Origin of the sequence: Bradyrhizobium algeriense (genome assembly GCF_003062295.1) — a bacterium.
Lineage (GTDB): Bacteria > Pseudomonadota > Alphaproteobacteria > Rhizobiales > Xanthobacteraceae > Bradyrhizobium > Bradyrhizobium algeriense.
Map to the genome: position 1 here is coordinate 1 of NZ_PYCN01000015.1, position 57,671 is coordinate 57,671.

The window sequence follows — 57,671 nt, forward strand, 5'->3', positions numbered from 1 at the left end:
ATGCACTATGATCTTGGATACTTCGACCTGGAGCAGAAAACCCTGCAACCCCTCGACAACCCGTTCGGCACGAGGTTGTCACCCATGTCTTAGGTACGACCCGTTACCTATGTCTCCGGGCTGGACACGGCGGCTTATGGCGGAAGGGGTGGGATTCGAACCCACGGTACCCTTGCGGGCACGCCGGTTTTCAAGACCGGTGCCTTAAACCGCTCGGCCACCCTTCCAGCTCAGGAATTTCAGTCGCTTAGCTTAGGGCTGGCTCGAACGCAATGCGAACGTGGCCCCGATGTGCACCGATCCCGCCATTTTGGAAGAAGCCCGCGATGAGGGCGTCAATCATCCCGGCACCGTCGCCGCAATTGGAGCGGACGTGGATTTAGCCGAACACCACTGCCAGCAGGCTCGAGCACAGGAGCACGAAGCTGGCCGTCGTCAGGGCAAGAAATCCGTTGGAGACAATGTCGTGGCTGCGCATGATACACCTACCACTCAGATGCTCGTCCGAATTTATCAAAGCTTTCTGAATCTACCGAGCCATCTGTCCGAAGCCGCGCGGTCCCCCCGAACCGCCAGGCGTTCAAATCTCAAGCTCTGGAACGATAGCCTTCAAATGCGTGTGCAAGGAAAATGCCCGCGCTCACCAAACCCATCACCGCTGTAACCGTCTCGATCATCGCACAAATCCTTCGCGCCCCTGCAATCCACAGAACGACTCCACCGTTGCACAGTCAAAAAGATTCACTGGCTGGAATCACAGATCGGTCGTGAGTGATGATTTACTGCAACAGATTGTCTGAATGGGGCACAGGACGGATGCGACGAAGGACGCATACACGGTGAATCGAGGCGCTATGCCCGTAGATCAACGGATACGCAAAGCAACCATTCATTCACCACGCGGGAGCAGACCCCATTTCCGCCGTGTTCCGGTTGCGATATCTTCACAACGTGATGCGGAGGTGGGACGCATCGTGGGTAAAGGCCGCAACGCTTCAACGTAGGCAGTCGGCCGCTGAAAATGGTAATTGGGGCGATGGGGATTCGACGGCCAAAAACGATCGTCCTGGCGGCGCGTGGTACCGTTGCCGTGGCAACGTGCCTTCTGCTTGCCAATTGCGCCTCGTCCGACAAATTCGCGAGCCGCATCGATCCCAAATATGGCGTCTCCTCGAGCCCTCGCGTGGTGGCGTTAGGGGAGCCCGTGCCGAAGGGTGGGGGAACCTACCGCATTGGCAAGCCCTACACTGTCGCAGGCCGGATCTACGTGCCGGAAGAGGATCCGAACTACCGCGCCGAGGGAATGGCTTCCTGGTATGGCGATGACTTCCACGGCCGGCTGACCGCCAATGGCGAAGTTTTCGACATGACCTCGCTGACGGCGGCCCATCCGACCCTGCCGATCCCGAGCTACGCCCGCGTCACCAACACCCGGAACGGCAAATCGCTGATCGTGCGGGTCAACGACCGCGGCCCCTACCACGGCAACCGGCTCATCGACGTCTCGAACAAGGCCGCGGAACTGCTTGAATTCAAAGCAAATGGCGTCGCTAAGGTCCGGGTCGAATATGTCGGCCGGGCACCGCTGGAGGGTTCCGACGACCGCCAGCTGCTGGCAACGCTCCGCACCGGCGAGCCGGCGCCGTCTCCGTCCACGGTCCGGGTCGCTTCGGCCCGTCCGTTTGTGCCCGAGATATCATCGTCTGCGGGCCGAATCCGGGGCGAGGTTCCGATGCCGGAGGGGCGGCCCTATAGCCTTGGCAATACCTCGGCCGATTACGCCTCGGTCAACGCGACTTCGGAAATGTCGGCCTCCAGCCGCCCGCGTGGCCGTACCGCGGAAAATCCGCGCGCCGTGTCCTACGAGAATGACGCCAGCTATACGGCGCCGCGCCAGACTTACCTGCCGGTCGATCCGCGGGGGCCGAGCGAAGTGCTGAGCGGGCGCGGGCTGTACTAAATAGCGTTTTTCAAGCGAAAGCCTGCCCCGGACTCGATCCCGGGTGGCGCTCGGTTCGCGTCAAGAAAACGCGTCAAACAGAAAACTTATCCCTTCAGGAAGTCGATCAGGGCGGCGTTGACCTCGTCGGGGCGCTCCTGCTGAATCCAGTGACCGGCCCCATCCAGAATGAGCTTCTGCCGCAAGTTCGGCAGCACGCGCTCCATCTCATTGACCAGCTTGGCGCCGATCAGCCCGGTGACGACGCCATCCTTTGATCCCGCGATGAACAGGGAGGGCTGGTGGATTTGCGCGCCCTGCCATGGCGCCGTCAGTTCCCAATTGCGGTCGATGTTGCGATACCAGTTCAGCCCGCCTCGAAAGCCCGAGTCCTTGTAGGCGGCTGCGAAATAGGCGAGGTCGGCCTCGGTCAGCCAATTCGGCAACGGCCGATTCGGGTCGGCGTCGGCGAGGAATCCCTTGCCCTCCTGAACAAATTGATGGGCCGCCGGATCGGAGAACCCGCGCCCGGCCAGCACGATTCGCATTGTTGCCGCGACATCGCGCTCGAACTCGGCCTCGGCTACGCCGGGAGGCTGAAAATACTGCCAGTAGAAATTGGTAATCCCGTTGTTCCGCAGGGTCTCGAGCGGCAGGCCGCGTCCGCGGGAGGGCGGCGGAACGCTGAGGCCCGCGACCTTGGTGAAGACATCGGGCCGGAACAGTGCCGCGTGCCAGGCGACCGGCGCACCCCAGTCATGGCCGACGATGACGGCCTGCTTTTCGCCAAGCGCCGCCACCAGCGCGACCATGTCGCCGACATTGTGGAAGATGGTGTAGGCGCCGATTTCGGCGGGCGCGCTGGTTCGGCCGAACCCGCGCATATCGGGGGCGACGACATGGAAACCGGCTTCGGCGATCGCTCCGATCTGGTGCCGCCAGGAATAGGACAGTTCGGGCCAGCCATGGCAGAGCAGCACCAGCGGACCCTGGCCCTGCTCGACAACAAAGAAGTCCAGCCCGTTGGCGGAAATGGTGCGTGAGGATGGCATCGCGTTTCCGCCCTGTTTTTCGTATCTTGTCGGGAAATGGCAGCATCGCCACGATACGTTCCTTCGTTCGGTGCCGCAATCCGATCGACACGGCGGCAAGTCCGAAAGGCAAGTCTAAAACCTGTGTTGTTTGCGATACTTCCAACTGTTAGAACGCAGGGATTCAGGACATCGCCGATGGCAGCAGAGACTTCCGTTTCCCGCAAATCCGACGCCGCGGCCATCATCCCGTGGCGCGGCCTGATGGCCGCCGTCGTAGCGCTTGCGGTCGGTTGGGGCGGGATCGTGTATGCCGCCAACAACAGCGTGCAGGGCGCACCGAAGAAGGAGGATGGCGGCTTTGACGGCGACGCGCCGACCGCAATCCTGATCGAGGCCTCGAGCGGCAGCGTGCTGTTCGAGAAGAACGCCGACGAGTTGCGGGCGCCGTCCAGCATGATGAAGCTGATGACCGCCGAGGTGGTTTTCAACGCCATCAAGAAAGGCGACGTCAAACCCACTGATGAATACCGGATCAGCGAGAACGCCTGGCGCAAGGGTGGGGCACCGGCGGGCGGCTCGACGATGTTTGCCATCCTCAACAGCAAGGTGTCGGTGGACGACCTGTTGAAGGGCGCGATCATCCAGAGCGGCAATGATTCCTGCATTGCGCTAGCCGAAGGCATGGCCGGCAACGAGCGGATCTTCGCCGCCGACTTCTTGACCAAGCGCGCCCGCGAGCTTGGCATGACGAAGTCGACATTCGGAAATTCCAGCGGGCTGCCCGATCCGGCCAACAAGATGACCGTTCGGGAACTGGGCAAACTGGCGCGTCACCTGATCCTGACCTATCCCGACATGTACAAATTGTTCGGCGAGCGGGAGTTCACCTGGAACAAGATCCGGCAGCAGAACCGCAATCCGCTTCTGAACTCGCTCAATGGAGCCGACGGGCTGAAGACCGGCTACACCAAGGAAGGCGGCTATGGGATGGTCGGCTCTGCGGTTCAGAACGACACGCGGCTGATCGTCGTGGTCAACGGCATGGAGGATCCCGACGATCGCGCCTCCGAAGCCAAGAAGATGCTGGAATGGGGCTTTCGCAATTTCGAGACGCGCACGTTGTTCGCGGCCAACCAGCAGGTCGGCTATGCCAAGGTGTTTGGCGGCGAAAGCCGCTCGGTGAAGCTAGCAAGCCCCGAGCCGATCAAGGTGATGGTGCCGAAGAACGGCAGCGAGAAACTGATCGCGCGCATTGTCTACAACGGTCCGGTTCGGGCGCCGGTGCAGGCTGGCCAGCCGGTCGGTGTCGTCAAGGTGTGGCGAGGCCAGAACATCGCCGTGGAGACGCCAGTCTATGCCGCGGAGGCGATCGGCACCGGCTCGACCATGCGCCGCGCGATCGACGGCGCCAGCGAGCTCGTCATCGGCATGTTCCGCGCGAGCGCAGAGAAGCTCTGAGCATGACCCAGGCAACGCTGCAGTGGCCTTCCGGACGCGGGAAGTTCATTACGTTTGAAGGCGGCGAGGGCTCTGGAAAGTCCACGCAGATCAAGAAGCTCGCCGAGCGTCTTGGGGCGGGAAAGCTGCGCGTCATCGTCACCCGCGAGCCGGGTGGCTCGCCGGGCGCGGAAATCATGCGGCATCTCGTGCTGTCGGGCATGGGCAAGCTGCTTGGACCGGAGGCGGAGACGTTATTGTTTGCTGCCGCCCGTGACGATCATGTTCGCACGGTTATCCAGCCCGCGCTCGGACAGGGAACATGGGTGCTGTGCGATCGCTTCTCGGATTCGACCCGCGCCTACCAGGGCAGTCTGGGGCAGGTCTCGCCCATCGTGCTCAACGCCATGCAGCGCGTCACCATCGGCGATCTCAAGCCGGACCTGACCATCATTCTGGACATTCCCGTGGAAGTCGGCCTGCAGCGGGCCGCGGCTCGGCGCGGCAGCGGCGTGCCCGATCGTTTCGAGGCGGAAGATCTGCAGTTTCATCAGGAGCTGCGCGACGCCTATCGGCAGATCGCCGCCGAAGACCCGCAGCGCTGCGTGCTGATCGACGCCGATGCCGATGCAGACACGGTCGCAGGGCGCGTCTGGACGGCGCTGCGCGAACGTGTGTTGTCTGTCCCGAGCCCGGCGGGGACGGCATGAGCGCACGCAAGACCGAGCAGGAAACGGCGGTCAGGCATCCCCGCCAAACGGCCGATCTGTTCGGCCACCGCGAGGCGGAGATGGCATTGCTCAATGCCTATCGCAGCGGACGCATTCCGCATGCCTGGCTGATCGGCGGCCCACAGGGCATCGGCAAGGCGACGCTGGCCTATCGCATGGCCCGCTTTGTGCTCGCGAATTCCAAGCCCATGGCGCCTACGGTACAACGCGCCGAGACGCTGGCGCTCGATCCGGGCGATCCCGTCGCGCGTCAGGTCACCGCGGGTGCGCATGGCGGCCTACTGGTGCTGGAGCGCGGCCTCAACGATCGCGGCGTGATGCGGACCGTGATTACCGTCGACGAGACGCGGGAGACGATTTCGTTCTTCGGCTCGACCGCGGCGGTGGATGGCTGGCGGGTCTGCATCGTCGACACCGTCGACGAGCTCAATCCGAACGCCGCTAACGCGCTGCTCAAGATCCTCGAAGAACCGCCGCAACGATCGCTGTTCCTGCTCGTCAGCCATTCGCCGGCGCGGGCGCTGCCGACGATCCTGTCGCGTTGCCGCAAGCTGCCGCTGCGGCCGCTCGCGACCGACGACGTCATTCGCGCGGCGTCGCGGGCCGCTGACATAGCCCCCGATGATTCCGCGCTATCGGAGGCTGCCGATGCCGCGGAGGGCAGTGTGTCGCGCGCGCTGACGCTGCTCGGCGGCGATGCGCTGAAGCTGCAACAGCGGACCGCGGCGCTGCTGGCGACGCTGCCGCAGGTCGATCCGCGCGAGCTGCATGCGCTGGGCGATGCGCTGGGCACCAGCGATCGGGTGGCGCTGGCGGCTTTCATCGACGGCATCGATCGCTGGATCGGCGAAAAGCTGCGCACTGACGACGCCAACGCGAATCTGCCCCGCCTTGCACGGCTGGCTGAGGTATGGGAAAAGATCGTCCGCGCCGCGCGCGACACCGAATCCTACAACCTGGAACGAAAACCGCTGGTTTTCTCGGTGTTCGGGATGCTCGCGGAAGCAACCCGATAACGCTCCGCCTGATAACAATCCCGACAATTTTTGACAGATAGAGGAATTCGTGGTGGCGAAGGCTGGAAAGAAAGCTTCGAAAAAGCGCAAGGCGAAGAAGGTCCGCAAGTCGCCGCCCGCGTCCGCCACCAAGAAGGCGGCGAAGAAGCGCGCCGCCAAGAAGGGTGCGACCAAACGCACGCGCGTCGTGAAGAAGGCCGGCAAGGCGTCGAAGAAGACTGCCAGCAAAGTCGCGAAAAAGTCACCCAAAAAGGCTGCGAAGAAAGCTGCCAAGAAGCCTGCCGAGAAATCAGCGAAGAAATCCGCGAACAAAGCGACGAAGGCGCGCGCGGTAACATCGCAAGAGGCAACTCCTGCCGTACAGGCAGCCCCCGTAGCTAAACGTGCAAAGCCAACCACGCCGCGCGCGAAGCCGGCTGCCGCGGCCCAGCCGGCGGTGGCTGCCGAGCGCAATACTTACTTCATCACCACCGCGATCGCCTATCCCAACGGCATTCCGCATATCGGCCACGCCTACGAGGCGATCGCGACCGATGCGCTGGCGCGGTTTCAGCGGCTAAACGGCAAGGACGTATTTTTTCTCACGGGCACCGACGAGCACGGCCTGAAGATGGTGCAGACCGCCGAGAGCGAGGGGCTTGGCGTCGCCGAACTCGCCGCGCGCAATGCCGGCCGGTTCAAGGAAATGGACGAACGGCTCAACGTGTCGTTCGACCGCTTCATCCGCACCACGGAGCCCGACCATCATCGTTCGGTCCAGGTGGTCTGGAACCGGATGCAGCAGAACGGCGACATCTATATCGACACCTATGCCGGCTGGTATTCGGTGCGCGACGAAGCCTATTACGCCGAGGAGGAGACCGTCCTCGGTGAGGACAATGTGCGCCGCGGCCCGCAGGGCTCGCCGGTCGAATGGGTCGAGGAGAAGAGCTACTTCTTCAAGCTCTCCGCCTATCAGGACCGGCTGCTGGCACTCTACGAGAACCAGCCCGATTTCATCGGACCGGATTCGCGCCGCAACGAAGTCATCAGCTTCGTGAAGGGCGGGCTGAAGGATCTCTCGATCTCGCGCACGACGTTCGACTGGGGCGTCAAGGTGCCCAACGACCCCGAGCACGTGATGTATGTCTGGGTCGATGCGCTGACCAACTACATCACCGGCGTCGGCTTTCCCGACGAGAGCGATCCGAACTGGCGCTACTGGCCGGCGGACGTCCATGTCATCGGCAAGGACATCATCCGCTTCCACGCGGTATACTGGCCGGCGTTCCTGATGTCGGCCGGCATTCCCGTGCAGAAGCGGGTCTATGCCCACGGCTTCCTGTTCAGCAGGGGCGAGAAGATGTCGAAGTCGGTCGGCAACGTCGTCGATCCCTTCAATCTGGCAGATCAATATGGCGTCGACCAGATGCGCTATTTCTTCCTGCGCGAGGTGCCGTTCGGCCAAGACGGCAACTACAACCACGAAGCCATCGTCGCGCGCATCAATGCCGATCTCGCCAACGACCTCGGCAATCTGGCGCAGCGCTCGCTGTCGATGATCGCCAAGCAGCTCGGCGGCGTGCTGCCGGAGCCCGGCGAGTTCACCGATAATGACAAGGAGATCCTGGCGGAGGCAGACGCCATGCTGGCGGCGTCGCGGACCGCAATGGCGACCCAACAGATCCATCAATGGCTGAACGCGGTGTGGTCCGTGGTCGCCGAAGCCAACCGCTATTTTGCGGGCGAGGCGCCGTGGGCGTTGGCCAAGACCGATCCTGACAGGCAGAAAACCGTTTTGTACGTGACGGCGGAAGTCGTGCGGCAGGTCGCCATCCTGACCCAGCCGGTGATGCCGGATGCCTCGAGCAAGCTGCTCGACAGTCTCGGCGTTGCCCAGGACGCGCGGGACTTCGCAGCGCTCAGCACGCGGATCAAGGCCGGCGCAACCCTTCCGCCGCCGGTCGGCGTGTTTCCGCGCTACGTCGAACCAAAGACGGATTGAGCCGTTTGCAAGCCATGCTCGTCGACAGCCATTGCCATCTCGACTTTCCGGATTTTGCCGAGGATCTCGACGCCATCGTCGCGCGTGCCGAGACGGCCGGGATTGGCCGCATCGTCACCATCTCGACCCGGGTCAAGCGGCTCGGCGGGCTGCTCGCCATCGCCGAGCGGTTTCCCAACGTCTACTGCTCGGTCGGCACCCACCCGCATCAGGCCGATGAGGAAGACGGCATTCCCACCAGCGAACTGATCGAGCTGACGAAGCATCCGAAAGTCGTGGCGCTGGGCGAGGCGGGGCTCGATTATTTCTATGAGCACGGCTCCCGCGAAGCGCAGGAGCGCGGCTTTCGCGCGCATATCGCGGCCGCGCGGGCGACGGGATTGCCGCTAGTGATCCACACTCGCGAGGCGGACGAAGACTGCGGCCGCATTCTCGAAGACGAGGTGGCAAAAGGACCGTTCCGCGCGGTGCTGCATTGCTACACCGGCGGGCGCGAACTGGCGATGAAGGCGATTGGTCTCGGCCTCTCGATCTCGTTCACGGGCATCCTGACGTTCAAGAAGTCCGAAGCCTTGCGCGAACTCGCCGCCGAGCTCCCGGCCGACCGCATCATGGTCGAAACTGACTCGCCCTATCTGGCGCCCGGCAAGTTTCGCGGCAAGCGCAACGAGCCGTCCTACGTCGTTGAAGTGGCAAAAGTTCTGGCTGAGACGCGCGGCGTCTCGCTGGAAGAGATATCGCGGCAGACGACGGAAAACTTCTTCCGGCTCTTTTCAAAAGTGCCGGCACCGAAGGCTGTCGCATGACGGTGACGCTGACGATCCTCGGCTGCGGCTCCTCGGCGGGCGTGCCACGCCCGGCGCTCGGCTGGGGCGCGTGCGATCCCAACAATCCAAAAAACCGCCGACGCCGCTGCTCGCTGCTGGTCGAGCGTAACGGCGCGCACGGCACCACGCGGATCGTGATCGACACCTCGCCCGATCTGCGCGAGCAGTTGATCGATGCCGAGGTCGATCACATCGACGCGGTGTTCCTGACCCACGAGCACGCCGACCAGACCCACGGCATCGACGATCTCCGTTCCGTCGTGCTGCATCAGCGCCGGCGCATTCCCGTTTATTTCAACCAGTCGACCGCTAAAGACATGATGGCGCGGTTCTCCTATTGCTTCATCGCACCCGAGGGCAGCGATTATCCGCCGATCTTGACGCGGCATTCGATCGAAGCGGGCGAGAGTCATGAGACCGAAGGGAAGGGCGGACCGGTGAAACTCTCCGCCTTCCTGGTTCAGCACGGCAGGATTCCCGCGCTCGGCTTCCGCATCGGGGCCGCCGCCTATACGCCCGACCTCCACGACATTCCCGAGGAGAGCTGGCCGGCGCTGGAAAACCTCGACCTCTGGATCGTCGACGGGCTACGCTATGCCGGCCATCCCAGCCATTTCAGTGTCAACGACGCGCTTTCTTGGATCGAGCGCTTCAAGCCCAAGCGCGCCGTCATTACCAACATGCATTCCGATCTCGATTACGAAGTGCTGCGCCAGAGCCTGCCAGCCGGCGTGATCCCGGCCTATGACGGGCTGCGGCTGACGCTGGACGGCGCAGGCTGAGCCTGCGTCGCAATTCGATCGCAGAACGCGGAGTAACGTCAATGATTGGCCTGTTCTTCGAAGTCCAGACTAGGCCCGGGCACCGCGATCAATATCTCGATCTTGCGGCCTCGCTGAAGCCCGAGCTCGAGGCGATGGGCGGCTGCCTCTTCATCGATCGCTTCAGGAGTTTGACGCGGGAGAACCTGCTGCTGTCCTACCAGATCTGGCAGGACGAGGGAGCCCTGACCGCCTGGCGGGCCCATGCCTACCATCATGACGTCCAGACGATCGGCCGCGAGAGGGTCTTTTCGGATTATCGCATCCGCGTCGCCCAGGTCATTCACGAGGCCAGGCCCGGACAGCCGATCTGGCAGCCCGAGCGGCGCACGCCGTACAATGATCCCGCAAGGCGCAAGCCGACATACATCCTCGCCTCGGAATCAAAGAATGCCACGCTAGCGGCAGAGACCGAATGGCGTCGCGACGCTTTCGCGAGCGTCTACCGTGAAGAGCATTTTGCGCACCTGGTCGATCTACCGGACGATCGGGCCGGCATCGAATTCGGCTCGCGCCTGTTTGCCGATCCGACAACGCAGTACTTTCGTATCTTCGAGGTCATGCGCGACTACGGAATGTACGAACGCACCGAGGCGCCGCAGTATTATCCGCCGGTCGTACGCTCAACATGACGGTCAGACCGTAGGGTGGGCAAAGACGCGTAAGCGCCGTGCCCACCATCGTGCGTCAGACTCCCTGGAGCGTGGTGGGCACGCTTCGCTTTGCCCATCCTACGAATTTCGCGTCAGGCCGAAATCGCCTTTGCCGAGTCCACCTGATTGCGCAGCATGAACTTCTGGATCTTCCCAGTCGACGTCTTCGGGATAACTCCGAACACGACCGCCTTAGGCGTCTTGAAGCCGGACATGTGGCTGCGGCAGAAGGCGATGATCTCGGCTTCCGTCGCCTTGGCGCCTTCCTTCAACTCGACGAAGGCGCAAGGCACCTCGCCCCATTTCGGATCGGGCTTTGCCACCACGGCCGCGAAAAGCACGGCGGGATGCTTGTAGAGGACGTCCTCGACCTCGACGGAGGAAATGTTCTCGCCGCCCGATATGATGATGTCCTTGGAGCGGTCCTTGATGATGACATAGCCGTGCTCGTCGAGCACGCCGAGATCGCCAGTATGAAACCAGCCGCCGGCGAAGGCTTCTTGCGTGGCCTTCTCGTTCTTCAGATAACCCTTCATCACGATATTGCCGCGGAACATCACCTCGCCGATGGTCTCGCCGTCGCGCGGCACCTCCTGCATCGTCACAGGATCGAGCACGGTAACGGCTTCCTCCAGCGGGTAGGCCACGCCCTGCCGGCGCTTCATCTGCGCGCGCTGGTCGGCCGGCAGTTCGTCCCAGCCCGGCTGCTCGGCACAGACGGAGGCGGGGCCGTAGACCTCGGTCAGACCGTAGACATGCGTCAGCTTGATGCCGATGCTTTCGGCGCCTTCGAGGACGGCTACCGGCGGTGCGGCACCTGCGATCAATCCGATCACGGGACGCGCGGCCTTGCCCTTCGGCGCGCCGGGCGCGTTGATCAGCGTGTTGTAGACGATCGGCGCGCCGCACATGTGGGTGACGCCGTGCTTTGGGATCAGCTCGAAGATTTTTGCGGGATCGACCTTGCGCAGGCAGACGTTGATGCCGGCCGAAGCCGCGACCGTCCACGGAAAGCACCAGCCGTTGCAGTGGAACATCGGCAGCGTCCACAGATACACCGGATGCTGGCCGAGATTGCCGGCCAGGATATTGCTGACGGCGTTGAGATAGGCGCCACGGTGATGGGTCACGACGCCCTTCGGATTGCCCGTGGTACCTGACGTATAGCTCAGCGCTATCGCGTCCCATTCATCGCCGGGAAGTCTTGCGACGAAGGCCGGATCGCCCGCCGCGACCGCCGCCTCGTATTCGAGTTCCCCGATCCGCTTGCCGCCCGCTAACGCCGCATCATCGACATCGATCACGAAGGGCTTTGGCCCGGTTATCAGCGTCAGCGCTTCCGCGATCACGTTGGAGAATTCCGGGTCGACCAGAATGATTTTGGCGCCGCCATGGTCGAGCTGGAATGCGATCGAGGGCGCATCGAGCCGGATGTTCAGCGCATTCAAGACGGCGCCCGCCATCGGAACCGCAAAGTGCACCTCGTTCATGGCCGGAATGTTCGGCAGCATCACCGCCACCGTATCGCCGTGGCCGATGCCACGGCCGGCGAGCCAGGACGCAAAGCGCCGGCACCGCGCATAGGTCTCCGCCCAAGTGAAGCTGCGGCCTTCATAGACCGTGCTGAGGTGATCCGGATAGACAGCGGCGCTGCGGGCTAGAAAACTGAGCGGGGTCAGCGGCACATAGTTCGCTGGCGTTTTGTCCAATCCGATTGAGTACTGGTTCTGGGCTGTGCTCATCGGCTTTTCCCACCTATGTCGTTTCTCTTTACAAGAACCCGATGGAAATCCACGGGAAGATCGCCACGATAATCAGGCCGACCATCAGCGCCAACAGGTAACCCCAGATCGGCCGGATACCCTCGGCCGGGTCGACGCGTCCGATGGCGCAAGCCGCATAATAGCCCACTCCGAACGGCGGAGCGAATAGCCCGATACCCATCGCGAGAATAACGATCATCGCGTAGTGGACCTCGTGGACGCCCACGGCGCGGGCGATCGGAAACAATAGCGGCCCGAACAGCACGATCGCCGGAATACCTTCGAGCACGCTCCCCAGGATCACGAAGGCCACGATCGACACCGCGATGAACGTCGCCGAGCCGCCGGGCAAGCCAGTCATGGCGGCCGCCAGCGTCCGCGAAAAGCCGGACTGTGTGAGGCCCCACGCCATGCCGGTGGCGCAGCCGATAATCAGCAGGATAGCGCCCGACAGGCACGCGGTCTCGACCAGCATTGGCATGATGCGCCGCCAGTCGAAATTGCGATAGATCAAGAGGCCGTAAATCAGGTAGCCGACGATGAAGGCATAGACGATGCCAATCGTGGAAACCTCGGTCGCGGTCGCGATGCCTTCCACCACGGCGTAACGGATCACGAACGGCAGCGCGATGGCGGGCAGGGCGATGGCAAACGCGCGGGCGATCTCGCCGCCGGTCGCCCGCGTGACATGGCGCAGGTCCTCGTTCCGGTAGCGCCACCACACCAGCGCCGACAGCGTGATCGCCAGCACCAGGCCCGGCAACAGGCCACCGGTGAACAGCGCCGCGATTGAGACGCCGGTGACGGAGCCAATGGTGATCAGCACCAGGCTCGGCGGAATGGTCTCGGTCTGCGCGCCGGTGGCCGAGAGGAGGGCGACCAGATCGCCCGGCTTGGCGCCCCGCGCCTTCATTTCCGGAAACAGCACCGGCGCCACGGCGGCCATATCGGCGGCCTTCGAGCCCGAGATGCCCGACACCAGATACATCGCCCCGACCAGTACGTAATGCAGCCCGCCGCGGACATGGCCCAGCAGGCTCGCCAGGAACGCCACCATGGCGCGCGCCATGCCGGTCATCTCGATCAGCAGGCCCAGGAAGACGAACAGCGGCACGGACAGCAGGATCAGGTGGCTCATGCCCTCGTCCATGCGGCCGACCAGCACCATCAGCGGCGTGCCCGTGGTCAGCGCCAGATAGCCGTAGGTCGCAAGCCCGAACCCGAACGCAATCGGAACGCCCGCAAAGACGCAGAAGCCGGCGACGCCGACAAAGAAGATGATCAGATTGAGATTGCCGAGCGGCTTCAGCGAGCCCCTGAGCAGCCAAAATACCGCGATGACAAGCGCGACCGACAGGATCGCAGCCACCATGGTCCGTCCATTGCCCGACCGGGCGAGCCGCAGGAAGGCAAACAGCGCCATCAGCGCGATACCGACCGGCAGCGCCGCGGCACGCCAGATATTGCTGATCTGCAGCGCCGGCGTGGTGATGTAGCTTTCCTCGTAGGCGTATTCGTAAGCCGGCCAGGCAATCAGAACCAGAAACGCCAGCGCGGCTACGGTCGCCACCAGATCGAGATAGCCGCGCATGGCAGGCTTCGCGCTGGCGACCACCGCCGTCATCCGCATGTGCTCGGCGCGGCGGAACGCGACCGCGGCGCCCAGCATGGCGAGCCACAGGAACAGGATCGACGCCAGTTCGTCCGACCAGATCAGCGGCCGGTGCAGCGCATAGCGCGCCACCACGCCGGTAAACAGGATGACGATCTCGGCGACGACCAGAAGCGCCGCTGGAATCTCGACCAGCATTCCCAAAGCGTGTTCGATCGACGCCAGCAATGAGCGGCGGCGAGGGGACTGAGCCACCTCGCCGCCAACCACTTCAGTCATGTCGGCATGAGCCATGATGGCCTTCAGATGCTTAGGACAGCTTGCCGACGGACTTTTCGAGCAGCTCCCAGGCCTGGTCGCCGTATTTACCTTTCCATTCCGCGTAGAAGCCGGCGGAGCGCAGCTTGTCGCGGAACGGCGTCACGTTGGGCTGGTTGAAGGTCAAGCCCTTGCCGGCCAGTTCCTGCTGCAGCCCAGCGTTCAGCTTGGCGACGTCCTCGCGCTCCTTGACGGCCGCCGCGTTGATGTTCTTGGCGACGATGGTCCTGACATCCTCCGGCAGCTTTTCCCAAGCGCGGCGGTTCGCCAGGAACCAGAAGCCGTCCCACATATGGTTGGTCAGCGAACAGAACTTCTGGACTTCATACAGCTTCGCCGTCGAGATGATCGCCAGCGGATTTTCCTGGCCCTCGACGATCCTGGTCTGCAGCGCCGAATAGACCTCGCTGAAATTGATCGAGGCGGGCGCCGCATCGAACGCCTTGAACATCGAGGTCCAGAGCGGGGAGACCGGCACGCGGATCTTGAAGCCCTTGAGGTCATCCGGGCCGTTGATCGGCTTGGTCGACGACGTGGTCTGGCGGAAGCCGTTGTCCCAGATCTTGTCCATCACCACGAGGTTTGCCTTGGTGATCTCCCCACGGATATGGGCGCCCAGGCCCCCGTCCATGGCCTTCCAGACCGTGTCGTAGTCCGGGAACGCAAAGCCGATGCCGCTGATCGACGCCGCCGGCACCAGCGTGGCCAGAATCAGCCCCGACAACGTGAAAAACTCGACGCCGCCGGACCTGATCTGGCTCAGCATGTCGGTATCGGAGCCGAGCTGGTTGTTCGGAAAGATCTGCAGGTCGAACCGGCCGTTGGTCTCAGCCTTGATCGCCGCCGCCATTTCCTTGGCGCGGGCGTTCATGGGATGGCCGTCAGGAAGATTATTGGCGTACTTGTAGGTAAATTCGGCGGTCTGGGCCCGCGCCACCAGCGGCGCGCCGATGCCGCCCAAAACCGCTGACGCAGCGGATGCCTTGAGAAGCGTGCGTCGTGAAAAACTCATCCTGGTTCTCCCTTGAGAGTTATTGTTCTTGCAATGCCCCGATGTTGCGAGTCATCAGCGTACTCGCGCGCTTATTGCAGCGTCCGCACGCGGCGGCAACACAGGCTTTGGCTGATCAGGATTGCTTGGGCCAAACGAGCGCCTGTACAGCCGCCGGGCTGGCCTGGTTTGCTAGAATATCCGCCTAAATATCTGATCTAATTGTAGATATAGATATTCCATAATATACCTTATGCGAATTACGGATATCTGCGCCCCGCATACGGCCTGAGCTCGACCGTGGCCCGCGTCGACGCGCGACGAGCCGCGCGTCGACCAAACACGCTACAAGGATCGGCATGCCTATCGCGAGCGAGCGTCGGCCGACCCGAAAGAGCTCAATGAGGTCGTGCTGAACGGCAACGGCCCGGCCGGCGAAGTAGTGGTGAAATGCCTCGTTCAGTTCCTGGGAAGTTCCGGCTTGCGTATCGCTGACTGGAACACGGACCGCAATCCTGATCGGACGCTTGTGCGGTCGCGCTATCTTCCCTTGAACCTTGGCTTGCGGCGCTCCAGAAACGCCTCGACGCCTTCCTTGTGATCCTCGCTCATGCTCGCCAGCGCAAACTGGTCGACGTCCATGTGGCTCGCCAGATCGTCGAGCGCATGCGCCAGGCGGTTGACGGTCAGCTTGGTCATGGCGACCGACAGCGGCGGCTGGGCGGCCACCTTGGCGGCGAGCACCATTGCGGCGTCAAACGCCTTGCCGGGTTCAGCCACCTCCTCCACCAGCCGCCATTCATAGGCGTCAGCGGCCGAGATGCGCTGGTCGGCCAGGATGACGGCCTGCTTGGTGCGGGCCGGTCCCATCAAATGCAGCATGCGCGGCACGCTCTGCCAGCTCATGTTCATGCCAAGCCCGATCTCGGGCACGCGCATATGAGCGTCGCTGGCCATCACACGGAAATCCAATGCGACCGCGAGCGCTACGCCACCGCCGACGCAAAATCCCTCGATGGCGCCGATCGTGATCTGCTCCATCTCCTGCCAGGCCCGCGTCAGCCGCGGTCCAAGTTTCAGATGCCGGCGCAGCGCGCCAAGATCCATGGACTTGCGAGACCGGCCTTCGGGGTCCTTGAGGTCGAAGCCGGCGCTGAACGATTTGGCGCCGCCGGTCAGCACCACGACCGAGGTCTCGCCGTCATCCTCAAAGCTTCGAGCGGCATCCGTGAGCTGGCGCAGCGCCTCCGGCGACATCGCATTGATGCCGTCGCGGCGGTCGAAACGCACGACCGCGATGCGGCCATCCGGTCCCAGGCCCTTCTCGATCTTCACAAAATCAGCCAACGCATTGCCTCCCTGCCCGTCATTTTTCCGAAGTCTAGCTCAGAAATAAATTTGGCGAACCAGTATCCTTCGCCGGTTCCCATTCGTCCTGTTCGAGAAACCCGCATCCGCTTCGCGTTGAGGGGATCGAACAAGGGGCATTTTACGCATGGGACCATCATATCGTTGGGTGATCGTCGGTGTGGGCGCGCTGATGACGTGCGTTGGCATTGGCGCAATGTTCTCGCTCGCCGTGTATCTGGAGCCGATGTCCGCGGAAACGGGCTGGTCACGCGCCGGAATCTCGGGCGCGATGACCATCGACTTTCTTACGATGGGAATAGCCGGCTTCGCGTGGGGAGCGGTCAACGACCGGTTTGGTACGCGTCCCGTCGTCTTGAGCGGCGCCCTGCTCCTGGGCCTTGGTTTGTTTCTCGCCAGCCGCTCGACCTCGCTGATCGAATTCCAGCTTACCTACGGCATCCTCGTCGGCCTTGCCGCGGGCGCTTTCTTCGCGCCGATGATCGCGGCCGCGACAGTTTGGTTCGACAACAACCGCAGCCTCGCAGTGTCGCTGGTGTCCGCAGGCATGGGCGTCGCGCCGATGACCATCTCGCCGTTCGCGCGTTGGCTGATCTCGACCTACGATTGGCGTACCGCGATGATGACGGTGGCCTGATGGCGTGGGCGTTGCTGATCCCGGCGGCGCTGTTGGTGCGGCAGGCGCCGGAGGCAACGCCGTCACGTGCGGCGGCAAAGGGCGCTGCCGGCGATCCCGGAGCCGGCTTGTCCGTTGCGGCAGCGCTTCGTTCGCCGCAGTTCCTGGTGCTGGCGCTGACCTTCTTCGCCTGCTGCGCCGCGCATTCAGGACCGATCTTCCACATGGTCAGCTACGCGATGCTCTGCGGCATCCCGGCGATGACCGCGGTCAGCATTTATAGCGTCGAAGGCCTGTCCGGGCTGGGTGGCCGCCTCCTCCTCGGCATTCTCGCCGACCGGCTCGGCGCGAAGCGGGTTCTGATCGGCGGCCTGCTGGTGCAGGCGTTGGCGAGCGGGACCTATCTCTATGTAAGCAAACTGGGCGAGCTCTACGCCGTGCTCGCGCGCGAATATTTTGGTCCCCGGATCATGGGAACGGTGTTCGGAGCTGCGACGATGGTATCAAGCCTCGGCATGGCGTTGGGGCCCTGGGCCGGCGGCATGATCTTTGACACCTTCCACGACTATCGCTGGCTCTATATCGGCGCGCTCAGCGTCGGTCTCGGCGCCATGGCGATTGCGCTCGCCTTCCCGCCGCTACCTTCGAGATCCCGCGAGCGACTGCAGCCGGCGTGAGCGTCGGCTTACAGATGACCCGTGCGATGGTGCTCCGGCTTGCCGCCGGGCACCGGAAAACGGATCGTGGTGCCGAGCGTGATCCAGTTGGCGTTCTCACCCGAAATGTTGCGGCCGTAGATCAGGTCGACCGAGAAAATCTCGTTGGGCCGATAGCGCACGCCGGTTTGAAACCGCGGCTGTACCGCGCTCGGAATATCGGACTGCCCGGCCTGGCCGAACGCTTCGATCGTCCACTGCAAGGTGTCGGTAAACTTCCAGTCGAATCCGATGCCGTAGAGCAGATAGTGGCGATCGACGCTGCGGTCCCACAGCCAGCCGCCGTTGAAATTGAGACGCATGGCCTCGTTCAGCCGGAACGTCGCGGGGATCACAGCAAAGGCCGAGACGTGTTCGCCGGTCAGCGCATCGAAACCTCCGCCAGCGTAGAACGAGATGCCAAGCCTGCCGACCCCGGTTGGCGCAATGTTCATCTTGGCTTTTGGCTGGATCGTGGTACCCCATTCACCATCGCTGCGCGCGCGGCTGGTGAACATGCTCAACTCAACGGGCTTGAACGCATTGACCACGCAGGATGGATTGGCGACCGCCGTAAAATCGGTGTTGGAAGCCGACGACAGCCAGCTCTCGACCTTGCACGAGCCGGCCTCGCCAATGTCGGCCGCATCGACCGCATAGGCGCCATTCGCCGCCCGCGCCTCTCCGGCCGGAAGCCAGGCCAAAATGGCCGCGGCCACCGCTATTTTGGTGCACCCTGCCCTGATCCCCATCGGCAAATGCTAGCAGAGTCTCTGCCTCGACATAGCCCGGATTTTGCGCCTATCCTGACGCCATGAGCGACCATGATCACGATCACCACGACCATCATCACCACCACGATCACGACCATTCCGAGCTGTCGGAGACCGAGCTGCGCGTGCGCGCGCTGGAATCGATCCTGACCGAGAAAGGCTATGTCGATCCGGCGTCCCTCGATCTCCTGATCGATCTCTATGAGAAGAAAATCGGACCGCGCAACGGCGTTCGCGTGGTCGCCAAAGCCTGGAGCGATCCGGCCTATCGCGAACGGTTAATGAAGGACGCGACGGCTGCGATTGCCGAACTCGACTATTCCGGCCGCCAGGGCGAGCACATGGTGGTGGTCGAGAACACGCCCGAGCAGCACAACATGGTCGTGTGCACGCTGTGCTCCTGCTACCCGCATCCGGTGCTAGGATTGCCCCCGGTCTGGTACAAATCGGCGCCCTATCGCTCGCGCGCGGTCTCCGATCCGCGCGGCGTGTTGAAGGATTTCGGCGTGACGCTGCCGGATACCACCAAGATTCGGGTCTGGGATTCCACGGCCGAAATCCGCTACCTCGTGCTGCCGATGCGCCCTGAGGGCACCGAGGGCTGGAGCGCCGAGCAGCTCGCCGAACTCGTCACCCGCGACAGCATGATCGGCACGGGGCTGCCGAAACAGCCCGGCGAGACCACCTGATGGACGGCGCGCATGACATGGGCGGCGCCAAGGGTTTTGGCCCTGTTGTGCCCGAGCCGAACGAGCCGGTGTTTCACGGCGACTGGGAGCGCCGCGCCTTTGCGCTGACGGTCGCAATGGCGCGTCCGGGTGGCTGGAACATCGACATGTCGCGGTTTGCGCGCGAGAACCGGCCGCCCGAGGATTATCTCAGCAAGAGCTATTTCCAGATCTGGCTGGCTGGGCTGGAAACGCTGATGATCGAGCGCGGGCTGGTGACGCGTGAGGAGATCGAAGCCGGCAAGGCGCTATCGCCGCCCAAGCCCGGCGTTACACCGATCGCGCCAACTGAGGTGACGCCGGCGATCCGCCGCGGCGGCCCGACCGAACGCGAACCGAAAGCGCCCGCGATGTTTACCGTCGGCGAGACCGTGCGGATGAAGGACATCCACCCGGTGACGCATACGCGGCTGCCGCAATATGTCCGCGGCCATCTCGGCACCATCGAGCTCAATCACGGCTGCCACGTCTTCCCCGACACCAACTCGCTCGGCAAGGGCGAGGATCCGCAATGGCTCTACACCGTGCGTTTCGATGGGCCGGAGCTATGGGGCAAAGACGGAGATCCCACGCTCAGCGTCTCCGTCGACGCCTGGGAATCCTATCTGGAGCGCGTTTGATGAATCTGACCCCGCAACAGGCTATGCGGGCGGCCGTCGCCGTCCCGGGCGTGCCCCATGACGAGGACGGCCCGGTGTTTCGCGAGCCGTGGGAGGCGCGCGCCTTCGCCATGGCGCTGGCGCTGCATGAAGCCGGCGTCTTCACCTGGAAGGAATGGGCGGAGACGCTGGGCGCACAAATCAAGCGTGCGCAGGCCGAAGGCGATCCTGATACCGGCGAAACCTATTACCGGCATTGGCTCGCCACGCTGGAAACGCTGGTCGCCGCCAAGGGCGTTACCACATCGGATGTTCTGCATCGCTACCGCGACGCCTGGGACCACGCCGCCGACCGCACGCCGCACGGCGCGCCGATTGAGCTAACGCCAGGGGATTTTGGGAAGTAGCTCGGTGTCCCCGGTCGTCATACCCGCGGAGGCGGGTATTCAGTACGCCGCGGCTTATCGGTTCACACGCAGGCCACTGGAATACCGGATCGCCCGCCCCAGTGCGCAATTGCGCACAAGGCGGGTGGACGACAACGGAGTGCGCGCCAACTACGCCCCCGCATATTCCCGCCAGCCCTTCGCCCGCAGCGCGCAGGCCGGGCATTCGCCGCAGCCATAGCCCCAATCGTGCTGCGCGCCGCGTTCGCCGAGGTAACAGGTGTGGGAGTGCTCGCGGATCAGGTCGACCAGCCCTGCCCCGCCGAGTTCGTTCGCGAGTTTCCAGGTCGAAGCCTTGTCGAGCCACATCAGCGGCGTATGCAGCTCAAAGTTCTTCGCCATGCCGAGATTGAGCGCCGACTGCAGCGCCTTGATGGTCTCGTCGCGGCAATCCGGATAGCCGGAATAGTCAGTCTCGCACATGCCGCCGATGATGTGACGGATGCCGCGCCGATACGCCAGCGCCGCCGCGAAGGTCAGAAACGCCAGGTTGCGGCCCGGCACGAAGGTGTTCGGCAGGCCATCCGCGCCCATTTCGATCGCGACGTCGCGGGTCAGCGCGGTATCGGAAATCTCGGCCAGTGTCGGGATTTCCAACGTGTGGCTGTCGCCGAGTTTTGTCGCCCAATTCGGCCGCAACGATTTGATGCCTGCCAGCAGGCGGTCGCGGCATTCCAGCTCGATCGCATGGCGCTGACCGTAGCTGAAGCCGAGCATTTCGACGCGGGCGAAGCGCTGCAGCGCCCAGGCAAGGCAGGTGGTGGAGTCCTGCCCCCCGGAAAACAACACCAGCGCGGTTTCAGACTGGGATTGATCGGTCATGAGGTGCACTTACCACCGCGAGATACTCCCGCCAATCGTTGTGACAGTCTGTTCCATCCTATCCGTCACAGCCTCAGGCACTCAAAATCGTTACGCTTTATTAACTACATGGCGGTTCATATTGCTGCCAGAGGCGGCTTCTGCCGAGCGGCTAGTAAATTTAATTGCACCCTATTGGGCCGCGAACGGCCACCTAGCCCATTCAATGCGCGTCGAGCCGCCGGTTGGCCCCCGGCAGCAACAGGGCGCGGAAGGCGGCATTCCCAATGAGTGGACGTATCCGAACGCGCCTGCTGGCTCTCGTCACGGCCGCCATTCTGCCGCTGCTGCTTCTGGCGGCCGCTTTTCTTTGGGAACGGTTCAACGAAGATTTTGCGAACACGCGGACCGCTGCGATTAACGCGGCGCACACGGCAGCGGCGCGCGTCGATGACCACGTCGGTGACGTCAATACCTTGCTGCTCGTTATCGGCAAAATGATCTCCACCAATCCGGCGGATGCCGAAAAGAACGACGTGATTCTTTCCAAGGTAAAGGCCGATCTGCCGTCCTATTTGAACAACATTCTGCTGTTCGACTTGGCAGGCAACAACATCGGGACGTCGCAGTGGCCTGTGGAGGATCGAAGCAAGCTTTCCGGAATCGGGCGAAGCTATTTCAAACCGGCGCGCGAAGGAAAGCTCACGATAAGCGAGCCGATCGTAAGCCGGCTGAACTCCGAGTGGGTTGCCGCTGAGGCGCGTCCGGTTCTTGACGACGCCGGCTCGATACGGGCCGTCATCGTCACGGGCATGAGACTGGCGCGCATCAACGAGATCGTGGATTCCGCAAAGCTGCCGCCGGGAAGTGCCGTGAGGATTCTCAACGAGAACGGCATCGTGATCGGCCGCACGGATCGTCCTGAATGGACGGGCCGCAACGTGAGCAACGACCCGATCGTGGCTCGTCATCTCGGTTCCGGCGAGGCAGGCGAAGAGTTGGCCTGGCTCGATGGCGTAACGCGTGTAACGGCAACCACCAGGGCGCGTACCGTTCCCTGGGTCGTGACGGTCGGCTTGCCCCCTGTGCAAATCTCCAACGTATTCAAGCACTCACAATGGGCGTTTATCTCGACCGCATTGGCGGTGGCGTTGGCGTACCTGCTGGCCTGGCTGCTTTCATCGGGAATAGTCCGCCCGATACGTCAACTGCAGCGCGACGCCGCCATTGTCGGGGAAGGAAACGCCGATCACCGCTCGCACGTTCAGGCAAAGGGCGAGTTGGGCGAGTTGGCAAACACCTTCAACAGCATGGCGGCTTCCCTGCAGCAGCAATCGACGGAGCTGAAGCGGGCAAACATGCAGTTCGATGCTGCTATCGCCAATATTTCGCAAGGCATTTGCATGTTCAGTGCGGACAAGCGACTGGTGATCTCAAACGACCGCTTCCGGCAGATGTATAATCTGACTGAAAAGCAGGTCGAGCCCGGCACGCCGCTGGCCCAACTCCTGCAACATCACGTCGCAAACGGCGAAAAAAGCGATCTGTCTGTCGAAGAACATACCCAGAGAATGCCGACATTGGCCTCCGAGACCTTCACGCTCGCCGACGGTCGTGTGATCCTTATTCGGCGAACGACGATGTCGAACGGCGGCTGGGTTGCGACTCACGATGATATCACCGAGCAGAAGCGCGCCGAGGCCATGTTGGCCGAAAAGGCCCGCGAGGCGGAACAGGCCAGTCTCGCCAAGTCCGAGTTTCTGAGTTCGATGAGTCATGAGATCCGGACGCCGCTCAATGGCGTGATTGGCATGACCGGACTGCTGCTGGACACCGAACTCGATCCGCGGCAGCGCGCCTATGCGGAGATGGCGCGCCAATCGGGAGAAGCCCTGCTCGGGGTGATCAACGACGTTCTCGATTTTTCGAAGATCGAGGCCGGGAAGATAGAACTCGAAGTCATCGAATTCGATCTGTACGACATCGTCGAGGGCGTCACCGGGATGGTGGCAGTCAATGCCGCCTCCAAGGGATTGGAGCTGGCGAGTTTGATCGATCACGACCTGCCGACGACGTTGCGTGGCGATCCGTTCCGTTTGCGCCAAATTCTTACAAACCTGGCCGGCAACGCGGTCAAATTCACGGAACGTGGCGAGGTGGTGTTGCGCGCCAGGTTGGATGCGGAGAGCGACGATCGCCTCAAGGTCCGTTTCGAGGTTCGCGACACAGGGATCGGCATCTCTGCGGAACAACAGCCCCATCTCTTCGATGCGTTTACGCAAGCCGACCTTTCGACGACCCGGAAATATGGCGGGACCGGGCTCGGTCTTGCCATTTGCGCGCGGCTGGTAGGATTGATGGGCGGCGAGATCGGCGTGGAAAGCGGGCTGGGAAAAGGCAGCACGTTCTGGTTCACCGTGCCGCTTGACCGTTCGTCGAAGCCAGTCCAGCGGCGACGCATGGACCTCCGGGGGCTGCGCGTACTTGCTGTCGACGACAATGCGGTCAATCGAGCGATCCTGCATGAGCACATCGTCGGCTGGAAAATGCGCAATGGCAGCGCCGAATCCGGCATCCGCGCGCTGGAAATGCTGCGCGCCGCGGTCGCTCGCGCCGAGCCGTATGACGTGGCGATTGTCGATATGCAGATGCCGGGCATGGATGGACCGGCCCTCGGCCGTGCCATCAAGGCCGATCCTGCCATTGCCGGTACGCGGTTGATCCTGCTGACGTCGATCAGCCACGCCGGTTCCCAGCCGAACCGTGAAGGCCTGTTCGATGCATGCCTCACCAAGCCGGCGCGGCAATCCGCGCTCTATGATTGCCTGGCCGACGTGATGGCAGAGCCGGATAGTGTCCGGAAGGAATTTATGCGGGTGGAAATCCCGGATCCCCGTGGACAAACTGCGCCGCAACGAGATGCGCGTATTCTGGTCGCCGAGGACAATATCGTGAACCAGAAGGTGGCCATCGGCATTCTCGCATCGCTCGGCTTTCGCGCCGATGTCGTGGCCAACGGCCTCGAAGCTGTTGAAGCTGTCGGCCGGATCCCCTACGCCGCGATTCTGATGGACTGCCAGATGCCGGAGATGGATGGCTACGAGGCCGCCCGGGCGATCCGACTGCGCGAAGGAACCGGTCGGCGTACGCCAATCATCGCGCTCACGGCTGATGTCATGAAGGACGCGCGCGCCAAGAGCCTGTCCGCCGGAATGGACGACCACATCACCAAACCGCTGAAGCCTTCCGAGCTTGCCGCTGCTCTCGACCGATCGTTGCCGACGCTTGCAGCGGTCGAATCCCCGCCTCTCGCGGCGGATCCGCAATCCGACGACGTGGTTGATCGCGCCGTGCTCGACGGACTGCGCTCGCTAGAGAGAGCCGGCTCGCCCGGCCTGGTCGAAGCGCTGGTAGATTGCTTCCTTGAGGAAACCCCGCGCCAGTTGGCCGAGATGCGGAATTCGGCCCAACTGGGCGATGCGGTGCATCTGACCAGGCTCGCCCACAAGCTGAAGGGAAGCCTTGCCAATCTGGGCGCTCATGGAATGGTCCGGACCTGCGCCGAACTGGAAACGCTTGGCCGAAGCGGTGATACCGGTGTCGCACCGCAGCTGGTCGCGGATCTTGAGCGGCAGTTCAATACGGTCAGCAGTGCGCTGCGGTCCGAAATTGTAAAGGTATGAGCCATGCGCATCCTCGTCGCCGAAGATGACACTGCATCACGGCTGATCATCGAGGCCGCCGTAACATCGCTGGGCCATGAGTGCATCAAGGCGATGAGTGGTGAGGAGGCATGGCGACTTTTTGAGACGGTCGACGTGGACGTTGTCATCAGCGATCGCAGCATGCCGGGAATGGACGGCATTGAACTGTGTCGCCGGGTCCGGTCGAGTAACAAGGACACCTACACCTATTTCATCTTCCTGACGATCTTCGACGAAAGGGCTGATGTCATAAGTGGCATGGAGGCCGGCGCGGACGACTACCTCTTCAAACCCCTCGATGCCGGGGAGTTGAAGCTTCGCTTGCATGTCGCCTCGCGGGTTACGGCGCTTCACCGGCAGTTATTCCGGCAGGCGGCGGAGCTCGAGCAGCTCAATCGTCGGCTTTTCGACCAGTCGCGCACGGACTCGCTGACCGGGCTGGGCAGCCGCCTCAAGCTGAACGAGGACCTCGATGCGATTTACGCGCAGCTGGAGCGCTATGGGCGCAGCTACTGCGCGATCATGTGCGACGTCGATTACTTCAAAGCTTACAACGACAATGAAGGCCATCTTGCCGGCGACAGGGTACTCCAGCTTGTGGCACGGACACTGTTGAGCACGTGCCGGAATGGCGACCAAATCTATCGTTATGGTGGCGAAGAATTCCTGATCCTGTTGCCCGAACAAGATCTCGAGGCGGGGCTTGTCGCGGCCAATCGCTTCCGTCAAGCCATCCAGGAAATAGCGATCCCGCACGATGGCAACCCTGCAAACGGGATCGTGACCATCAGCGCCGGGGTAGCGTCTTTCTCGGAGCCCGAGAACAAGTCGATCGAGGGTTGGCTGACTGAGGCCGACGCTGCGCTCTATCGTGCAAAACAAGCCGGGCGCAACCGCGTCGAGACGCATCAGCAACCATCGGCGGTGCCGGAGCCGTCGAGCAAGCCTTCGCTCGTGGACATCAGAACGACTGTAACCTGACCGTTCAGCGGCCACCGGCCGGGACTGCGGCCAATCGGTGGAAAATCGCGCCTATTTCGGCTCGTTCCGCTGGGATCGCCGCGCCGCTTGCGGCATAAAGCGGCTCGTTCTCCCAAGCGACGGAAATCCCATGACTCCTTCCCGCGATATTTCCCGCCTCATTGAGATCATGGCGGCGCTGCGCACGCCAGTAACGGGCTGTCCATGGGACCTCGATCAGAATTTTGCTACGATCGCGCCCTACACCATCGAGGAAGCCTATGAGGTGGCCGACGCGATCACCCGCGGCGACTTCGATGATCTCCGCGAGGAACTGGGCGATCTCCTGCTGCAGGTCGTCTATCACGCCCGCATGGCGGAAGAGCAAAACGCCTTTGCCTTCGGCGAAGTGGTCGAGGCGATCACAACGAAGTTGATCCGCCGCCATCCGCATGTGTTCGCCGACAAGGACGGCAATATCGCCCCCGCCGGCGTCAAAAGCGCCTGGGAACGCATCAAGGCCGAGGAAAAGGCCGAGCGCGCGGCACGGCGGCCGCACGAGGAGACGGCGCATAAATCGCTGCTATCGGGCGTCAAGGCCGGCCAGCCCGCCCTGACGCGGGCGATGGAATTGCAGCGCAAGGCGTCCACCGTCGGCTTCGACTGGAACGATCCCCGCGCGGTGCTCAGCAAGATCCGCGAAGAGGCCGACGAGATCGAGGCGGCGTTGGACGGCGGCAATGCGGACGAGCTCGCCGAAGAAACCGGCGATCTCCTGTTCGCGCTGGTCAATCTGGCGCGCCACGTCGGCGCTGACCCGGAAAGCGCACTGCGCGGCACCAACGCCAAATTCGAACGCCGCTTTGCCTATATCGAGCGTGCGCTCGCAGCGAAGGGCCGTTCACTTGAAGGGGCAACGCTCGTTGAAATGGACGCGTTGTGGAACGAGGCGAAGGGCGCGGAACAGCCCGTGATTGAATCGACGCGGCCGCGAAGTGGTCGATGATAGCAAAACGAGCTCTGCCCTCTTGTCCTCCCGGCGAATGCCGGGACCCATACTGCGTGATCTTTCGTCGTCTGTGAAGAACGCTGATTTCAGGCTGGATTGATCAAAAGTCCGGGGAAGAGAGCGGCCAGGATTTGCCACGACAAAAGCCTGAGCCAGCGGATGAGGCGGCGGAAGTTGTAGCCGACGGCGGCGAGGACGGCGTTGTTGGCATCGCCTCGACGGAACCAGAGATAGTTGCGGCCCATGCGGTGCTCGGCCTTGAGATGGCCGATGACGGGCTCGACGGCGGACCTGCGGCGCAATTCCCGCTTGATCTTGGGCGTCACCCCTCGCTTCTTTCGATTTGGCAACTCAGTTCGACGCTTCCCCGTAACCACAAACTCCTGTGGTTATGGGTCCCTGCTCTCGTGCGCAATTGCGCACTAGGCGGGGACGACAACTGCTATGGGGCCGAATGCGGCACGGCATCGAACCGCGACACCACGATATCGCGTTTGGTCTCGTCGACGCGCACGGTCATGTCGAAGCGCCCGTCGTGGAGCTCCTTGTTGAGCACTTCGGCATTGCGGTGCAGCCAGCTGATGCCGGCGCCGTCGGAAGCATCGATCGAGAGATCGAGCGTCGTGCGTGTCGCCGCCAGCCGATCCTCGATCGCGGTCAGCAGCTCGTTCACGCCCTCGCCTGATACGGCGGACACCAGGAAACACGGCCGCTCCGGCGGACGTCGTGACGCGATGTTGCGCAGGTTCTCGCGCTCCTCGGGATCGAAACGATCGATCTTGTTCCAGACCTCAAGGATGCGCGCGCCAGAGTCGGGGTCGATGCCGAGCTGGCGCAGCACGGCGTCGACGTCACGCTCCTGCGCCTCCGCGTCTTCGTGCGAGATGTCGCGGACGTGCAGAATGATATCGGCCTCCAGCACCTCTTCCAGCGTGGCGCGAAACGCCGCGACGAGTTGTGTCGGCAGGTTAGAAATGAATCCGACGGTATCTGACAACATCGCCTTGCCGCCATGCGGCAGGCTCAGCGCGCGCAACGTGGGGTCGAGCGTCGCAAACAGCATGTCGGCCGCCTGCACGTCGGCGCGCGTGAGCCGGTTGAACAGCGTCGACTTGCCGGCGTTGGTATAGCCCACCAGCGCCACTACGCGATACGGCACGCGCTGCCGCCCGGCGCGATGCAGCCGCCGCGTCGCCTGCACTTTCTTCAGTTCATTTTCCAACCGTGCGATGCGATCGCCGATCAGGCGGCGGTCGGCTTCGATCTGGGTTTCGCCGGGGCCGCCCATGAATCCGAAACCGCCACGCTGGCGTTCCAGATGGGTCCAGGAGCGCACCAGCCGGCTGCGTTGGTAATTCAGATGCGCAAGCTCGACCTGCAGCGCGCCTTCCTTGGTCTTGGCGCGGCGGCCGAAAATTTCCAGGATCAGGCCGGTACGGTCGAGAACCTTGGTGTTCCACGCCTTCTCGAGATTGCGCTGCTGGATCGGCGACAGCGCACAATCCATCACCACCAGTTCGATGTCGTGGCCCGCGATGAGGCCGGTGATCTCCTCGACCTTGCCCTTGCCGAGATAGGTCGCAGGCCGGATCTGGCTGATTGGCGCGATCAGGGTATCGGCGATCGTGAGGTCGATGGCGCGTGCAAGACCCGTCGCTTCCTCGAGCCGGGCCTCGGAATCGCGCACGACATCGTTCGTCTGCGCATCGGCGTCGCCGCGGCGCATTCGCAGATAAGGGCCGATGACGATCACCCGCCCGCTTTGCTTACCCTCCGCCGACCGCGGACGGTCGGCGATCCCTTCACGGTTGAGGGGTTCCAATCAGTTCACTCTCAAGCCGGAGCATCCTCGCCGCCTTCGAACAACTGAATGGGAGCTCCCGGCATGATGGTCGAGATCGCATGCTTGTAAACAAGCTGTGAATGACCGTCGCGCCGGAGCAGCAAGCAGAAGTTGTCAAACCAGGTAACAATCCCCTGCAGCTTCACTCCGTTGACCAGAAAGATCGTTAGTGGCGTTTTTGTTTTACGAACGTGGTTTAGGAAGGTGTCTTGTAGATTTTGTGCGCGGTCTGCCGCCATTGTTTTTGTCCCGCCGTCTCGTGCTTCTTTTTTGTTAAGCCGGTTGTTGCTCTCTCACGGAGCCTGCCCCGACTCGCCGGCTTCCCCTGAGATCCCCCTCCGGTCGGCTCGGCAGGACGATTAGAGGGTACGCGCGGTTTTAAGGCAAGCCGGTTCGCGTTCCACCTGGCAGGAACCCAGTGGCCATTCTCCGTAAAACTGCGGAAAGAGATAAATATTCCAAAGCAAGTGCATGGATCGGCTCAAAGCAAGCGAAACGAGCCGCAGATTCCGGCAGGTAGCGAACAAGCGATTCACTCAAGTCTCAGCCAACCCCAAGCGCCTTGAGCTTGCGGTGTAGCGCGGAACGCTCCATGCCGACGAATTCGGCGGTGCGCGAAATGTTGCCCGAGAACCGGCTGATCTGCGCGATCAGATAGTCGCGCTCGAACACTTCCCGCGCCTCGCGCAGCGGCAGCCCCATGATGTGCTCGCCATTGTTGCTGGTCGGCATCGCCGGCACCATCGAACCCACATCCTGAGGCAGCATGTCGGCCGTGATGATCGCTTCAGGGCCGCCGCCGGCCAGAATCATGACGCGCTCGACATTGTTGCGGAGCTGGCGGACGTTGCCGGGCCAGACATGCGACTGCAATACCGCCATGGCGTCCTGGCCGATCTGCCGCTTCGGCAAACCGGTCGCCGCCGATATCTGGTCCATGAAATAGTCGATCAGTTCCGGGATGTCCTCGCGCCGCTCCGACAGCGGGGGGACGCGGATCGGCACCACCGACAGCCGGTGGTAGAGATCCTCGCGGAATCGCCCTTCCGCGATCTCTTCCTCCAGGTTGCGCGCCGTAGAGGAGATGATGCGGACGTCGACATGAATCTTGGCGGTGCCGCCCGAGCGCTGAAAAGTCTGATCGACTAGCACGCGCAGGATCTTGTTCTGGGTCTCACGCGGCATGTCGGCGATTTCGTCGATGAACAGCGTGCCGCCGTGGGCCTCTTCCAGCGCGCCCGGCTTGCGCGCCTGCTCGCCGTTCGACTGCTCGATGCCGAACAATTCGACTTCCATCCGCTCCGGCGTGATCGCCGCGGCGTTGATCACCACGAACGGTCCTTCAGAGCGGCTCGAGGCGTTGTGCAGCATGCGCGCGGCCAGCTCCTTGCCCGAACCGGAGGGGCCGACGATCAGGATGCGACTGTTGGCCTTGGCCGCCCGGTCGATGGTCTGGCGCAGCTGGTTCATGCAGGCGGAGCGTCCGGTGAGAACGCTGGCGGCGGGAGCCAGTTGCTTGAGTTCCTTCACCTCGCGCTTGAGGCGCGAGGTTTCCAGCGCCCGCGTCGCCACCAGGATCAGCCGGTCGGACTTGAACGGCTTTTCGATGAAGTCGTAGGCGCCGCGCTTGATCGCAGCCACCGCGGTCTCGATATTGCCGTGGCCGGAGATCATCACCACGGGAACGTCGGCATGATCCTTCTTGATCTGCTCGAGCAATTGCAGGCCGTCGAGCTTGGAGCCCTGCAGCCAGATGTCGAGGAACACCAGATGCGGGCGGCGGTTGGCGATCTCGCCCAGCGCCGAATCGCTGTCGCGCGCAGTACGGGTACTGAAGCCTTCATCCTCCAGGATGCCCGCAACGAGGTCACGAATATCGGCTTCGTCGTCGACAATCAGAATGTCACTGGCCATGGGTTACACCTGTCTTGTCAGTTGCCTGTCGCGGCTTCGGTTTTTGCTTCATCATTGGTCGCGGTTGCCGCCTCGTTGGTTCCGCCTGACGGCGCTTTTGTTTCTTCAGCCTGTGGCTTTGCCTCCGGCGACGGCTGCTTCGCTTCCGCCTTCGGCGCATGGCCCGTGACAGCGAACCGCAGCCGCATCCAGGCGCCGCGCTGCCCGGACCGGAAATCGGAGGCATCCTTAAGTTCGATGCGGCCGCCATGGTCTTCCAGCACGCGGCCGACGATGGCGAGCCCGAGCCCGGTGCCCTTTTGGCGCGTCGTCACATAGGGCTCCAGCAACCGCGCACGGCTCACCTTCGGCAGGCCGATACCATTGTCGATCACGTCGATTACGATGTCGTCGTTTTCGCGCGCGGCAATGACGTCGATACGTCCCTTGCCGAGTTCTTCCGGCGGCACCTGCTCGATCGCCTCCGTCGCGTTCTTGATGATGTTGGTCAACGCCTGCGAGATCAGCCGGCGGTCGAACTGCGCGCGCATCGGATCCTGCTTGATATCGGCCTCGATATCGAGATCGGGATGCCCGACCTTCATCAGGAAGACCGCCTGCCGCACGGTGTCGGCGACGTCCTCGCCTTCCATGACCGGCTTGGGCATCCGCGCGAAGCGAGAGAATTCATCAACCATCCGCCTGATGTCGTCGACCTGCCGCACGATGGTGTCGGTACATTGCTCGAAGATGCCCTTGTCTTCGATGATGACCTTGCCGAATTTACGGCGAATTCGTTCGGCCGAAAGCTGGATCGGCGTCAGCGGGTTCTTGATTTCGTGGGCGATGCGGCGCGCAACGTCGCCCCACGCCGATGTCCGCTGCGCGGAGACGAGCTCCGTGATGTCATCGAGCGTGATGATGTAGCTGTCGCGTGACTGACTGGTCTGCTCTGCGCTGACGCGGACCGACAAATTGCGCTCGTGGCCGTCGCGCGTGATCGTGATCTGGCCCTGCACCAGGCGCTGCGTGCCCTCGCGCGCGGTCTTCATCATGTCGTCGAGCTCGGGCAGCACGTCCGACAGCGGATGGTCCAGCGTCTCGGACTCGGCATGGCCGATGAGTTTCTCGGCCGAACGGTTCAGGATGCCGACGCTGCCGGAGGCGTCAACGCCGATGATGCCGGCGCTGGCCGAGGACAATACCGCCTCGATGAATCGCCGGCGGCTGTCGATCAGGTCCGAAGCGCTGACCAGTTCGTCGCGCTGGGTGCGCAATTCAGCCGTCATCTTGTTGAAGGTCTCGCCGAGTTGCGCGAGGTCACCTTCGGACTTGTGTACCGGCACCTGAACGTGCAGATCGCCGGTCGAAACGATATTGGCCGCGCTCATCAGATTGCGGATCGGCGACACCAGCCAGTTGGCGAAATTCAGCCCGAGCAAGATGGACGCCATCAAAATAGTGAGTGCGATCACGGCAAACATCAGCGCGAAGGTGACCTGGATGCCGAGCCGTTGGGCTTCGATCTGGGCATATTCGGCGACGCTGGCCTGCGTTTGCTTGAGCTGACTGACCACCCGTGGGTCGAGCAGACGGGCAACATAAAGAAAAGTGTCCGTGAAACCGCGGAGGCGAATTACTGCTGCCACGTAGTTTTCTTCCGGGAATACCGCAATCTCCGGCTTGCTTTCGCCGACATCGTTGAGGAATTCCTGCGGCGGCGTCGCGAATTGCTGCTTGATGCCGGTTTGCGCCGTCACCAGAACGTTGCGATCCTTATCGATCAGCATCGCGCCCGGCAAATTGCGTACGGCAGCGTTGTTCGTCAGCAACTCGAAAAATGACTGCCGGTCCTGATCGAAAAGCGGCCTCGCATTGGAAAGATCGTTGGCCATCCCCAGAATGTCGCTATTGATCAAAAAGGCGTGCTCATTGACATAGGCATGGGCGATGCTCAGGGAGTTCTCGATCGCCGCGCGCGTTGGCCCGGAAAACAGCCTGTCGAGACCACGATCGAGGGTGACATTGGCGACAATGGCAACCACGACCGCTGGCAGCACGGCGATGATGGAGAACAGGCTGACGATCTGGACGTGCAGCCGTGCCGCCGCCCGGCCCCGCCGCCGCGCCTGAATCACCAGCCAGACTTCGCGGACGATGATGCCGACCAGCAGCAGGATGGTCGCCGCATTGATCAGCAGGAACGAATAGACGACATGGCGGGTCGGCTCGATCGGCGTCAGGCCGCTCAAGACCATGAAGGTCAGAAATGCCGACAGCAGCGCGATCGCGACCGCAAACGGCGCTACCCACTTCCGCAGGATCCCCCCTCCGGATTCGGCAAGCGACGGGTCGAACGGTGGTGCCGAGGTCGTTTCTGCGGTGGTCATTCCGGCAATCGGTGATCGGAAAGGGCTAGTGCCCGCCATTCGCGGACTGATGCATTCATATCACAATGTTGCCGAATTGCGACAATTCCGCGGCCGTCGGACCGCTAAAGCGATCGATCCCCAGCCGCGCCACCCGTATTTATTGCGAAGGGAAGCGAGTGCAATCCCTAGCCACCGCTCCGGTAGACCTGAATGTCGAGATCCCTGATCTTCTTCCGTAGCGTATTCCGGTTGAGGCCGAGCAGGTCGGCTGCGCGGATTTGGTTGCCGCGGGTGGCCGCCAGCGCCGCGGTGAGCAGCGGCACCTCGATCTCCTTGAGGATGCGGTGGTAGAGGCCCGGCGGCGGCACGCCGTTCGGGAAGCCGGAGAAGTGCGAGGACAGGTAGGCCTCGACCGCGCCGCCGAGGTTCTCCACGCCCATCGGGGCGTTGCCGCCCGAGGTGACCGCCGGCGGCGCCAGCTCGCCGTCGATGACCGAGGCCGTAATGACGTCCTGCGGATAAAGCGCCGCCAGCCGGCGGGCGAGGTTTTCAAGCTCGCGCACGTTGCCGGGCCAGCGGTGCTGCTTGAGGCGTTCCAGCGCCAGCGTATCGAGCTTCTTCGGCGGCAAACCGTCCTTTTCGGCGAGCGCGAAGAAATGCCTGATGAGATCGGGCAGATCCTCGATCCGCTCCCGCAACGGCGGCAGGCGCAGCGGCACGACGTTGAGGCGGAAGAACAAATCCTCCCGGAACAGGCCCTGCTGAATCAGGATGCGCAAATCCTTGTTGCTCGCCGCCACGATCCGCACATCGGTCTTGATCGGGGTGCGTCCGCCGACCGTGGTGTATTCGCCCTGCTGCAGCACCCGCAGCAACCGCGTCTGCGCTTCCATCGGCATGTCGCCGATTTCGTCGAGAAACAGCGTGCCGCCTTCGGCCTGCTCGAACCGGCCCGACGCGCGGGTATTGGCCCCGGTGAACGCGCCGCGCTCATGGCCGAACAATTCGGATTCGATCAGGTCGCGCGGGATCGCCGCCATGTTGACGGCGACGAACGGGCCGTTGCGACGCTTGCCGTAGTCATGCAGCGCGCGGGCGACCAGTTCCTTGCCGGTGCCGGACTCGCCGGAGATCATCACCGTGAGGTCGGTCTGCATCAACCGCGCCAGCACCCGGTAGATTTCCTGCATCGCCGGCGAGCGGCCGACCAGGGGAATCGAATCGAATTCGGAATCGTCGGCCGCACTCGTCACCCGCTCCTTCGGCTCGGCCAGTGCACGGCCGACGATGGTAATGAGCTCCTTCAGGTCGAACGGTTTCGGCAGGTATTCATAGGCGCCTCGTTCCGAGGCCCGGATCGCCGTCATGAAAGTGTTTTGCGCGCTCATGACGATGACGGGCAGGCTCGGCCGCATCTTCTTGATACGCGGCAAGAGGTCGAACGCATTCTCGTCGGGCATCACCACGTCAGTGATGACGAGATCGCCCTCGCCCTGGCTTACCCAGCGCCACAGCGTCGCGGCGTTGCCGGTCAGACGAACTTCATATCCGGCGCGCGAAAGCGCCTGGTTCAGAACCGTGCGGATGGCGGTGTCGTCATCGGCAACGAGTATGCTACCTGCGGGCATTGGTACTCCTCATCTTGCGTCCTGTGAGGCAGGCGGCAGCGTACCCGGAACGCCGTCGCGGTTGCTTTGGTCGAACTGTTTGGTGGGATTGAACATCGGCATCAGCACGCGGAACGTGGTCTTCCGCGGCTGCGATTCGCATTCGATGATGCCGCCGTGATCGCCGACGATCTTGGCAACCAGCGCCAGGCCGAGGCCGCTGCCGGTTTGCTTTGTCGTCACGAAGGGATCGAACAGGTTCGGCAGCAGGTCTTCCGGCACGCCGGAACCGTTGTCCTTGACGCAGAATTCGAGCGGCAGCGACACCCGCGATTTCTTGCCCGGCACCGACAGGCGGACGCCGGGACGGAACGCGGTGGTGAGCTGGATTTCTGCGTCCGAGCCGAGATCGGCCACCGCTTCAGCGGCGTTCTTCACGAGATTGAGGAACACCTGAATGAGTTGATCCTGATTGGCCAGCACCGGGGGCAGTGACGGATCGTAGTCCTCGATAAAGCGGATGTTGCGGGCGAAGCCGGACTGCGCCAACCGTTTGACGTGGTCGAGCACAGAGTGGATGTTGACCGGCCCGCGCGCCACCGGACGATCGTCGCCGAACACTTCCATGCGGTCGACCAGGGTGACGATGCGGTCGGCCTCGTCGCAGATCAGCCGCGTCAGCATGCGGTCTTCGGATGAAGCCGCCTGCTCCAGCAATTGAGCCGCGCCGCGGATACCCGACAGCGGGTTCTTGATTTCATGCGCCAGCATCGCGGCCAGCGCGATCACCGAGCGCGCCGCGCTCCGGTGGGTCAACTGCCGGTCCATCTTGTCGGCGATGGTACGCTCCTGCAGCATCACGACGATGTGGCCGGGCCGTTCGGTGAGCGGGGCGACGTGGAGGTCGACCTGGCGATCGCCGCCGATGCGGGGCGTACCGAGATCGACCTTGTATTCGTTGACGGGCGAGCCGCTCGAGCGCACCTGGTCGATCAACGCCAGCAGCGGACTGCCGAACGGCACCAGCTCTTTCAGCGACTGTCGCCGCAAAAATTGCGTCGAAATCTCGAAGAAGGATTCCGCGGCGATATTGGCGTCGACGATGCGGCCGTCGGGCGCCACCAGCAGCACCGGGTTCGGCAGCGCGTTGAGGATGGCCTCGCTGTCGGTGGGCACGGCGCGGCGGTGTTCTGCGACTGAACTCATGCAGCAGCACTCCATGCGAAATCGTCGAACGCGTCCTGCAGCGATCGGTGCACGCGGCGCGGATCCTCCGACGTCAAAATCTTTTGCCGCCAGCCCTTCAGCGTCTCCGCGGGCGCGCGACTGCACTGGGCCGCGATCTCCAACGCCCAGCCGAGATGCTTGCGCGCGTGCTTGAGCCCGATGCGCAGCCCGTAATGGCTGCAGACCTCGTCGTAGAGCGCGCGCACATGCGCGAGTTGTTCGGCGAGCGACGGTGCAATCTCCGCCTGTCCGGTTTCGAGCCGGCGGCCGATCTGCCCGGGCAGCCACGGCTGGCCCTGCGCGCCGCGCCCGATCATCACGGCGTCCGCCCCTGACACTTCCAGCGCCTGAACCGCCTTCTCGAATGAAGTGATGTCGCCGTTGACGACAAGCGGCACGGAAACCGCGTCCCTCACCGCGCGCACGGCGGCCCAATCGGCCGTACCCTTGTAGAACTGGCAACGCGTGCGCCCATGCACGGTAATCATCTGTACACCGGCCTGTTCTGCGCGGCGCGCCAGTTCGGACGCGTTGAGCGAGCGATCGTCCCAGCCGAGCCGCATCTTCAGCGTCACCGGAACTTTCACCGCCGCGATCGTGGCTTCGATCAGCGTGAGCGCATGATCGAGATCTCGCATTAGCGCCGAACCGGATTGACCACCGGTGACATGACGTGCCGGACAGCCCATATTGATATCGATGATGTCGGCGCCGGCCGCTTCCGCAACCCGTGCGCCCTCCGCCATCCAATGCGCCTCGCAACCCGCGAGCTGAACGACGTGCGCTCCGACGCCGGCTGTCTCGCAGCGCAGAAGCGACATCGGCCTGCCGTGCACGAGTTCGTCGCTGGCGGTCATCTCAGAGACGACCAGTCCAGCGCCGAGGGTGGCGGCAAGGCGTCGAAAGGGAGCATCAGTGACGCCGGACATCGGCGCCAGGAGAACCCGGTTGGCGATAGCAATCTCGCCTATTTTCAACGGCTTAGTGCGTGAACTTTCCGGGCCAGTCACGGTGTTCTCATGGTTGGGGCGGCGGCGTCATTGCAACCGTCAGCGCATATTGTGAGCACAAATCTTGGGCAGTCAAGCTTCTTGCCTACACTTTAGACAGATCTATCATTTGCGCAAGTGCACTGCAACAAAAACCGCTTTTCCCACAGGTGATGGGAATCACTCTGTTTTCCGCATTCGGCATGGTAAGGGCTGTGCGCCAGCGCAGTCTGACGCCCCCTCCTCAACCTGATTCGTTCGTATTTGAGTCCAGATGCCCAAACTTGAGCGTACCGCAGCCATCCTCGTCGCAGCCGGACGCGGGCTTCGCGCCGGCGCCGGGGGACCCAAGCAATATCGCGAGATCGGCGGACAGACCGTGATCTTCCGCGCCATGGAGGCGTTCTGCCGGCATCCGGACGTGTTTGCCGTGCAGCCGGTGGTGAATCCCGATGACGCCGCGATCTTCATCGCGGCTGTCGCGGGACTGCGCCATCAGCCGCCCACCAATGGCGGCGCGACACGTCAGGCTTCGGTGCATGCCGGGCTCGAGGCGCTGGCGGCAGAGAAACCCGACATCGTCCTGATCCACGACGCCGCGCGCCCCTTCGTGACCCCTGCGGTGATTTCGCGCGCAATCGATGCCGCCGGCCGCACCGGCGCGGCGGTCCCTGCGATCCCGGTCACAGACACGATCAAGCAAGTCAGCGATACCGGCAATGTCGAGGCCACGCCCGAACGTGCACGGCTGCGAATCGCGCAGACACCACAGGCGTTTCGCTTCGATGTGATTCTCGATGCCCATCGCCGCGCCGCGCGCGACGGCCGCAGCGATTTCACCGATGATGCGGCGCTCGCGGAATGGGCGGGATTGACGGTAGCGACTTTTGAAGGCGATCCTGCAAACATGAAACTGACCACATCAGAAGATTTCGCCCGCGAGGAAGCCCGCCTCGCCGCCCAGCTCGGCGACATCAGGACCGGTACCGGCTACGACGTACACGCCTTCGGCGACGGTGATCATCTGATGCTCTGCGGTGTCCGCGTGCCGCACACCCGCGGTTTCCTCGCCCATTCCGACGGCGATGTCGGCCTGCACGCCCTGGTCGATGCCATCCTCGGCGCGCTGGCGGACGGCGATATCGGTTCGCACTTTCCGCCCACCGATCCGCAGTGGAAGGGTGCCGCGTCCGACAAATTCCTCAAATATGCCGTCGACCGCGTCACCGCGCGCGGCGGCCGGATCGCCAATCTCGAAGTCACGATGATTTGTGAACGCCCGAAGATCGGGCCGCTGCGCGATACCATGCGCGCCCGCATCGCCGAGATCACAGGGCTGAACATCTCACGCGTTGCGGTGAAGGCAACGACCAGCGAACGGCTCGGCTTTACCGGCCGCGAGGAAGGCATCGCCGCCACCGCGAGCGCCACCATCCGTCTGCCCTGGGGCGAGTAGCATGAGCGGCAGCGACGCGCGCGCCCTCTCCCGCTCGCTGCTCGATCTGTGCCGGATGCGCAAGCTGACGATTGCGACGGCGGAATCCTGTACCGGTGGCCTGGTCGCCGGCGCGCTCACCGACATTCCCGGCTCGTCAGATGTGATCGACCGCGGTTTCGTCACCTATTCCAACGACGCCAAGCGCGCGATGCTCGGCGTCAAGGCCACGACGCTTGCGACCTTTGGCGCCGTCAGCAAGGAAACCGCAACCGCGATGGCGATCGGCGCCCTGGAAAAAGCCGGCGTCGATCTCGCGGTATCCATTACCGGTATTGCCGGCCCCGGCGGCGCCACGCCGGGCAAGCCGGTCGGCCTCGTTCATTTCGCGGTCGCCTCGCGCGATGGAAAAATACTCCACCGCGAATTCCGTTTTGGAGCCATTGGCCGCAGTACCGTGCGCCAGCGCTCCGTGGTGGAAGCGCTGCGCATGTTGATGGAGTTGGCGCGCGGCCCGCAAGCTTCCGCCAAACCGCACCGCGAGGCCGCGAGCCGCCTGCGCCCGCGCGTGGCCCGCAGCCCGCGGCGAAGTACGGCGAAGCGAAGAAGGCCGCCGAGGGGGTAGCCGGCGCGATCGGTTATTGCACCGCCTCGCCGTTGACAAAGGCCGTTCCGGCCTCGCGCTGCAGCCCCTCATCACACAAGAAGTCCAGCGCGGTCATGGCGATCGCTTTCGCACCATCCACGATCGCAGCATCTCCTGATGGGGATCGCGCATATTTCGCGAACTCGGGATCGTGCAGCATCACCCCGAACGGGGCACAGGCGATCAGGGGATGCAGGGTCGGGACGCGGACGCTGACATTGCCGATATCGCCGCCACCCGCGGGGAGGCCGCGATAGTCGACGAACTGCCGTCCAAGCGCGCGCGCATTGCGTTCGTATGCGTCGGCAAGCGGCGTATTGACCTTCATTCCGAGATAGTCCGCATCAGACCAGCGGATCGTCACCTGGCAGCCTGCGACAGACTTGCCGAGCATGAGACAATCCTCGATTGGTTTTCTCAAGGCCTTGAGCTGCGCAACCGTGGCAGCGCGGACAAAGTAGTGCGCCTCCGTTTCGGTCGGGAATACGTTGGGAACGATGCCGCATTTGGACAGCACCCCATGTATCTGCTCGCCCTGCCCGAACTTCGCGCGGAGTGCCATGATCGCCTGATGCGCTACCACTGCGGCATCGACGGCATACGAAGATGTCCCCGTTCCCAGCGCCGGATGGCCGGACCGCCCGGTGAAGGTGGCATACACTTCCGAGATGCAGATTGTCCGGATCGCCTTCGTCTCTACGCAGGCAGGATGAAGCATCATCGCAGCATCTACACCGTCAAAGGCGCCGCGGCGGGCCATCAATTCCTTTCCGCATCCTCGTTCTTCGGCAGGGGTGCCCAAATAGCGCACGCCGCCCGGCATGCGTTGCCCGAGCGCGTGGAGCGCCAGCGTCGCCCCCAATCCGATGGCGGCAATGATGTTGTGGCCGCACGCGTGGCCCACTTCCGGCAAGGCGTCATACTCGGACAGGATGGCGACGCGCGGGCCGTCGGGTTGCCCGAACTCGGCGCTGAACGCGGTATCGAGACCGAATGCTCCCTGCTCCACGTCAAGCCCGGCAGCCCTCGCCGTTTCGGCGAGCAAGGAAGCAGCCCGATATTCGCTGAACGCCAGCTCCGGCGTGGCGTGGATGCGATGGCTGATATCGATCAGTTGCGCCGCTAGTCTATCGACGGTGGCGCAGCATTCATTCTTCAGATTGCTCAGTTCGGCAGGCATCGATTTTTTCTCACAAGGCCTGGTGCGCTGGCGCGGCTTGCTGCACGCCGAGATGCTTGAGGAGGATGCCTGCGGTGTCCTCGAAGCGCTCGTGATGCGGCAGATGACCAACATCCGGCAAGATGTGGATGTCCGCCCGGCGCAGAACCTGCCTCACCTTTGTCACTCCCGGCATGGGCGTTACATGGTCGCGATCGCCCCAGATTGCCGTGATCGGAAAGGAGGCGTCCGCCTTGCTGTAGCAGTCGCGTGAATCATGGATCGGCATGTTGCGAATCGAGGAAATCAGTGCCTGCTTGAATCCCTTGAATTCCAGTTCCGGCGCGTAGCGGGCGCGGAGCCAGCCCTTGATCGCATCGTCGGTAGAGTAATCGTCGATCCGTTCAAGCAGCTTGCGCGTCCCGATCAGGTTGAACAGATAGGGTCCAAGCAGCGGGATCGTGAAGAGGCGCGCGCCCTTCCCCATCTGCACACCGAAACCGTCGGGACCGATGAAACACAGCGAACGCACCTTGTCCGGATGACGGTTCGCGAACGTCGCGATAATTGGACACCCGAACGCCAATCCAACCAAATGCACCTTCTGCGCAATCTGCAGTGCCGCAAGCAGTTCCAGCAGTTGCCGGTCGAAGAGATCGCTATTGTAGGTGGCCCTTGGCCGGTCCGAGTAGCCGCGCCCGAGCAGATCGTATCGGATCACGCGATAGCCGGCGGCTGCAAGCTTCTCCGGAAGGTCCCTCCATATCCATAACGGCAGCGTTGCACCCGGCACCAGGACGACGACTTCACCGGTATCCGGACCGTCAGCGAGCCAGTGCGTCGCGCCGACGCTCAGCTCCGCGAACTGGCCGGGCGCCTTTGCGCGCGCTTTGCTGTCCATGGGAAGCCGCTCCCGCGCGGCATAGCGCAGCCCCAAAAACAGGACGAACAGCCCTGCGGCAACGGCAAGCGCCCCTTCAGCGAACGCAACTTTTTCGATCACCCCCTGCCTCCATCCATAACTGACTGATGGTCAGTCATAAATAGTGACTGACCGTTAGTCAATCGGTGGTATGAAGAAATTGGATGGCCCCCTCAAATATGGTCGAGAAGTAGTGTGAAGACGAAGACTTCAAAGCGACATGGAAGCCGCACCAAGGACGCTGAAGAGCGGCGAGCCGACATCTTGGGCGCTGCCGCGCAGCTCTTCAGCGAAGAGGGCATCACCAACACGTCGATCGAGAGCATCACTGACCGGGCCGGGATCGCCAAGGGCACCTTCTACCTGCATTTCGGCTCGAAGGACCATGTGGTGGCAAAGCTATGGGAACAATACCTGGAGGGCTTTGTCAGCATCGCCGGCGAACGCCTGGACGCAGTTTCCGGGAAGACCGATTGGCGACAGTTCATTTCCGAGCTGCTCGAACAACTCGTGGTTCATGCGCTCGGGCACGCCGAATTGCACCGTACGATCTACCGGACAGCCGACGCGAAGGCGCTGGATCTGTGCCGGGAAATGAACGGGAAGACGATGGCGTTGATTGCGAAGGCCATTACGCGTGGCGTAAAGGCCGGCGCGTTCAGGTGCTCCAACCCCGAACTCACGACATCCCTGCTCTATCACGGCGCCGACGGCCTCCTGCACGATGTGATTCTCGGCACCCGCCCCATGCGGAAAGCAGACCTCGTACGCACAATCCAGGAATTTGCCGACCGGGCACTACAGGCAACCTGAAGTACCGCCGCCTGGGAACAGCGCGAGGCCGGGTGCGCTCCCGCTCTCTTATCGGCCCATCGCAGCCATCGCCTTGGCGCGCGTTTCGCTGAGCGAAGTCACCGGCGTCAGCGCCTCCGGGCTGATCGTAAGTTCGATGATCGAAGGCAGCCCCGAGGCAACGGCCTCATCAAAGGCCCGCGCGAAGTCTTCGGTACGCTCGACCTGCGTGCCAAAGCCGCCGCAGGCGCGGGCAAGCGCCGCGAAGTCGGGGTTGGCGAGATCGGTGCCGGAGACACGGCCGGGATAGGTCCGCTCCTGATGCATCCGGATGGTGCCGTACATGCCGTTGTTGCAGACGATCACAATCAGCGGCAGCCGGTTTTCGACCGCCGTCATGAACTCCATCCCCGTCATCTGGAAGCAGCCGTCGCCGGCAAACGCGATCACCGTGCGCTCCGGGTGCAACTGCTTGGCGGCGACGGCTGCAGGCAGGCCGTAGCCCATCGAACCCGAGGTCGGCGCGAGCTCGGTGCGATATTGCCGATAGCGCCAGAACCGGTGCACCCAGACGGCATAATTGCCGGCGCCGTTGCAGATGATGGTGTCATGGGGCAAGCGATCGCTCAAACCGCGCACGATCTGCGAGAGCTGGACATCGCCCGGCGAGCGCGTAGGCTCGGCAAAGGCGAGATAGTCGGCATGCGCTATCTTGACATAGTCGGCGCGCGATCGATGCTTCGGCTCCAGCCGCTTGACCGCCGCCGCAAAGGCCGCGCTGCTCGCGACCACGCCGAGCGTCGGCGAATAGACACGGCCGATCTCTTCGGGATCGGGATAGACGTGAACCAGCGGCTGCCTTGGCTTCGGAATATCGAACAGCGTGTAGCCGGATGTTGTGGCCTCCCCCAGCCTCGCGCCAAGTGCGATCACCAGATCGCTGTTGCGGATCCGGTCGGCAATCTTTGCGTCGAGGCCGATGCCGACATGGCCGCCATAGCAGGGATGCAAATTATCGAAATAGTCCTGGCAGCGGAACGAAACGCCGACGGGCACTTCATGCGCCGACGCAAACGCCTCGAGATCGCGGCGCGCCTGTTCGCTCCATCCGCCGCCACCGACGATCACGAACGGCTTCTTCGCCTCCGAAAGCAGCGCATGGAACTGCCGCAGGGTGCCGTCGTCAGGCGCGATCGGAAGCGGCGTATAGGGCGGCGCATCCGGCACTTCGGCGGTGTCGGTAAGCATATCCTCGGGCAGCGCCAGCACTACCGGGCCGGGACGGCCCGAGGTCGCGGTGAAGAAGGCGCGCGAGATGAACTCCGGAATCCGCCGCGCATCATCGATCTGGGCCACCCATTTCGACATCGGCCCGAACATCTGGCGATAGTCGATTTCCTGAAACGCCTCGCGCTCCATCATGTCGCGCCCGACCTGACCCAGCAAAAGGATCATGGGCGTTGAATCCTGAAATGCGACATGAACGCCGGCCGACGCATTGGTGGCGCCGGGCCCCCGGGTGGCGAACGCGATACCCGGGCGGCCCGTCAGCTTGCCATGGGCCTCCGCCATCATGGCGGCGCCGCCTTCATGCCGGGCGTTGATGAAGCGCACGCGCTGGCTCTGGTACATGCCGTCGAGGGCGTCCAGGAAGCTCTCGCCGGGCACCCCGAACACGGTGTCGGCGCCGTGCAGGGCCAGTTGCTCGATCAGAATATGGCCACCGGTTCGAAGATTTGCGTCCATCACCTTATCCTTCGGTTACGGAATTACGGATTTGGGACCGGCTTAAAGAATGGCGTCGGCACCAGCAACCGGTTTTCCTGCAAGATCAGATATGCCGCCGGTCATTTTCGTTGTTCTTGTTGCTGGTCTTTCGGCCCTACCCGCGCCTCCACGCCGGTCACGGTCTCATAGGCCTTGATGACGGCGGTGCAGGACTCGCCGTCGTGCCCGAGCAACGCCGCCTGCCGGTAGGTCTGGTGCACCGCCTCCGCCATGAACCCTGGCAGGCCCGCCTCCTCCAGCCAGCGCGCGTAATAGCGGACGTCCTTGCGGGCGTTCGCCAGCGACATCAGCGGCGTGAAGTCGCCATCGAGGGTTGCCTGGCCATAGAGGTCGAGCATGCCGCTCCTGGCGCCGGCGGCCGAGATGATGTCGATCACTTGCGAGAGATCGAGCCCGTCCTTGGCGGCAAGCGCAAACCCCTCGCACCATGCCGCCACATTGGCGAAGGCGATATAATTGTGAATGAGTTTTATGCGGATGGCGTGCCCGAGCGGGCCGATATGGAAGATGTTTTCGGCATAGAGCTCGAAATAGGGCCTGAGGTCGTCGAGCAGGTCGCGCTCGCCGCCAAACAGTACGTTGACCTTGCCGATGTCGGCGTGCTTCGGGGTCCGCGTCATCGGCGCCTCGGCGTAGCGCCCGCCGGCCGCGCGCACCATGCGGTCGAGCTTCGCGACCATTTGCGGGCTGCCGGTGGTGTGATCCACGATGATGAACGCCGGCGCCGGAGCGGCGAGCAATCCATCGCCGGAGGTCAACAATGCCTCGACATCCTCGGCCTCGTTGACGCAAATCATGATGATACGGCAGCTATCGCGAATCTCCTGGAGATTGCTGGTGGCCGTCGCACCAAATGACTTGGCGGCCGCCACCGCGGCGGGATTGAGGTCGTAGGCGGTGACCGCCACGCCCTTGGCGACGAGGTTCTTGACCAACCCTCGTCCCATTCCGCCGAGGCCGATAAAGCCAACGCGTTCGAATGTCGTCATCTCTGGGCTTCCGTCATCGTTGGAGGACCTTGTTGGGTTGGTGAGGTGCTCGGCCGTTCGCGCAGACGTTTAGCCGGCTTTCGTAGGCCCTGCCCCCGGCTTGCCGTAGACTGCGTCCGCACGCTTCTCGAAGGCCGCAGCAAAACGCTGGAACGCGGCGTCGAACATCGTGCCCATCAGCATCGCCAGCATCCGGCTTCTGAATTCATAGGACAGGAAGAACCCGACATCGCAGTCGGTTTCGGATTTCGGCTCGAACGTCCAGCGGTTTTCGAGGTTGCTGAACGGGCCCTTCAGATATTCGACCATGATCTTCAGGTTCGGCCGATCCAGCGTCACCCGGCTGGTAAAAGTTTCCCGCACCAGTTTGAACGATACGGTCATGTCGGCGACGATGATTTCGGTGCCGTCTCCCCTCAGCGTGTGCTGACGTATCCTCAGCGACTGGCACAGCGGCACGAATTCCGGATAGCGCTCGACATCGGCAACCAGATCGAACATCTGCGACGCGGTGTGGTGAACCCGGCGCTTGCTGGAAAAGCGCGGCATCAGTGGATACTCACTTGGCTCTGCCTGAGCGCGATTTCGTTCAGATAGTCGTTCGCCTGCGTCCGGTCGGTGAAGCAGACCAGCGATTGATCGGCGCGCAGACCCCCAAAATAGTCCAGGAGTTTCGGCCGCTGTTGCCGGCGATAGGTCCAGACATAGCGAAAGAATTCGAAGTCGATCTTCTCCGGACAGCCTTCGGCCATCTCCGGGCGGACTTGGCCATAGCTGCCGGCGATCCGCTTCATCACGCCGAACATGCAGCTCCAGCGCGGCAGGTCGAACCAGATCACGGTGTCGCAGGCGTCGCGGCGCAGTTCGACAAGATGCGAGGGGAAATTCCCGTCCATGACCCAGTGCGGCTGGAGTGCCACCTCGGTCAAGCGCCCGCGAAACTCGGCCGTGTCGGATTTGACCCAGCCGGGCTTCCAGTACAGCGCATCCAGCGAAACGAAGGGAATGCCCGTCATGTCCGACAGTCGTCGAGCAAATGTCGACTTGCCGGACCCCGACGATCCCATGACAAGAACGCGTTGCATTGGTTCGGTCCGACGCTAGCGGGCTCGCGCGAGGCGCGCCGCCTGAAGCTTGGCGAAATCCTCGCCCGCATGGTGCGAGGAACGTGTCAGCGGGCTCGCCGACACCATCAGAAACCCCTTGGTGTAGGCGACCTTCTCATACCCTGCGAATTCGTCCGGGGTCACGTAGCGCATGACGGCGTGATGCTTGCGGGTCGGCTGCAGATATTGCCCGATGGTCAGGAAATCGACCTCGGCCGAGCGCAGATCGTCCATCACCTGCAGCACTTCGTGCCGCTCCTCGCCGAGGCCGACCATGATGCCTGATTTGGTGAAGATGGTGGGATCGATTTCCTTGACCCGCTGCAGCAGCCGGATCGAATGGAAATAACGCGCGCCGGGGCGCACCGTGAGATAACGCGCCGGGACGGTTTCCAGATTGTGGTTGAACACGTCAGGCTTCGCCGCCGCCACCACTTCGAGCGCGCCTTCCTTGCGCAGGAAGTCGGGCGTCAGGATCTCGATGGTCGTGCTCGGGCAACGCGCGCGAATCGCGCGGATGGTTTGCGCAAAATGCTCCGCGCCACCGTCGGCCAGATCGTCGCGATCGACCGAGGTGATGACGATATGGGCGAGCCCGAGCTTGAAGGTGGCCTCCGCGACATGTTCCGGCTCCGCGGCGTCGAGCGCGCCGGGCATGCCGGTCTTGACGTTGCAGAACGCGCAAGCTCGCGTACAGGTGTCCCCCATGATCATGAAGGTGGCGTGCTTCTTGTCCCAGCACTCGCCGATGTTTGGGCAGCCGGCCTCTTCGCACACCGTGACGAGGCCGTTCTCCTTGACGATCTTCCTGGTGTCCGCATAGCCGCGGGTGTTCGGCGCGCGCACCCTGATCCAGTCAGGTTTGGGCGGCGACAGCGCATCCGGCCGGTTCACCTTTTCGGGGTGACGCGGGCGCACCTGATTGACGGAAACGGTATCGACGAGGACGACCATGTTAAGTCCGAAAATTGCGAGAAACCCTAGCTAATCCGTGTCGCCGCTAGCTGCAACCCAGCCCTCGCCGAACCTAGCAGAAACGTGCAAGATATCAGCGCTTTTCACCCGTTCCGCCGTGATTCCCACCTGAAAATGTCTCAAAATCCGAAGCCGGCCGATGCCGCCGCCCCTCGCCTCGGCAAGCTGCTGAAACGCTCGTTTTTTAACCGCAGCGTGCATGAGGTGGCGCCCGACCTGATCGGGGCGACGCTTCTGGTCGACGGCGTCGGCGGCATCATCACCGAGGTTGAGGCCTATCACCATCTGGACCCGGCCGCGCATTCGTTCCGCGGGCCGACACCGCGCAACCGGATCATGTTCGGCCCGCCGGGCTTTGCCTATGTCTACCGCTCCTACGGCATCCACTGGTGCGCGAATTTCGTGTGCGAGGCGGAAGGCTCGGCCAGCGCCGTGCTGATCCGCGCGCTGCAGCCGACCCACGGCCTGCCCGCGATGCGCCGCCGCCGGGGCTTGCAGGAGGAACGCGCGCTGTGTTCGGGGCCTGGCAAGCTCTGCGAGGCGCTGGGCATCACGATCAAGCACAGCGAACTGCCGCTCGATCAGCCGCCGTTCGCGCTGCATGCGCGGCCCGGCAAACCCGAGATCGCCGCCGGGGTGCGGATTGGAATTACAAAAGCGGTCGATCTGCCGTGGCGTTATGGATTGAAGGGATCGAAGTTTCTGAGCAAGCCGTTCTGACAACTGGAGCATCAGCCTGTCGCTACCGGGAGGTGTCATAACCGGCGCATGCGCGGGGTATCCAGTACGCCGCGCCCTCTCCACGTCATTGCGAGCGAAGCGAAGCAATCCATTCTTACTTCCTTTGCGGCACGATGGATTGCTTCGCTTCGCTCGCAATGACGGAACTGGCGACGATGACGCCATCTTCAGCAAGTAGCCCACACGAGCGCAGCAATATGCGGGATTGACCACCCCCGGACGTCGCTTTGCTTATCCTACGCTTGTTACGGAGTGCCCGGCTCGAAGTTCCTGAGCAAGCCTTTTCGATTTGAGCAGAACCAGTAACGGTGCGCTAACAACGAGCATCGCTTTTCCAACAATCGCAACATCGACTCAATCCCGTCACGACACGCCCACGTTGAACACGTAAGTGTGGTCTGCTGTTTTGCTTTGCGAAAAGTGAAGTGCTCATGAATTGTGCTGCGTGGAACACGCAGCGTGATGAGCTTGCGCAAACCACAGAGCCACCAAACAGCAACAGAAACTTCAAAAGAAACGGAGCTGCACGATGGCGGGCGTGTTTCCTGTTCAGGGATTTGGATTCCTCTCCAACTACAATGGTGCATTCGTCACCAGTTCCGCGACCGCGGCCATGCAGGCGATCGCGAGCACCAATGCAAACTCGATCGAGCTCGCTCCGCGGCTCTTTGTGAACACCAGGACGTCGAACGATGTCTTCGCGGATCCCGGCAAGACCGAGAGCGACGCCAACATTCTTCAGGCTGCAGCAAATGCCAGGGCGCTCGGGCTTTCGGTCACGTTGAAGCCTATGGTTTCAGCTCTCGATGGTACGCTTGCGTACGCACTTGTTCCGAGCGATCCCGCCGCCTTCTTTGCTTCCTACAAGAGCGAAATGGTCCACATGGCGGAAATCGCCGAGCAGGCCGGCGTGACCATGCTGTCGATCGGCAATGAACTCGGCAAGCTCTCCGGACCCCAATATCGAAGCTACTGGGTCGACCTCATCGATTCCGTGCGCGCCGTGTTCCATGGCGAGATCACCTATGCAGCCGCAACCGACGAAGCCATCAATGTCAGCTTCTGGGACAAGGTCGATGTCATCGGAATCAACGCCTATCCGCCGCTAACGACGACAACCGATCCGACCGTCGATGAGATGGTCAATGCGTGGAACAGCATGTCCACGGACGACTACTGGGCGAAGGTGATGAATCACATGTCGCCGGTCGATTTCTTCCATTCCCTTGCCCTGCAGTACGACAAGCAGGTGTTCTTCACTGAAACCGGCTATCGCAGCGTCGACGGAACCAATATCAGGCCGGGCGGCTGGGCCGAAGGCACGACGCAGGACCTCCAGGAGCAATATGACGCCTTCAACGCCTTCTTTCAGGTGTGGGGATCGGAAGGCGGAAGCTGGTTCAGGGGTGCGTCGATCTGGAACTGGGACACGAGCAACAAATACTCGCCGATCGGCTATTCGCCCCAAGGCAAGCCTGCGCAGGAGTTGATTACCGAATGGTACGGAGGTCAGCACCAGCCGCCCGGCCAGACGCTGACGGGTTCTCCGTCCGCCGATCTGATGGATGTCGGCGGCGGCAATGATATTCTGTCAGGCGGGGTCGGCAACGACACGATCAAGTCAGATGGGGGCGACGACACCATTACTGGCGGGCCCGATACAATTCCGAAGCTCACGGAGACGTCAGTCACGGTGACGGGCTACAGCTCCGTTGTCGACGGCGTCGGCGCCAAAATGCAGCTCCTGATCAACGGGCAGCAGATCGGCAGCACGGTCGAATTCCACGGCGCGACCGATCCATCGGGTTTCCAGACTTTCACATTCACATTCGCCAACCCGGCGACAGTGTCCAGTCTTGATCTCGCTTTCATCAACGATGTTGCCAACGCCAATGGCGACCGCAACCTCTACATCAAGGACATCACGGTCAACGGCGAGCATCTTGCCGTCTCCGACGCAGTCAATCCGAGTTCGCCGGGAACCTGGAACCTCTATCAAAACAAGTCCATCCACTATGACATGACTACTCGCCAGGACCTGTTCTTCGGCTCGGCGACCGACAATGACAGCCTTGACGGAGGTGCAGGCAAGGATGCGGTCAACGGCGGCGCCGGGACGGACATGATTCAGGGTGGCCCAGGCAACGACGCCATCAACGGCGGCCCCGGGGCGGATGTGATCCACGGCGGGGCGGACGACGACACGATCAACAGCGGCGCCGGCATCGCCACGGCCACCGATCAGCTCTATGGCGACGACGGCAACGACATCGTCAAGGCCAGCACCGGTGACACCGGCGCCCTGCTCGACGGCGGCACCGGCAGGGATCAGCTCTATGGCAGCTGGGCCGCGAACGTCATGAACGGCGGCGACGGAAATGACTATCTTTCCGGCGGCGGCGGGCTGGACGTCATGCATGGCAATGCCGGTGATGACCAACTGAAAGGCGGCCCTGCGGCAACCCAGATGTTCGGGGACGATGGGAACGACAGCCTGCAGGGCGGCACCGGCAGCGAGTTCCTGTATGGCGGCAGCGGAAACGACCGGCTGATCGGTGGCGGCGGAAACGATTATCTAGCCGGCGGGTCGGGCAATGACACATTCGTTTTCGCTGCTGGCTTAGGCAAGGACACAGTCGCCGACTTCCAGAACACCGATGGTGTGCAGGACATCCTTCAGTTCGACAAGACGGTGTTTGCCGACTTCAGCGCGCTCCAATCGCACATGGCCGAGGTTGGCACGAGCGTCGTGATTACGGTCGACGCCAACAACACGATCGAGATTCGGAACACGACATTGAGCCAGCTTCACGCCGGCGATTTTCTGTTCGTCTGAGGCCAGCCGAGGGTCGCAGGAGCGCCTTCCCGTCCTGAAGAATTCACGATGCCAGCGCGGTCCGGATCATCCGCGCGAGGTCTGAGCTGAGGTAAGGCTTCGGCAGCAGCAGCACGCCGGCGTCGAGGCGGCCATGATGTACGATGGCGTTCTCGGTATAACCAGACGTATAAAGCACCTTGAGTTCCGGGCGCCGTTTCAGCGCCTCGGTCGCAAGCTGACGGCCGTTTAGTCCGCCGGGGATTATCACGTCAGTGAACAGCAGATCGAAGCGTTCGGGACCATCAATGATTGCCAGCGCCTCGGCGGCATTGCCGGCGGCCATCGTGTGGTACCCAAAACGGCTGATCTGCGTCACGACGTATTCGCGGACCAGCGGGTCGTCCTCGACAATCAGGATGGATTCGTCGCCGTGTTCGCCCCCCGAGATGCCAGCTTCGGCGGCTAGCGCGTCCGGGACACCCGCCGCCGCCGGCAGGTAAAGCTTCACGGTGGTGCCGTGGCCCTCTTCGCTGTAGATCTTGATATGTCCGTTCGACTGTTTGACGAAGCCGTAGACCATGCTGAGACCCAGCCCCGATCCCTTTCCGACCTCCTTGGTGGTGAAGAACGGTTCAAACACCTTGTCGAGCAGGCTGCCGGGGATTCCCTCCCCTGTGTCGCTCACCGCGATCATGACGTAGTTGCCCGGCTTGAGCTCGCTGGTCATGCCGGGGTAGGTCTCGTCGAGCACGACATTCCTGGTTTCGAGCGTCAGCTTGCCGCCATCAGGCATGGCGTCACGCGCATTCAGTGCGAGGTTGAGGATCGCCGTCGAGAGCTGACTGGGATCAATCAGGGCCGGCGCGGAATCGTGCGCCAGCATCGATTCGATTTCAATCTGTTCGCCGAGGGTCGGTCGCAGCAACCGTGCGGCATCGATGACCAGGGCGTTGACGTCGGTGTTGCGCGGCTGCAGCGGCTGTCGACGGGCGAAGGCCAGCAGATGCCGTGTCAGGTCGGCCCCCCTCGCCGCGGCGGAGCTGATCATATCGGTGATCTGGACGAGATGCGGACGATCCTTGACCGCCTCGCCGAGGATTTCGATGGTTCCGGTGATCACCGTCAGAATGTTGTTGAAGTCGTGCGCCACACCGCCGGTGAGTTGGCCGACGGCTTCCATCTTCTGCGCCTGCCGGACCTGGGCCTCGTTGGCCTCTATCTCCTGAAAACGTTTAACCATAGCCTCGGCCTTGCGCCGGTGCCGGATTTCCTCCTCAAGCGCCGCATTGGCTTGCGCAAGTTGCGTGCGTGACGGCAGCACCAGGATCCGCGGCAACTGCAGCAGCAGCCCCGCCGTGATCCCGATAGATATCAGCGCCAGGAAGCCTTTGGTGAGGCCTTCGATGTCGTAGGCCGGCACCCACAAAGTGAGGATCGACAGCAGCCGGGTCACCCCGCAGACCGTAACGAAGATGGCGAATGTCCCGAACACGCCGCGGAACGTAATATCGCGTCGCCGCCACACGAAGAACCCGAGGACGAACGCGGTAGCAAAGAAGGCGCCGGCGAGCATGGCGTCGGAAACCGCATTCAGCCAGATCAATTCCGGCTTCCACATCAAGCACGCGCCATGCGGGGTGAGCGTCGACATGTTCAGGATATCCTATTTGAGTTGAGACAGTGTTAGAGAGCCCACGCGCTCGGCCTTTCTCCATCCTGCCCGCTCGGCGCGGGAAAGGCGAGCGACCACGCGATGGAAGCGTCGCCGAGAGCGTCGATGAATTCGCGCCGACTCATGGCAAATCCGTCCCGGGCCGAGGCCATATTTTCGATACCTGGAACGATAGCACGCGGGGCCTCCGCGGCGTCGGAGATAATCATGCGCCCGCCGCCGCAAGCGACCTGCCGCGCGAGCGGTTTAGTCCAGCGGCACTTTTCCAACCCCGCGCGATGTCCGACCAACCGGCGCTACGATTGCTTTGCGCCTGCTAAACCCCCCGGTGGCAAACCGCCTCGACCTTGTTGCCGTCGGGATCGCGCAGGAACGCGCCGTAGTAGGCGGCATGATAGTGCCGCAGGCCGGGTGGTCCGTCATCGGTGCCGCCGGCGGCGATACCGGCGTGCCAGAACGCGTCGACCTCGCTTCGCGATTTTGCCTTGAAGCACCAATGGCGGCCGGTGGCCTCGTCCGGCCTCGCGCCCTTGTAGATGGCGATGTAGACGCGATCCGGATGCTCCGCGTCAGCCCGCTCGCCGTAGCCGAGCCAGCGGTCGCTGCGGCCGACCTTGACGACGTCGAGCGCCTTCATGATCGCGTCGTAGAACCGCTCGGCTGCGGCAAGATCGGACACCGTGATGGAGACGTGGTCCAGCATCGAACAGTCCTCGACGATAACCGAGACTACCTCAGCCGTCATTGCGAGCGAAGCGAAGCAATCCATTGCGCCACAGGTGGAGAGATGGATTGCTTCGTCGCTTCGCTCCCTTGCGCAAACGCTTCGCGTTTGTCGCAGGCAATGACGTGGATAGTTCGGAGCCTAAGCTTCGCGAGCGCTATGACGCCAGCTTCAGCCGCTCCAGCGCTTCCTGCAATTTCGCCTTTCGCGCCACCGCCGCCTCGCGCTTTTCCTTTTCCTCTTCGACGATCTCCTCCGGCGCGTTCGCCACGAATTTCTCGTTGCCGAGTTTTGCATCCACTCGCTTGATGTCGGCGTCGGCCTTGACGATTTCCTTCTCGAGCCGCGTCTTTTCCGCGGAAAGATCGATCACGCCTTTCAGTGGCAGCGCCACCACCTCGCCGCGCACGAGCAACTGCACGGCGCCCTCCGGCGGGCGATCGGCAAAGGAAATATCCGCCAGACGCGCCAGGCGTTTCACGGTGTCGTTCCAGCGCTGCGCGCGCCCTTGGGTCTCCGTGGACGCACCCGACAGCACCAGCGGGATCAAGGTGGCCGGCGGAATGTTCATTTCCGAGCGCACCGAACGGATCGCGGTGACGAGATCGACCACCCAGCCGATTTCAGCCTCGGCCGCGGGATCGCTGAAATCGCCGGCGTCGAGCGCGGCCATGACCGGCGCGATCAGCGGATCGCCGGGTCCTGCCAGCGCCATCGAAGCGATCTGTTCCTCGGTCACCGCGCTCGCCTTGCGCGGCCATTCGGCCAGCACCAGCAGGCCGTCGCGCTTCGCCGTCACCGCCCAGAGTTCTTCGGTGATGAAGGGCATGAACGGATGCAGCAGCTTGAGGATTTCGTCCCGCGCCCAGGCGGTCATGGCGCGGGTCTCGGCCTTCGCGGCCCCCTCCTCGCCCATCAGCACCGGCTTTGCGAGTTCGACATACCAGTCGCAATAGACGTTCCAGACGAAGCGGTAGATCGCATTGGCCGCATCGTTGAAGCGATAGCCCTCGATCGCCTCGGTGACCTCGCGCGTGGCGCGCGACGTCTCATGCGCGATCCAGCGGTTCAAGGTTTCCTTCGCCGCCGTCGGATCGAAGCCCGCGGGCTTCTCGCAGCCGTTCATCTCGGCAAAGCGAGAGGCGTTCCACAGCTTGGTTGCAAAATTTCGATTGGTTTCGACCAGTTGCGGCGACAGCTTGATGTCGTGGCTGTGGGCCGCGCCGCGCGCCAGCGCAAAGCGCAGCGCATCCGCGCCAAAGTCATCGATGACGCCGAGCGGATCGATGACGTTGCCTTTCGACTTCGACATCTTGGCGCCCTTCTCGTCGCGAACCAGGCGGTGGATGTAGACGGTCGAGAACGGCGCATCCTTCATGAAGTGCAGGCCCATCATCATCATCCGGGCGACCCAGAAGAAGATGATGTCCCAGCCGGTGACGAGGACGTTGGTCGGATAATAGCGCTTCACTTCCGGCGTTTCGTCCGGCCAGCCGAGCGTCGAGAACGGCCACAGGCCTGACGAGAACCAGGTATCGAGCACGTCTTCATCTCTGACGATGAAGCCCTCGCGTTTGGCAGGGTCCAGCGCCATCTCGCGCCCCTGCTCTTCCGTGATGACTTCCTGCTCGACGTAGTAACCGAGCGCGTTGCCGACGGCTTCCTCTTCGGTCTCGGCGACGAACACCTTGCCGTCGGGTCCGTACCATGCCGGGATCTGGTGGCCCCACCAGAGCTGACGCGAGATGCACCAGGGTTGGATGTTTTCCATCCATTCGAAATAGGTCTTTTCCCAGTTCTTCGGCACGAACGTGGTCGCGCCCGAGCGCACGGCCGCGATCGCCGGCTGCGCCATGGTCCTGGCGTCGACATACCACTGGTCGGTCAGGTAAGGCTCGATGACCACGTTGGAGCGGTCGCCGTGCGGCACCGTGTGCGTGTACGGCTCGACCTTGTCCAGGAAACCGAAATCCTCCAGCCGTGCCACGATCTGCTTGCGCGCGGCGAAGCGCTCGACGCTGTGCAATTCTTCTGCAAACTGGTCCGCGCCCTCAGGCAATCCGCGCAGATAATCCTCATTGCCAACGAGGGCCATGCAGCCCTCGCGATCGAACACGTTGATCTGCGGCAGGCCGTGCCGCTGGCCGACCTCGAAGTCGTTGAAGTCGTGTGCCGGCGTGATCTTGACCGCACCCGATCCCTTCTCGGGATCAGCGTAATCGTCGCCGATGATCGGGATGCGGCGGCCGACCAGCGGCAGGATGACGTGCTGGCCGATCAGGTGCCCGAGACGCTCGTTCTCCGGATGCACCGCAACAGCGGTATCGCCGAGCATCGTCTCGGGCCGCACCGTCGCCACCACGATGAAAGTCGAGGGATCGTCGGGGCTGAACGTCTTGCCCCCGATCGGATAGCGCAAATACCAAAGGCTGCCCTTGACCTCGACCTGCAGCACCTCGAGATCGGAGATCGCGGTCACCAGCTTCGGATCCCAGTTGACCAGCCGCTTGTCCTTGTAGATCAGGCCTTCGCGGTGCAACTGGACGAACACCTTCACGACGGCCCGCGACAGGCCTTCGTCCATCGTAAAGCGCTCGCGCGACCAGTCGCAGGAGGCGCCCAGCCGTTTCAACTGGTTGACGATGGTGTCGCCGCTCTCGGCCTTCCACTGCCAGACGCGTTCGAGGAATTTGGCGCGGCCGAGGTCGCGCCGGTGCTCCTGCCGTTCCATCAATTGCCGTTCGACCACCATCTGGGTCGCGATGCCGGCGTGATCAGTGCCGGGCTGCCACAGCACGTCGCGGCCGCGCATGCGCTCGAAGCGGCAGAGAATATCCTGCAGCGTATTGTTCAGTGCGTGGCCCATATGAAGCGAGCCCGTCACGTTCGGCGGCGGGATCACGATGGTGAACGGCGCGGCGTCTTTTCGTTCCAGGCGGCCGGCCTTGAACGCACCGCTCTCCTCCCAGATCCGGGACATGCGGCTCTCGATATCGGCGGGCTGGTAGTTTTTCTCGATCATGGCACTGCAATTGGAGATGATGGGGGCGCCCTTGAGCAAAACCGTCGCCGGTCCTCTCAAAGAATGTAAATCAAATCAACGTGGTAGCGCCCGGTTTGGATGCGATCGGCGCCGGGCCGCGCCCCTAGAAAGCCGCCGCAGCGCCTCAAGTCAACCTGACAACGCGGGTCCAGGGCAGCGGGGACCCGAGGTAACGCCGGTTTGAAGCACGGGGTTCGCGATCGACGCCCGCCGAGGCGGCCTTGATACAGCCTCGACGCAGCCTCAACTTAGCCCTTGGGACTAGCGCCCGCCGCGCGAAACCCGTTCGATTTCGGCCTTGACGATCCGCTCCACCAGTCCCGGCAGATTGTCGTCGAGCCAGGATTTCAGCATTGGCCGCAGCATTTCCTTGACCAGATCTTCCAGCGTCCGCGCGTTGTTGCTCAGCACGGTATTGGCCAGCGAGTTGAAGGCGGATTCCACGGCGGAGACGGTCGAATGCGATAAAATCGGTCGCGCTGGCGCGCTCTCGAACGGCGGCTCATAGGCCGGCTGGCGACGTGACGCCTTGGCTTCGGTGAATTCGATGTCGTCCTGCGGATCGACCTTGCTGAATGTTGCCGCGGCGGGGGCTGGTGCAGGCTCGGGCAATGCCATCTCGTCGGTGAGTTCGAAAACATCGGCCTCGGGCGCCGCCGGCCTGATATCCGCCTCGGGCGTCGCCGCATCGAGGCTCGCCAGCATCGCGTCGATGTCGTCCTGGTTGTTGTTGGCGACCGGTTCGGGCGCAGGCGGTGGTGGCGGCGGGGCTGGTTTCGGCGCGGCAACCGGCTTCGGCGCCGGAGCGATCGCCGACGGCGGGATATCCTTCATCACGGCCGGCTTCACGGCGGCCGGCGCGCTCGCCGGCTTTTCGGCAGCCGCAGGCTTAGCCTCGTCGTCGGCAATGATGCGACGGATCGACGCCAGAATCTCCTCCATCGAGGGCTCTTGGACCTTTGCAGGTTGCGTCATCTCCGACTCCACATCGAAACCATTTTACATCAAAGCCACGAAGGAATTGCCGGTTCCGGATATCGAGGCCGGGATTTTCATCGCACAAGCCCGACTTGTCCCCAGATCAAGCCCGCCCGCGGCATCGCGCGCAGGTCCTGCTCCCCTCAAAACGATCCCGACACGCGTCCGTGAGATGCAAAGACACGGGCCACGAATCGCTCAGCTCGCCCCGGAAACGGTACGTCATGGCCACAATTGATTGCAAGCAAAGCGCCCGGCGCTTCAGGCGCCGGGCGACGATTTCATCCCGCCTGTGCGGAAATAGACTCGGAGATCAGCGGCCGTCGGGTGTGCGAACGCCGGCCCAGCTATCGCGCACCTGATGATAGTGCACGCTCGGGTCATAGACCGTGGTGGGCAGGTTCATCACGGTCGGCGACAGCCGGCCGACCGTGTTCAGCACGGAGTATGACGCAACCACCCGATCATGCTGCGCGGTAACGAGCGCAACGCGCGCGTTGACCAGCGCCTGCTGTGCGTTCAGCACGTCGAGCGTGGTGCGCTGTCCGGCCTTGGCTTCCTCGCGCACGCCGTTCAACGCGATTTCCGACGCCGTCACCTGCGCTTGGGCCGATTGCACCTGCGCCTTGCCGGCGACGAGCTGTCCCCATGCCGTGACCACGTTGGCGCGGGTCTGGTCGCGGGTCTGATCGAGAACGAGGCGCTGCTGCGCCACCGTTTCCTTGGACTGACGGATCAACGAATATTCGGCGCCGCCCTGATAGATCGGGACCGAAAGCTGCGCGGTCGCGGAGGCGCCGAACGCGCGGTACTGGATCAGGCTCTGCTCATAGGACTGCTGAACCGCGGCCTGCAACGTGACCGTCGGCAACAGCGCGCCTTCGGCCACCTTGACCTGGAGGTAGCTGACGTCGATGCCGAACATCGCCGCAGTGACGTTCGGATTTTGCGTCAGGCCGAGCTCGACGGCGGCCGGCAATGTCCCCGGCAGGAAGCGGTCGACGGGCGAGCCCGGCGCAAGGTTTTGGGGTTCGTTACCGATGATACGGCGGAAGTTCGAGCGCGTCGTCGTCAGATTGGCTTCCGCGGTCAACAGCTGCGTCTTGCCGGCGGCGAGTTGCGCCTCC

The 57,671-nt window shown here is 62.9% G+C and carries 47 protein-coding genes, 1 tRNA gene and 2 pseudogenes (1 of these 50 running past the window's edge); 21 read left to right on the forward strand and 29 right to left on the reverse strand.

Features of this window, described 5'->3' with window-relative positions; genetic code table 11:
- Window positions 1-137: 137 nt before the first annotated feature.
- A tRNA-Ser gene (locus C7G61_RS25110) sits at window positions 138-227 on the reverse strand.
- Between the two features lie 62 nt (window positions 228-289).
- Here C7G61_RS25110 and C7G61_RS44845 point away from each other — a divergent pair.
- Entirely contained in the window at window positions 290-664 is a 375-nt protein-coding gene (locus C7G61_RS44845) for a hypothetical protein (protein WP_190241968.1), read from the forward strand.
- Between the two features lie 372 nt (window positions 665-1,036).
- Entirely contained in the window at window positions 1,037-1,960 is a 924-nt protein-coding gene (locus C7G61_RS25115; protein ID WP_108519369.1) for a septal ring lytic transglycosylase RlpA family protein, read from the forward strand.
- Window positions 1,961-2,046: 86 nt separating this feature from the next.
- Here C7G61_RS25115 and C7G61_RS25120 read toward each other — a convergent pair whose 3' ends face one another.
- Window positions 2,047-2,991 (reverse strand): alpha/beta fold hydrolase, encoded by a 945-nt coding sequence (locus C7G61_RS25120; protein WP_108519370.1) that lies wholly within the window; start codon window positions 2,989-2,991, stop codon window positions 2,047-2,049.
- 177 nt (window positions 2,992-3,168) lie between these two features.
- Here C7G61_RS25120 and C7G61_RS25125 point away from each other — a divergent pair, with 177 nt between their 5' ends.
- Genes C7G61_RS25125 through C7G61_RS25155 form a run of 7 tightly spaced genes read left to right on the forward strand, consistent with a single transcriptional unit; the run spans window position 3,169 to window position 10,421 of the window.
- Window positions 3,169-4,431 carry a D-alanyl-D-alanine carboxypeptidase family protein gene (locus C7G61_RS25125; RefSeq protein WP_108519371.1) on the forward strand — a complete coding sequence of 421 codons (1,263 nt, stop codon included), beginning with the start codon at window positions 3,169-3,171 and terminating at the stop codon, window positions 4,429-4,431.
- A 2-nt stretch (window positions 4,432-4,433) separates the two neighbouring features.
- Complete coding sequence (tmk, locus tag C7G61_RS25130) at window positions 4,434-5,120, forward strand: dTMP kinase (RefSeq protein ID WP_108519372.1); 687 nt, start codon at window positions 4,434-4,436, stop codon at window positions 5,118-5,120.
- Window positions 5,117-6,157: a DNA polymerase III subunit delta' gene (locus C7G61_RS25135; RefSeq protein ID WP_108519373.1), complete on the forward strand. Its 1,041-nt coding sequence runs from the start codon at window positions 5,117-5,119 to the stop codon at window positions 6,155-6,157. Before tmk ends, C7G61_RS25135 begins: the two co-directional genes overlap by 4 nt.
- A gap of 52 nt (window positions 6,158-6,209) precedes the next feature.
- Window positions 6,210-8,141 (forward strand): methionine--tRNA ligase, encoded by a 1,932-nt coding sequence (gene metG, locus C7G61_RS25140; protein WP_108519374.1) that lies wholly within the window; start codon window positions 6,210-6,212, stop codon window positions 8,139-8,141.
- A gap of 14 nt (window positions 8,142-8,155) precedes the next feature.
- Window positions 8,156-8,947: a TatD family hydrolase gene (locus C7G61_RS25145; protein ID WP_108519375.1), complete on the forward strand. Its 792-nt coding sequence runs from the start codon at window positions 8,156-8,158 to the stop codon at window positions 8,945-8,947.
- On the forward strand, window positions 8,944-9,750 hold the full coding sequence (locus tag C7G61_RS25150; RefSeq protein WP_108519376.1) for an MBL fold metallo-hydrolase: 807 nt from the start codon (window positions 8,944-8,946) through the stop codon (window positions 9,748-9,750). Before C7G61_RS25145 ends, C7G61_RS25150 begins: the two co-directional genes overlap by 4 nt.
- A gap of 41 nt (window positions 9,751-9,791) precedes the next feature.
- Window positions 9,792-10,421 carry an antibiotic biosynthesis monooxygenase family protein gene (locus tag C7G61_RS25155; RefSeq protein ID WP_108519377.1) on the forward strand — a complete coding sequence of 210 codons (630 nt, stop codon included), beginning with the start codon at window positions 9,792-9,794 and terminating at the stop codon, window positions 10,419-10,421.
- A 113-nt stretch (window positions 10,422-10,534) separates the two neighbouring features.
- Here C7G61_RS25155 and C7G61_RS25160 read toward each other — a convergent pair whose 3' ends face one another.
- The 4 genes from C7G61_RS25160 to C7G61_RS25175 form a co-directional block, all read right to left on the reverse strand.
- Window positions 10,535-12,184, reverse strand: a complete 1,650-nt coding sequence (locus C7G61_RS25160; RefSeq protein WP_108519378.1) for an acyl-CoA synthetase — start codon at window positions 12,182-12,184, stop codon at window positions 10,535-10,537.
- Between the two features lie 28 nt (window positions 12,185-12,212).
- Complete coding sequence (locus C7G61_RS25165) at window positions 12,213-14,111, reverse strand: TRAP transporter large permease (RefSeq protein WP_108519379.1); 1,899 nt, start codon at window positions 14,109-14,111, stop codon at window positions 12,213-12,215.
- Window positions 14,112-14,127: 16 nt separating this feature from the next.
- Entirely contained in the window at window positions 14,128-15,147 is a 1,020-nt protein-coding gene (locus tag C7G61_RS25170) for a TRAP transporter substrate-binding protein (protein ID WP_108519380.1), read from the reverse strand.
- A 519-nt stretch (window positions 15,148-15,666) separates the two neighbouring features.
- Entirely contained in the window at window positions 15,667-16,473 is an 807-nt protein-coding gene (locus C7G61_RS25175; protein ID WP_108519381.1) for an enoyl-CoA hydratase/isomerase family protein, read from the reverse strand.
- 148 nt (window positions 16,474-16,621) lie between these two features.
- Here C7G61_RS25175 and C7G61_RS25180 point away from each other — a divergent pair.
- Window positions 16,622-17,787: pseudogene (locus C7G61_RS25180) on the forward strand (MFS transporter).
- An 8-nt stretch (window positions 17,788-17,795) separates the two neighbouring features.
- Here the strand turns inward: C7G61_RS25180 and C7G61_RS25185 are convergent.
- On the reverse strand, window positions 17,796-18,557 hold the full coding sequence (locus tag C7G61_RS25185) for a hypothetical protein (RefSeq protein WP_108519382.1): 762 nt from the start codon (window positions 18,555-18,557) through the stop codon (window positions 17,796-17,798).
- Between the two features lie 62 nt (window positions 18,558-18,619).
- Here C7G61_RS25185 and nthA point away from each other — a divergent pair, with 62 nt between their 5' ends.
- Genes nthA through C7G61_RS25200 form a run of 3 tightly spaced genes read left to right on the forward strand, consistent with a single transcriptional unit; the run spans window position 18,620 to window position 20,312 of the window.
- The gene (gene nthA / locus C7G61_RS25190; protein WP_108519383.1) at window positions 18,620-19,267 is read left to right on the forward strand and encodes a nitrile hydratase subunit alpha; all 648 of its coding nucleotides are present in this window, start codon (window positions 18,620-18,622) and stop codon (window positions 19,265-19,267) included.
- Entirely contained in the window at window positions 19,267-19,926 is a 660-nt protein-coding gene (gene nthB / locus C7G61_RS25195; protein ID WP_108519384.1) for a nitrile hydratase subunit beta, read from the forward strand. The genes nthA and nthB overlap by 1 nt, the downstream gene beginning before the upstream one ends.
- Window positions 19,926-20,312 (forward strand): nitrile hydratase accessory protein, encoded by a 387-nt coding sequence (locus C7G61_RS25200; protein WP_108519385.1) that lies wholly within the window; start codon window positions 19,926-19,928, stop codon window positions 20,310-20,312. The genes nthB and C7G61_RS25200 overlap by 1 nt, the downstream gene beginning before the upstream one ends.
- A 150-nt stretch (window positions 20,313-20,462) precedes the next feature.
- Here the strand turns inward: C7G61_RS25200 and queC are convergent, their stop codons facing one another.
- Window positions 20,463-21,173 carry a 7-cyano-7-deazaguanine synthase QueC gene (gene queC, locus C7G61_RS25205; RefSeq protein WP_108519386.1) on the reverse strand — a complete coding sequence of 237 codons (711 nt, stop codon included), beginning with the start codon at window positions 21,171-21,173 and terminating at the stop codon, window positions 20,463-20,465.
- A 116-nt stretch (window positions 21,174-21,289) separates the two neighbouring features.
- Entirely contained in the window at window positions 21,290-22,123 is an 834-nt protein-coding gene (locus C7G61_RS47510; RefSeq protein WP_420836793.1) for a hypothetical protein, read from the reverse strand.
- On the opposite strand from C7G61_RS47510, the gene C7G61_RS25210 reads away from it, so the two are divergent.
- From C7G61_RS25210 to mazG, 3 genes are all read left to right on the forward strand, one after another.
- Window positions 22,052-24,835 (forward strand): hybrid sensor histidine kinase/response regulator, encoded by a 2,784-nt coding sequence (locus C7G61_RS25210; protein WP_420836794.1) that lies wholly within the window; start codon window positions 22,052-22,054, stop codon window positions 24,833-24,835. The genes C7G61_RS47510 and C7G61_RS25210 overlap by 72 nt on opposite strands.
- A 3-nt stretch (window positions 24,836-24,838) precedes the next feature.
- On the forward strand, window positions 24,839-25,837 hold the full coding sequence (locus C7G61_RS25215; RefSeq protein WP_108519388.1) for a GGDEF domain-containing response regulator: 999 nt from the start codon (window positions 24,839-24,841) through the stop codon (window positions 25,835-25,837).
- 130 nt (window positions 25,838-25,967) lie between these two features.
- On the forward strand, window positions 25,968-26,822 hold the full coding sequence (mazG, locus tag C7G61_RS25220; RefSeq protein WP_108519389.1) for a nucleoside triphosphate pyrophosphohydrolase: 855 nt from the start codon (window positions 25,968-25,970) through the stop codon (window positions 26,820-26,822).
- A gap of 89 nt (window positions 26,823-26,911) precedes the next feature.
- On the opposite strand, the pseudogene C7G61_RS25225 reads toward mazG, so the two are convergent.
- From C7G61_RS25225 to dusB, 8 genes and pseudogenes are all read right to left on the reverse strand, one after another.
- Window positions 26,912-27,163, reverse strand: a pseudogene (locus C7G61_RS25225) (IS5/IS1182 family transposase); the annotation flags it as partial.
- A gap of 104 nt (window positions 27,164-27,267) precedes the next feature.
- Complete coding sequence (hflX, locus tag C7G61_RS25230; RefSeq protein ID WP_108519390.1) at window positions 27,268-28,647, reverse strand: GTPase HflX; 1,380 nt, start codon at window positions 28,645-28,647, stop codon at window positions 27,268-27,270.
- Between the two features lie 11 nt (window positions 28,648-28,658).
- Window positions 28,659-28,907, reverse strand: coding sequence for an RNA chaperone Hfq (gene hfq, locus C7G61_RS25235; RefSeq protein ID WP_006020546.1), 249 nt, complete (start codon window positions 28,905-28,907; stop codon window positions 28,659-28,661).
- A 304-nt stretch (window positions 28,908-29,211) separates the two neighbouring features.
- On the reverse strand, window positions 29,212-30,582 hold the full coding sequence (gene ntrX / locus C7G61_RS25240) for a nitrogen assimilation response regulator NtrX (RefSeq protein WP_108519391.1): 1,371 nt from the start codon (window positions 30,580-30,582) through the stop codon (window positions 29,212-29,214).
- 17 nt (window positions 30,583-30,599) lie between these two features.
- Window positions 30,600-32,951 (reverse strand): sensor histidine kinase NtrY-like, encoded by a 2,352-nt coding sequence (locus tag C7G61_RS25245; RefSeq protein ID WP_108519392.1) that lies wholly within the window; start codon window positions 32,949-32,951, stop codon window positions 30,600-30,602.
- 167 nt (window positions 32,952-33,118) lie between these two features.
- The gene (ntrC, locus tag C7G61_RS25250; protein ID WP_108519393.1) at window positions 33,119-34,561 is read right to left on the reverse strand and encodes a nitrogen regulation protein NR(I); all 1,443 of its coding nucleotides are present in this window, start codon (window positions 34,559-34,561) and stop codon (window positions 33,119-33,121) included.
- Between the two features lie 9 nt (window positions 34,562-34,570).
- A complete protein-coding gene (locus C7G61_RS25255; RefSeq protein WP_108519394.1) occupies window positions 34,571-35,746 on the reverse strand; it encodes a two-component system sensor histidine kinase NtrB in 1,176 nt (391 codons plus the stop codon).
- Window positions 35,743-36,744, reverse strand: coding sequence for a tRNA dihydrouridine synthase DusB (gene dusB, locus C7G61_RS25260; RefSeq protein ID WP_190241980.1), 1,002 nt, complete (start codon window positions 36,742-36,744; stop codon window positions 35,743-35,745). Before dusB ends, C7G61_RS25255 begins: the two co-directional genes overlap by 4 nt.
- A gap of 286 nt (window positions 36,745-37,030) precedes the next feature.
- Here dusB and C7G61_RS25265 point away from each other — a divergent pair, with 286 nt between their 5' ends.
- Window positions 37,031-38,212 carry a bifunctional 2-C-methyl-D-erythritol 4-phosphate cytidylyltransferase/2-C-methyl-D-erythritol 2,4-cyclodiphosphate synthase gene (locus C7G61_RS25265; protein WP_108519396.1) on the forward strand — a complete coding sequence of 394 codons (1,182 nt, stop codon included), beginning with the start codon at window positions 37,031-37,033 and terminating at the stop codon, window positions 38,210-38,212.
- 1 nt (window position 38,213) lies between these two features.
- Window positions 38,214-38,816 carry a CinA family protein gene (locus tag C7G61_RS25270; protein WP_108519397.1) on the forward strand — a complete coding sequence of 201 codons (603 nt, stop codon included), beginning with the start codon at window positions 38,214-38,216 and terminating at the stop codon, window positions 38,814-38,816.
- A gap of 13 nt (window positions 38,817-38,829) precedes the next feature.
- On the opposite strand, the gene C7G61_RS25275 is transcribed toward C7G61_RS25270, so the two are convergent.
- A complete protein-coding gene (locus C7G61_RS25275; RefSeq protein ID WP_190241969.1) occupies window positions 38,830-40,017 on the reverse strand; it encodes an amidohydrolase in 1,188 nt (395 codons plus the stop codon).
- A gap of 10 nt (window positions 40,018-40,027) precedes the next feature.
- Window positions 40,028-40,999, reverse strand: a complete 972-nt coding sequence (locus C7G61_RS25280; RefSeq protein WP_108519399.1) for an alpha/beta fold hydrolase — start codon at window positions 40,997-40,999, stop codon at window positions 40,028-40,030.
- A 114-nt stretch (window positions 41,000-41,113) separates the two neighbouring features.
- Here C7G61_RS25280 and C7G61_RS25285 point away from each other — a divergent pair, with 114 nt between their 5' ends.
- Window positions 41,114-41,731: a TetR/AcrR family transcriptional regulator gene (locus tag C7G61_RS25285; RefSeq protein WP_190241970.1), complete on the forward strand. Its 618-nt coding sequence runs from the start codon at window positions 41,114-41,116 to the stop codon at window positions 41,729-41,731.
- A 48-nt stretch (window positions 41,732-41,779) separates the two neighbouring features.
- On the opposite strand, the gene C7G61_RS25290 is transcribed toward C7G61_RS25285, so the two are convergent.
- The 5 genes from C7G61_RS25290 to lipA all read right to left on the reverse strand — a co-directional run bounded on the left by C7G61_RS25290 (window position 41,780) and on the right by lipA (window position 46,547).
- Window positions 41,780-43,456, reverse strand: coding sequence for a thiamine pyrophosphate-binding protein (locus C7G61_RS25290; RefSeq protein WP_108519401.1), 1,677 nt, complete (start codon window positions 43,454-43,456; stop codon window positions 41,780-41,782).
- Between the two features lie 101 nt (window positions 43,457-43,557).
- Complete coding sequence (locus C7G61_RS25295; protein ID WP_108519402.1) at window positions 43,558-44,487, reverse strand: NAD(P)-dependent oxidoreductase; 930 nt, start codon at window positions 44,485-44,487, stop codon at window positions 43,558-43,560.
- Between the two features lie 69 nt (window positions 44,488-44,556).
- Window positions 44,557-45,036, reverse strand: a complete 480-nt coding sequence (locus tag C7G61_RS25300; RefSeq protein ID WP_108519403.1) for a type II toxin-antitoxin system RatA family toxin — start codon at window positions 45,034-45,036, stop codon at window positions 44,557-44,559.
- A complete protein-coding gene (locus C7G61_RS25305; RefSeq protein ID WP_108519404.1) occupies window positions 45,036-45,572 on the reverse strand; it encodes a P-loop NTPase family protein in 537 nt (178 codons plus the stop codon). The genes C7G61_RS25300 and C7G61_RS25305 overlap by 1 nt, the downstream gene beginning before the upstream one ends.
- A gap of 15 nt (window positions 45,573-45,587) precedes the next feature.
- Window positions 45,588-46,547: a lipoyl synthase gene (lipA, locus tag C7G61_RS25310; protein ID WP_108519405.1), complete on the reverse strand. Its 960-nt coding sequence runs from the start codon at window positions 46,545-46,547 to the stop codon at window positions 45,588-45,590.
- A gap of 135 nt (window positions 46,548-46,682) precedes the next feature.
- Here lipA and C7G61_RS25315 point away from each other — a divergent pair, with 135 nt between their 5' ends.
- A complete protein-coding gene (locus C7G61_RS25315; RefSeq protein WP_108519406.1) occupies window positions 46,683-47,288 on the forward strand; it encodes a DNA-3-methyladenine glycosylase in 606 nt (201 codons plus the stop codon).
- Between the two features lie 550 nt (window positions 47,289-47,838).
- Window positions 47,839-50,145: a glycoside hydrolase family 113 gene (locus C7G61_RS25320; RefSeq protein WP_108519407.1), complete on the forward strand. Its 2,307-nt coding sequence runs from the start codon at window positions 47,839-47,841 to the stop codon at window positions 50,143-50,145.
- A 43-nt stretch (window positions 50,146-50,188) separates the two neighbouring features.
- Here C7G61_RS25320 and C7G61_RS25325 read toward each other — a convergent pair whose 3' ends face one another.
- From C7G61_RS25325 to C7G61_RS25350, 5 genes are all read right to left on the reverse strand, one after another.
- On the reverse strand, window positions 50,189-51,778 hold the full coding sequence (locus C7G61_RS25325) for an ATP-binding protein (protein WP_108519408.1): 1,590 nt from the start codon (window positions 51,776-51,778) through the stop codon (window positions 50,189-50,191).
- A 337-nt stretch (window positions 51,779-52,115) separates the two neighbouring features.
- Complete coding sequence (locus C7G61_RS25335; protein WP_108519520.1) at window positions 52,116-52,502, reverse strand: VOC family protein; 387 nt, start codon at window positions 52,500-52,502, stop codon at window positions 52,116-52,118.
- Window positions 52,503-52,680: 178 nt separating this feature from the next.
- Window positions 52,681-55,545, reverse strand: coding sequence for a valine--tRNA ligase (locus C7G61_RS25340; protein WP_108519521.1), 2,865 nt, complete (start codon window positions 55,543-55,545; stop codon window positions 52,681-52,683).
- Between the two features lie 282 nt (window positions 55,546-55,827).
- Window positions 55,828-56,541: a PopZ family protein gene (locus C7G61_RS25345; protein ID WP_108519410.1), complete on the reverse strand. Its 714-nt coding sequence runs from the start codon at window positions 56,539-56,541 to the stop codon at window positions 55,828-55,830.
- A 316-nt stretch (window positions 56,542-56,857) separates the two neighbouring features.
- On the reverse strand, window positions 56,858-57,671 hold the 3' portion of the coding sequence (locus C7G61_RS25350) for a TolC family outer membrane protein (RefSeq protein ID WP_108519411.1). It continues 590 nt past the right edge of the window; 814 of the gene's 1,404 nt are visible here — the last part of the coding sequence; the start codon falls outside the window, past its right edge — the gene reads right to left on this strand; its stop codon occupies window positions 56,858-56,860.

Excerpts from the sequence above, each read along its gene's own strand:
- C7G61_RS47510 (WP_420836793.1), bottom strand. The coding sequence starts at position 22,123 with ATGACGAGCCACGATCGGGTCGTTGCTCACGTTGCGGCCCGTCCATTC.
- C7G61_RS25325 (WP_108519408.1), bottom strand. The coding sequence starts at position 51,778 with ATGTCGACGCTCACCCCGCATGGCGCGTGCTTGATGTGGAAGCCGGAA.
- C7G61_RS25345 (WP_108519410.1), bottom strand. The coding sequence starts at position 56,541 with ATGACGCAACCTGCAAAGGTCCAAGAGCCCTCGATGGAGGAGATTCTG.
- C7G61_RS25165 (WP_108519379.1), bottom strand. The coding sequence starts at position 14,111 with ATGGCTCATGCCGACATGACTGAAGTGGTTGGCGGCGAGGTGGCTCAG.
- nthB (WP_108519384.1), top strand. The coding sequence starts at position 19,267 with ATGGACGGCGCGCATGACATGGGCGGCGCCAAGGGTTTTGGCCCTGTT.
- C7G61_RS25125 (WP_108519371.1), top strand. The coding sequence starts at position 3,169 with ATGGCAGCAGAGACTTCCGTTTCCCGCAAATCCGACGCCGCGGCCATC.
- C7G61_RS25155 (WP_108519377.1), top strand. The coding sequence starts at position 9,792 with ATGATTGGCCTGTTCTTCGAAGTCCAGACTAGGCCCGGGCACCGCGAT.
- queC (WP_108519386.1), bottom strand. The coding sequence starts at position 21,173 with ATGACCGATCAATCCCAGTCTGAAACCGCGCTGGTGTTGTTTTCCGGG.
- C7G61_RS25295 (WP_108519402.1), bottom strand. The coding sequence starts at position 44,487 with ATGACGACATTCGAACGCGTTGGCTTTATCGGCCTCGGCGGAATGGGA.
- C7G61_RS25335 (WP_108519520.1), bottom strand. The coding sequence starts at position 52,502 with ATGCTGGACCACGTCTCCATCACGGTGTCCGATCTTGCCGCAGCCGAG.
- C7G61_RS25115 (WP_108519369.1), top strand. The coding sequence starts at position 1,037 with ATGGGGATTCGACGGCCAAAAACGATCGTCCTGGCGGCGCGTGGTACC.
- C7G61_RS25305 (WP_108519404.1), bottom strand. The coding sequence starts at position 45,572 with ATGCAACGCGTTCTTGTCATGGGATCGTCGGGGTCCGGCAAGTCGACA.
- C7G61_RS44845 (WP_190241968.1), top strand. The coding sequence starts at position 290 with ATGTGCACCGATCCCGCCATTTTGGAAGAAGCCCGCGATGAGGGCGTC.
- C7G61_RS25150 (WP_108519376.1), top strand. The coding sequence starts at position 8,944 with ATGACGGTGACGCTGACGATCCTCGGCTGCGGCTCCTCGGCGGGCGTG.
- C7G61_RS25135 (WP_108519373.1), top strand. The coding sequence starts at position 5,117 with ATGAGCGCACGCAAGACCGAGCAGGAAACGGCGGTCAGGCATCCCCGC.
- C7G61_RS25315 (WP_108519406.1), top strand. The coding sequence starts at position 46,683 with ATGTCTCAAAATCCGAAGCCGGCCGATGCCGCCGCCCCTCGCCTCGGC.
- mazG (WP_108519389.1), top strand. The coding sequence starts at position 25,968 with ATGACTCCTTCCCGCGATATTTCCCGCCTCATTGAGATCATGGCGGCG.
- C7G61_RS25255 (WP_108519394.1), bottom strand. The coding sequence starts at position 35,746 with ATGAGTTCAGTCGCAGAACACCGCCGCGCCGTGCCCACCGACAGCGAG.
- C7G61_RS25265 (WP_108519396.1), top strand. The coding sequence starts at position 37,031 with ATGCCCAAACTTGAGCGTACCGCAGCCATCCTCGTCGCAGCCGGACGC.
- C7G61_RS25320 (WP_108519407.1), top strand. The coding sequence starts at position 47,839 with ATGGCGGGCGTGTTTCCTGTTCAGGGATTTGGATTCCTCTCCAACTAC.
- C7G61_RS25300 (WP_108519403.1), bottom strand. The coding sequence starts at position 45,036 with ATGCCGCGCTTTTCCAGCAAGCGCCGGGTTCACCACACCGCGTCGCAG.
- C7G61_RS25200 (WP_108519385.1), top strand. The coding sequence starts at position 19,926 with ATGAATCTGACCCCGCAACAGGCTATGCGGGCGGCCGTCGCCGTCCCG.
- C7G61_RS25275 (WP_190241969.1), bottom strand. The coding sequence starts at position 40,017 with ATGCCTGCCGAACTGAGCAATCTGAAGAATGAATGCTGCGCCACCGTC.
- C7G61_RS25160 (WP_108519378.1), bottom strand. The coding sequence starts at position 12,184 with ATGAGCACAGCCCAGAACCAGTACTCAATCGGATTGGACAAAACGCCA.
- lipA (WP_108519405.1), bottom strand. The coding sequence starts at position 46,547 with ATGGTCGTCCTCGTCGATACCGTTTCCGTCAATCAGGTGCGCCCGCGT.
- C7G61_RS25185 (WP_108519382.1), bottom strand. The coding sequence starts at position 18,557 with ATGGGGATCAGGGCAGGGTGCACCAAAATAGCGGTGGCCGCGGCCATT.
- C7G61_RS25120 (WP_108519370.1), bottom strand. The coding sequence starts at position 2,991 with ATGCCATCCTCACGCACCATTTCCGCCAACGGGCTGGACTTCTTTGTT.
- nthA (WP_108519383.1), top strand. The coding sequence starts at position 18,620 with ATGAGCGACCATGATCACGATCACCACGACCATCATCACCACCACGAT.
- tmk (WP_108519372.1), top strand. The coding sequence starts at position 4,434 with ATGACCCAGGCAACGCTGCAGTGGCCTTCCGGACGCGGGAAGTTCATT.
- C7G61_RS25145 (WP_108519375.1), top strand. The coding sequence starts at position 8,156 with ATGCTCGTCGACAGCCATTGCCATCTCGACTTTCCGGATTTTGCCGAG.
- C7G61_RS25270 (WP_108519397.1), top strand. The coding sequence starts at position 38,214 with ATGAGCGGCAGCGACGCGCGCGCCCTCTCCCGCTCGCTGCTCGATCTG.
- C7G61_RS25290 (WP_108519401.1), bottom strand. The coding sequence starts at position 43,456 with ATGGACGCAAATCTTCGAACCGGTGGCCATATTCTGATCGAGCAACTG.
- ntrX (WP_108519391.1), bottom strand. The coding sequence starts at position 30,582 with ATGGCCAGTGACATTCTGATTGTCGACGACGAAGCCGATATTCGTGAC.
- hfq (WP_006020546.1), bottom strand. The coding sequence starts at position 28,907 with ATGGCGGCAGACCGCGCACAAAATCTACAAGACACCTTCCTAAACCAC.
- C7G61_RS25245 (WP_108519392.1), bottom strand. The coding sequence starts at position 32,951 with ATGACCACCGCAGAAACGACCTCGGCACCACCGTTCGACCCGTCGCTT.
- C7G61_RS25215 (WP_108519388.1), top strand. The coding sequence starts at position 24,839 with ATGCGCATCCTCGTCGCCGAAGATGACACTGCATCACGGCTGATCATC.
- ntrC (WP_108519393.1), bottom strand. The coding sequence starts at position 34,561 with ATGCCCGCAGGTAGCATACTCGTTGCCGATGACGACACCGCCATCCGC.
- C7G61_RS25340 (WP_108519521.1), bottom strand. The coding sequence starts at position 55,545 with ATGATCGAGAAAAACTACCAGCCCGCCGATATCGAGAGCCGCATGTCC.
- C7G61_RS25170 (WP_108519380.1), bottom strand. The coding sequence starts at position 15,147 with ATGAGTTTTTCACGACGCACGCTTCTCAAGGCATCCGCTGCGTCAGCG.